Source organism: Corynebacterium sp. KPL2680 (genome assembly GCF_040225675.1).
Lineage (GTDB): Bacteria > Actinomycetota > Actinomycetes > Mycobacteriales > Mycobacteriaceae > Corynebacterium > Corynebacterium rhinophilum.
Map to the genome: position 1 here is coordinate 1 of NZ_JBEHFM010000001.1, position 56,535 is coordinate 56,535.

A 56,535-nucleotide genomic window follows, 5' to 3' on the forward strand; every position below is an offset into this window, starting at 1 on the left:
TATGGGCTAGCGGCCATCGTGGTTATCCCTTTCGAGGAAGTGTGGTTACGGAATCGAAAGGTACTACGGTGGTCGCCGGCCTCATTCATAAGGGGCCCACCGTCAGTTACAGATACACCACGCTACTGGACGCAACCCTAGTCACTTCTGTTCAGTTCCATCCTTCTACTTCATATGAGGACTTCGTTCAAGGCTTTCGCCCCAGCAGCAATGGAAAGCTTGAACTGAGAGACGGACCGTTCCTCCATGCGGTAGAAAAGGCTAAGGAAAACGACTCCAATCCACACGTAGTGGTAATTGAAGAGATTAACCGCGGCAATCCAGCGCAAATTTTTGGAGAGATGCTCACCCTCTTAGAAGCTGATAAGAGAAACCCCGAAAATGCACTTACCACGCTTTATAGCCAGGAAGGAGAAGCAATCTTCCTACCCGATAACTTTTATGTCATCGGCACTATGAACCAAGCGGACAGGTCACTTGCCATGGTAGATATGGCTTTACGCCGCAGGTTCGCCTTCGTAAATCTCGTTCCACAATTGGGCTCCACCTGGCGCAATTTCTGTGTTTCCAACCGTAATCGCAATGGCCAAGCACTCATCGAAATTGCCCGGAGGATCGAGGAGGTTAATCAACTAATCCGCGATGATTTCAATCTTGGTGATGATTACCTCATCGGACATAGCTTTGTTACTCCGCGCCGAAAGCTAACAGACAGTTCTTACGAAGCCACTATTGAGTGGTTTAACCAGGTAGTGACCTCGGATCTTAAGCCGCTCATAGGGGAATACTGGTTCGATAATCCTTCGAAGCGCGAGCAGGCCCTCGATGTCCTCACAGGATAGTTCCATAAAACCGGAGGACATATACGTTCCGATCCGTAGTGTATGGATGCTCCAGCTATACGCTTCACAGACTTTCATTGATGGACACATATCCAATTCCTCCGTGGAAGAAGCGGGAGTTGAGCTTCCAGAGCTCATCGGAACAATGCTGTGTGACGTTGTAGAAAGGCGCTTTCGGAGAGAATTGAGCATCGGCTTTACCCTCACCGAACGAAATATAACCCGGGTGCGAGGCCGAATAAACATGTATGAAACCGCCCGCCACCAACTCTTAGAAAAGGGTCTCATTGCTTGTGAGTTCAATGAACTAACCATCAATAGCGAAGTTAACCGATTCCTTCGTTACGCCCTCGAGTATGCAGGACATATCCTGTCAAAGGTAGGTAGTGGTGACGCTGCGCACCGGTGCAAGATACTGGGTCAAAGACTTGCTCAAATGGGGGTTCCCGAGCCAAAAACGGCGGCTTTTCCTCGTGCCAGGCTTTCTCCTGCAGATAAGAAACCAGTTGCCGTGGCTAAACTGCTTCTGGAACTAGCCGTGCCCACTCGCGGAAACGACGCCCTTCCTCGGTTCAGCAGAAAACACTTCACGCAAGACGAACTCCGCAAGCTGTTCGAAAAAGCTCTATTCGGCCTGTTCCATTACCATCTCAGCCCTTTCGGCTGGAAAGTAAGCAGCGGTAAACGCTTAAATTGGAATGTTCAACAAGCTCCCAGCTATTTACCGAGTATGCAGACAGATATCATTCTGCGATCACCAGAAGGTGAAATTACAGTTATTGATGCCAAGTTCACGCATTTGTTCACTGAGAATCGCGTAGGAAACGAATCTATTAAAAGCTCTCATCTTTATCAGCTTTACGCATACTTACGCAGCCAAGAAACCTTCAGCGAGGAATGGGAAACCGCTCAGGGCATCATGCTTTATGCTTCCACGGGACAAAACCAAGCGGATGAGACGTTATCGTTCTTTCTCGATGGGCACCCTGTAACTTTCGCTGGCATTGGTCTAGAAACCTCAATTCGAGAGTTTCGTGAGAAAGCACTTATGCTTGTGGCGCCAAATATCGGTTCCTTTCAAAAAGAATCTCACGAAATTGCTTAAAGACTCTCTGAAAGAGCACAATGCCAGACGAAGTGAATACAAGAGTACAAAACAGCCACGTTATGGCCTGAGACTAGTGATTCAGAGGCGATAATGTGGCTGTTTTTCGGTTTTGACCGCAGTATGTGGTCTAGCCGAGATTTTTAAGGGCCTCGGTTACCAATTTCCAGAAGCCCGCATGGTCCAGCTTGGTAGCGACCTGAGTATGGCAAGTGTCATCGGCGGGCTCCCGCAGGTCAGTCACGGTCATACCGGTGGTAAGTGCGCCGGCGAGCTCAACGTGAACGGGTGCCTTGCGAGTTTGCACGATGCTCGGATCGATGAGGTAGGCGATGGTGCAAGGGTCATGAACCGGAGGATCCGTAAAGCCTTGGTTTTGCTGATACGCCTCGCGGAAGAAACCGAAGAGGCCGACAACAAAGTCCGAGACAGGCGTATTTAAGGCCTTAATTTCGGCTTCGACCTCGGCGGTGGCCAATGCCTGGTGGGTGAGATCTAGCCCCACCATCGTGACTGGCCACGGCTCTTCGAAGACGATATGTGCTGCTTCAGGATCGATCTTGATATTGAATTCGGCGACTGGGGACCAATTGCCTTCGTGGTAGCCGCCGCCCATAAGCACAACCTCTTTGACACGCTCTACGATGCGCGGTTCTTTGCGCGCGGCCATAGCGATATTGGTCAACGGACCCGTTGGAACCAAGGTAATGGTGCCGGGTTCGTGGGCCATGATGGTGTCGATGATGAAGTCGATGGCGTGGGCATCGGCAAGCGCGGTGCTTGGGTCCGGAAGCTCGACGCCATTAACATCCATGCCGGTGGAGCCGTGGATGGACTCAGCAACTTCTACGGGGCGCACGAGCGGGCGATCGCAGCCGGCGTAGACCGGAATCTCTGGGTGGCCGGCGATCTCCTTGACCACCAGCGCATTGCGGGCGACTTTGTCCAAGGTCTGATTGCCGCCGACGGTGGTAATGCCCAGCAAATCAATGTCCGGGTTCCCCATGGCCAGGAGCAAAGCCACCGCATCATCGTGGCCGGGATCGCAGTCCAGAATAATTTTTTGCGTCATGTCTCGAGCCTACTTTTGGTCGGTGAAGACTGCCACGGTCTCATCGTGCGGCGCAGCTTCAATTCCTCTGTGCTCACCAGCTGTACCCTGGAAAGCAGCAACTCACCCCGTAAACGGTATAAACCGTCGTGGAAAGGAATTCGCCCCGCCATGCCTTCAATTTCTGACCGCCTGACCCAGGCACAGCAAGATTTTAACGCGGTGATTTCCACCATTCCTTTTGATGAGGATGCCGTAGATACTGCACTTACACTGCGCGGATTACCCATGGCCTTTAAAGACATCGTGGATATCGCCGGGGTGCCAACGACCTGTGGCACCAACGTGAATATGGGACCGGCTCCGACCAAGAATGCCACGGTGGCACAGCGGCTAATGGATGCCGGCGCGATTCCCGTTGCCAAGGCCAACCTCCAGGAGTTTTCCTATGGCATCTTGGGTGACGCCTCCGCGTATGGGCGCGTGACCAATCCTCGCGATCCACAGGTCTGCGGCGGCGGATCCAGCTCTGGGTCGGCGGCGCTGGTTGCGTGCAAGGCGCTAGATCTCACGGTGGGTTCCGATAGCGCCGGTTCCGTGCGCGTCCCGGCCGCCAGCCAGGGCGTCCTCGGTTTTAAGCCCACCACCGGTACGATCCCGCTCGATGGCGTCTTCCCCTTCGCGCCGAGCTTCGATTGCATCGGTTTCTTCGCCAGCTCCATCGAGCTCATCGAGCAGGCCCTGCTAGCCACGGTGGATGAGGCACCCACTCCGGCCAAGACTGTATCCACCATCGATGTCTCTGCGTTGCAAACCAAAGGTGAGCGCTTTGCTGGTCTGCTGTCTGCGCTGCAGGATTCCACGTTCACCGCCGTGGAGGACCTCGATTACTCCCAGCTCGAATCCACCCTCGCTACCACCGCGAAGCTCTACGCTCCGATGCGCCTCAAGGAGGCTTATGACGTCCACCAGCCCTACCTTGACCAGCGGGATAAGTACCAGGATGTCATCTTGGAGCGCGTCCTCGGCGGGCAGGATATTTCTCAGGCAGACTACGACGCTGCAGCGCAGCAGGTAGAGGAGTTGCGCGAGGAAGCACTAACGCTTTTCGATGCCTCCCCCATCATCCTCACCCCCACCCTCGACGCCGGCCCCATCAAATGGGACGACATCACTGCAGAAAATACTGCCGACTCCGCCGCCAGCCTGCGCCGCTGGACCGAGCCTTTCAATGTGTTGGGTTGGCCGGCGATCACTATCCCACTGCGCACGAGGGACACCACGGAAGTGGGTGATGCGGTGCAGGTCATCGGCAAGCCGGGCCAGGATCTCACCGTCTTACGCGTCGCCCGCGAAATTCAGGCACTGCTTTAAGCACACCGCAATTCTGCGCGTCTCTGCCTGCTGACGTCGTTGGTAAGGTGATCGTTATGAGCACTCCAGCACAGCTTGCCGCGCGGTTGCGCGCTGAGGCCGATGACGGCTCCTTGGAGTCATTCTGCTTGGATACCGGCATTGACCTGCTGGTTCTTTTTGGCAGCGCGCACGTAGATGCCACCAATGCTAATGATGTTGACCTTGCCTATTCGGTCGATTTCTCGCGCGCAAAAGCTGAGCGTCCCAACGTGCTCGACGTTGCCACGGCGTTTTACGCCCGCTATGGCGACGGCATCGATCTCATGTGCCTGGATACCGCAGACACGGTGGCGCAACATGAAGCTCTGCAAAAGTGCGAGCTCTTGGTCGATCCGTCCAATTCCAAGTATGGAACGCTGCAAATGATGGCGGCACGGGAGTACATCAATACGGCGTACCGTCGCGAGTTCGAGCTCAGGAGCTTAATGTCATGAGTCCACGGGATTTCCAATCAGACACTATCCGCAAAAGGCTTGTCTCCCTCCGGCGCATACTTGGCGAGCTTGAAAAATACCGGGATTCAGATGCGAAAGAACTGCGCTCTGACCTTTCACAAATGTATGCCGTGTTTTTCATGCTGCAGCAAGTAATCGATCTTGCCACGGATATTAACCAACACATTGCGGCAACGACCTTAAACGTTGCGGACTCTAGTAGCCGTCGCGGTTTCGAAGATCTCATCCGCGCGGGCGTTTTACCCGCCGACCTGGAGCAAGATTTCTATAAGAGTCTGGCTTTGCGCAATGTCATTACTCACCACTACGTTGAAGTAGACTTGGGAATCGTCTCCAATTCAATCCCGCGAGTATTAGATGTATATACGCAATACGTTAAATCGATTTCGCGCTGGCTAGCCTCCCGCTAGCACCGTCTTTTCTTGTGTGCGCGGGCGCCAATATGCAGCTTCTACTGCGTTAAGTTCCTTGAAGTGCGAGGACGTCAGTTCATCCATCGCGGTTAAATAGCCACCCACATCCTCGCGCGGTAAACGCAGGCCCATCGTCAAGTGCGGGGTCCAGCGCGGACCGCGCCCCTCAGGGTTGGCGGCGCTAATCTTCCGCGCTGCCATTTCGAGTTCATCGCTAGTTTCTAATAACCACGCCACGGTTCGTTTCCGCTTGGTGCCGAAGATGACATTTCCCACGCGCCGAAACGTCGCCGGAATAACCGCCGGTAAAAGCTCCGCAGCAAGCTCAACAACGTGGGGATCCATCTCCTGCGCGAAGGTCACCGTAATATGCGGGCGCTGGTTTTGCACGGGGAATCCGCGCTCGGCCAGACCTGCAAAGATCTCCCGAATCTGCTCTTCCTGCTTTTCCGGCAGGTAGAGCAGGATATTATCCGGCGATGCTGTACTCACGATGCGGCTTTCTTCGTTTCAAGTGGGCACGATTCATTCGTGCTCCCCAAGTGCGGGCGGTTTCGGTTCTGTTTCTAGTTCTAGTTCTGTTTCTAGGGTACCGCCGGTCAGCGCTTGTGCGATCTCCGCGATGCTATAGGTCCTTTGCACAGTTTGAGCAAACTCGCCCTTCAAAAATCGCATCGCGCCTTCAGTTGATGCAGAGGAGGTTGCACATCGGACACTGCACACAGGAGGTTGCGCATAGGACCCTGCACATTAGCTCCCGTACATCGGACCCTGCATAGAGGAGGTTGCGCATAGGGCCCTTGCACGCCGGCCCCTGCGCAAAGAACCTTCCAATTCTCTTGTGCTCGTTTAACCGGGTGCCTTTAATAAGAGTATGAGCACATCAGATTCTTCGCCTTTCATTCTCGCCATCACGGCTTGCCCAACGGGTATCGCCCATACCTATATGGCCGCCGAGAACTTAGAGGCCGCCGCCGAGAAGTTGGGCTACCGCATCAAGATTGAAACGCACGGTTCCATCGGCGTGGAGGGCAACTTCAGCGCACAAGACATTGAGCAAGCCGATGCCATTGTCATCGGTGCCGATACCGTCATCACAAAGGACCGATTCCACGGCAAGCGCTTGGTGGCCACCGGCGTGGACGAGGCCATCAAGCACCCCGAGCAGCTGTTGACCAAGTCCTTGGAGGCGGCAGAGTGGAAGGGGGAGGATAAGGGGACATCGGCAAGCGAGGCAGAGGACACCGCGGAAGATGCTGGGCTGCGCGGTATTGGGCAGACCATGTACAAGGCGCTGATGAACGGCGTTTCCCACATGATTCCCTTCGTGGTTACCGGCGGATTGCTCATCGCCGTGGCGCTGTCATTGGGTGGCACGCCCACGCCGGAAGGACTGTCGATTCCTGAAGATAGCTTCTGGAATACGCTCAATGAGCTCGGTGGCCTGGCATTTTCGCTGATGGTGCCGGTCTTGTCGGGCTACATTGCTGTTGGCATCGCGGATAGGCCGGGGTTGGCACCGGGCCTTATTACCGGGCTCATCGCCACAACCGGTTCGCTGTACGGGTCCGAGGCTGGCGCCGGATTCTTGGGAGGTATCGTCACCGGTATTCTCTCCGGCTACGTGGCCCTTGCGATCAAGAAGATTCCGGTGCACAAATTCATCGCGCCGATTTGGCCGATTATCGTCATCCCGATTTTCACCACGCTGATAGTGGGCCTAGCCTTCATCTATTTCATCGGCGCGCCGATTGCCACCGCCTTTGAAGCCATGACCGAATACCTCGGCGGGCTGCAGGGCTCGTCTGCGATTGTGCTGGGACTTATCATCGGCGCGATGATCGCCTTCGATATGGGCGGGCCCTTCAATAAGACTGCTTTCCTGTTTGGCGGCGGCATGATCGCCGCGGGAAATGCCGCCCCGATGGGTATGGCCGCCGCCGCGATTGCGGTTCCGCCGCTCGCCGTGGGCGTGGCTACCCTCCTGCGCCGCGGTTGGTTCAATAAGGCGGAAAAGGACTCCGGTATCGCCGCACTATTTATGGGATTTTTCGGCATCACCGAAGGCGCCATTCCCTTGGCCGCGGCGCGCCCCCTGCAGGTCATCCCGGCCAACGTGGTGGGCGGTGCCGTCGCCGGTGCCATGGCCGGCGCGTTTGGCGTCCGAGATCATGTCATGCACGGCGGCCCCATCGTCGCCGTTCTCGGCGCGGTGGATCAGGTGGCCTGGTTCTTCCTGTCCATGCTCTGCGGCGTTGCCGTGTGTGCCGCGCTCATGCTCCTGCTCATTCGCCTGACCCAACGCTCCCCGGAAACAGAGGAGAACACGGAGGAGCCCACAGTGCTCCCGCTTCTCGGTACCTCTACCATCAGCCTCGATGAGCCACTCGGTAATGACTCCGAGGCCGTCATCAAGTCGCTCGTTTCCCTCGCCGCAGCCGATGGCCGCATTAGCGACGCCGCTGCGGTTGCCGATGCCGCCCTTGCCCGCGAGTCCCAACACTCCACCGGCGTGGGCCACGGTGTGGCCATCCCGCACGCTCGTTCCGCTGGGGTTACCACACCGACGCTGGCCTTCGCCCGGCTTCCCGAAGGTGGCATCACCTGGGGCACCGGAGAAGGACCCACGAGCTTAGCGTTCCTCATCGCCGTTCCCGATGACGCTGGGAAACAGCACTTGAAGCTGCTGTCCACCCTCGCCCGCGCCATCATGAAGGAAGATTTCCGTGCTCAACTGCACGCGGCCAACTCCCGCGAAGAAGCAGAAGAGGTTATCGCCTCTGCCCTCCAAATCGAGCCACAAGCCGCCGTGGAGTCTTAGTCTTCTACCTTGGCCTCAGCCTGCCCAGCAAGGAGCTGTTCCACCGATACCACGCCCCCGAAAACGTAACCGCCTTCACAAATGACAGTGGCACGGGTTACACTTAGATTCACACTTATTGTTCAACAATTAAGGACGGTGTTGAATGGCTTCGCTCCACATTGATCTCAACGCGGACTTGGGTGAAACCACCGCTGGCAACCCGGTAGCTGATGATGCTGCGATGCTGGAGATGGTCTCCTCCGCCAATGTCGCCACCGGCTTCCACGCCGGTGACCCACACTCCATTGCCCAGACCCTTGAGGCCGCGGCGCGTGCGGGAGTGACGGTCGGTGCACACGTGGGCTATAACGATCCAGCCGGCTTCGGCCGCCGCTTCATCGACTACAACGCGGCGGAGCTCGCGGACGAGGTCACCTACCAAATTGGTGCGCTTGACGCGCTGGCGCGCGCCAACGGCACACGGGTGTCCTACGTGAAGCCGCATGGGGCGATGTACAACACCATCGTCAAGGACGAGGCACAGGCCAAGGGTGTCATCGCGGGCATTAAGGCCTTCGGGGATCTACCTGTGATGCTGCTGCCGGGCGGCCGCGCGGTCGATATTGCAGAATCGCAAGGCCTCACCGTCATCCGCGAGGCATTTGCGGACCGTAATTACAACCCCGATGGCACGCTGGTCTCACGCAAGCAGGACAATGCGGTATTGGGGGATGAAGGGGATGTCGTCAAGCGCGTGCTAGAAGTCGCCCAAACCGGATCCATTACCGCCATCGACGGCACGACGCTCGATGTCGATGCCCAATCCGTGTGCACCCACGGTGATTCACCGGGATCCGTGAAATTGCTGCGCGGTGTGGTCGAGCGCCTCAGCGCGGAAGGAATCGACATTCGGAGCTTTATCTAATGCCGCATATTCACTTCGTTGGCACCCGCGCCCTGCTCGTTGATTTAGACGGGCTCGAGCAGGTCATGGCGTGGCATGCTGCGCTGTCTGCTAAACCGCTCAAGAACCAGGTGGATTGCATTGCCGCTGCCACCACATTGCTCATTACCTTTGAGGCGCCCAATTCCGCGCGCGCGGCCGCAGAGTTCCTGACGGACTTCTCCCCTGCCGCCGCTACCGCAAAAGAGGCGCGCACGGTAGACATCGACGTGCTTTACGATGGCGAAGATGTCGACGCCGCCGCCGAGCTCCTCGGCATGTCGCGCGAGGCCTTGATTGACTGGCATACCTCTACCGAGTGGACTGCCGCCTTTGGCGGCTTTGCTCCCGGCTTTACCTACTGCGCGCCCTCCGATCCTGCCCAGGCCAAGGCCGTGTCCCGCCGCTCCGATCCGCGCACCGCCGTTCCGGCTGGCGCCGTAGGCATCGCGGGCGAGTTCTCCGCGGTCTACCCGCGCGTTTCCCCAGGTGGCTGGCAGTTGCTCGGCACCACCAATACCCCGATGTGGGATTCGCACGCTAACCCACCCACGCTGGTGCAGCCCGGTGACCGCGTGCGCTACCGCGCCGTGGACGAGCTGCCGGACTTGGTGGATCGCAGCGCGGAATCCAAGCGCTCGCCGGCCCGCCTGCCCCGCATGGAGGTCCTCGATGCCGGCCTGCTCACGCTTTTTCAAGACCTTGGCCGCCCCGGCGTAGGCGACCTTGGCGTAACACCCTCCGGTGCCGCCGATCACGCCGCCGCGGCAACCGCGAATGTCGCCGTGGGCAATCCGCGGGGTGCGACGGTGCTAGAAAATATCGGCGGCATTAAGCTGCGCGCGCTGACCGATACCGTCATCTGCGTTACCGGCGCCACCGCCCGCGTCCGCCTGGGTGAGATGCCCGTGCACCTCGCCCGCCCGGTGCTCGTTACCGCCGGCCAGACCGTGACAGTCGGTGCCGCAACGGTGGGCATGCGCAACTACGTGGCCATCCGCGGCGGCATCATTGCCGAATCCGAGCTTGGGTCCTCTGCCACCGACGTCCTTTCTGGCCTCGGCCCCGATCCCGTCACCACTGGCGATGTCATCGGCGTGCTGCCGCGCTCGACCGGCATGACGGATGCGCAATTGGTCAATCCTCTGCGCGTATCCGCCGATTCCACTGGCAAAACGCGCGCGACGCTGCGCTGCGTGCTGGGTCCGCGCGATGACTGGTTTGGCGATAATATCTCTACCTTCCTGGATACCGAATGGGTCGTTTCCTCTGATTCCAACCGCGTTGGCCTCAGGCTTTCCGGGGCGAAAGACGGCGCGGAGGCTTCTGAAGCCTCCGCAGATGGGGACATCACCGTGCAACGCGTGAAAGACGGCGAGTTGCCCTCCGAGGGAATGGTGGCCGGCTCCATCCAGATCCCGCCGAATGGCAAGCCGGTGGTCTTCCTGCGCGACCATGCCGTCACCGGCGGCTATCCCGTCATCGCCACCGTCTTGGAAGAAGATATCGACATCGCCGCGCAGCTCCCGCCCGGCGCGCGCGTGACCTTCCGCCTCGTGACACCTCAAGCTTTAAATACTGGAGAAGAAAATGCAGATTAAAACCGTCCTCATTGCTAACCGCGGCGAAATCGCCGTGCGCATTGCCCGCGTGGCCCGCGACTTAGGCATTAAGTCCGTCGCCATTTATTCCGAGGCCGATGCCGGTGCCCTGCACACCCAGGTTGCCGATGAAGCCTATGCGCTGCCCGGCAATACCGCCGCCGATACTTACATGAATATCCCGGCGCTGCTGGATATCGCCGTGCGCGCTGGCGCCGATGCCATCCACCCGGGCTACGGTTTCCTCTCCGAAAACGCCGACTTTGCCCGCACCGTCACCGATGCCGGCATGGTGTGGATCGGCCCATCGCCGGAATCCATCGAGCTGTTGGGCGATAAGATTGCCGCCCGCCGCGTGGCCGAGGAGGTCGGCGCGCCCCTGGCTCCGGGCACCTCAGATCCCATCGATGATTGGCAGGAGGCCCGCGCCTTTGCCGAGGAACATGGCCTACCCATTGCCATCAAGGCCGCTTATGGCGGCGGCGGGCGCGGCCTTAAGGTCGTGGACTCCATGGATGAGATCGAGGGCGCGTTTAACTCCGCCGGGCGCGAGGCCATGGAGGCCTTCGGCCGCGCCGAGTGCTACGTGGAGAAGTTCCTGACCCACCCGCGCCACGTGGAGGCGCAGGTCTTGGCGGATACCCATGGCAACGTCCGCGTGCTGGGCACCCGCGATTGCTCCACCCAGCGCCGCTTCCAAAAGCTCATCGAGGAGGCCCCGGCGCCCGCGCTTTCCGATGCCCAGCGCACCGGCATCATCGAAGGCGCGCGCTCCATCTGTTCCCACGTGGGCTATACCGGCGCCGGCACCGTGGAATACATCGTTTCCGAGGACGGCACCATCTCCTTTTTGGAGGTCAATACCCGCGTCCAAGTCGAACACCCCGTAACCGAGGTCGTGACCGGCACCGATATCATCGCCGAGCAATTCCGCATCGCCGCAGGCGAGCCCCTGTCTATCTCTGAGGATCCGGATTCCACCGGCCACGCCTTTGAGTTCCGCATCAATGCCGAAGACATCCTCAACGGTTTTGCCCCCTGCCCCGGCACCATCGTCTCCTTCGAGCCGCCCACTGGCCCCGGCATCCGCGTCGATTCGGCTGTCCGCTCGGGATCCATTATCCCGCCGTACTATGACTCGCTCATTGCCAAGCTCATCGTGTGGGGCCCCACGCGCGAGGTAGCCCTCGCCCGCTCGCGCCAGGCGCTGCGCGAGTTTGACGTCTCCGGCGTGCGCACCGTGCTGCCCTTCCACCGCGACATGATGGACGAGCCAGCACTTATTGGCACTGCGTCTTCCGCTGAGGCCGATGCCGGCGCCAGCGAAATCGGCGTCTTTACTGACTGGCTCGACCACAACTACCGGCCTTCTGCCGCCAACCAGGTAGACAAGGTCGAGGCTATCTATACCAAGCGCCGGACGGTCGCGGTGGAAATCGATGGCAAGCTCGTCAATATCGGCGTGCCCATGGACTTCCTCGCAGGCGCCGGTGCCGGTGCCGGCGCTGGTGCGGGCGGCGCGGACGGTTCTGGTGCCACCGCTCCCTCGACGGCCGGGGCGCAGTCCACCGACGATAACGCGGTCACCTCCCCCTTCGAGGCCAACCTCGTGGCCTGGAATGTATCCGATGGCGATAGCGTCTCCGAGGGCGATTCCATCGCCACGGTCGAGGCCATGAAGATGGAATCTGCCATCAAGGCCCCGCGCGGCGGCACCATCAAGATCCTCGCTAAGGAGGGCGACCGCCTGGATTCCGCGACGGTGATTGCGACCATCGACTAGCGCGTGCTGCCTACCTGGGTGCTTGGCCGCGCAGATACTCACCCAGGTAGGGCAAGAGAAAGCGCACGGTTCCATAGCGGTGACTGGCGATGAGATCGCGTTCTAAAAGCAGCTTGCGGGCCATGGAAATGGCATTGGGAGTCTTGCCCAGGTGCGCCGCGATGGCACCGGTGGGAATATCAGGTCCGTGTTCGGCTTCCAGCTCCGCCATGGCGTTGAGAAAAGCGCGCTGGGCGTCAGGAACATTCTTCAACGCAATCTTGTGCACCTAGTTGCCCATATGCGCTGGAATCTCGCGCGCCATCGAGTACCGCATGGGTCCACGCCAAAGCGCCGACCAACTGCATTAGGTACGGATACCCCTGCACCAATGCGGTCGCCTCTTCCAAAGCGCGCTCGCTGAAACCGCGCCCAGCCGCGGTGGCGGTGCTATGCAGGGTCTCAGCTACGGTGGCATCATCAAGCAGCCCCAAATCCAGCCTTTGAGCGCGGCGCTAAGAGGTGGTGCCCTCGTGGTCCAATAGTTCTTCTACCCCGAAGGTCAATCCCGCGGCGGCGAAGGCGATATCGTACTCGCCCCGAATGAGATCCTGGATGGCGGTGGCAAGCTGCGCAAGCTCATCCACGGAAGCCGCTTGCACCTCATCGACAGTCAACAAGACGCCAGCATCATGCGCACGCGCGGCCTTCAAGAGGCTACGCAGCCGCGAGACCAAGCTGGGCTGGGCCTGGTTGTGGGGCAATTGTGTCGTCACAGATCCCACGCCCGCCACAGAGAATCCCGTGATCTTGCGGCCCGTCTTCTCCGTATAGTCCAGCTCCTCGATGGCTTCCGGAATCGTGGAATCGCGCAGCTGCGCTACCATCTGGGCATCCGCATAGGCGCGGATAACAACACACCCTAGGCGGCGCGCGGATTCTTCGAACTCATTGAGCAGCACGGTTTTGCCCACCCCGCGAGTACCGCTGACCAGCAAGGCACGCTGCATGGCGCCCACGCCACCCACGAGCCCATAGTTAAACGAGCTGATTTCAAATTCGCGCCCAGCCAGCTACACCGGCGACGCGCCAAAACTGGGGCGAAAAGGATTCTTATCCGGAATCACTATGCCAGACCTTCCATTTAGATCTTTTAGAACTTCGCCGCCTCTTTAGAACTTTTAGATCTTTAAGTCATACGGAATGACCGTTGACGCCTCACCCATTCAGTAAGGTGAGGGGCATGCTTTCCCAGTCCGTCGCCACCGCTTTGCGCCAAGAGATGTCGGCCGGCAATTTTCAGCCCGGCGAGCAACTCAGCGAGGTAAAGGTGGCCGAGCAATTCGGTTGCTCCCGCAATACCCTCCGCGAGGCCTTCACCACGCTCGCAGCCGAGCGCCTGGTTGAACGCATCCCCCACCGCGGCGTCTTCATCGCCACCCCGGATGCCGCCTATATCCGCGATTTATTCGCCGCCCGCGCCGCCATCGAGCCGGCCGCCGTACGGTGGGGCGCATTTGCCGATGCCCCCTCGCTCATCTCCCTCGCATCCTCCGCCTTCGAATGCGCAAGGCGCGATAAACACCAGGAAGTCTCCTCCATTAACCAGCTCTTCCACCAAACACTGGTAGCAGGACTTGATTCTCCCACCTTGGATGAGCAGATGAGCAACCTGCTCGCGCGCATGCGGCTTACCTTCTTATTGGTCATCCCCCGCTACCCACAGCTGCACGCCGAGCACATTCAAGGCAACGTTGATGTGGCCACGCTCATCGCGGAGGGAAAACGCGAAGAGGCCACCACGCGCTTGCGCGATAGCCTCTTAGAAACCTGCGATACCATCTTGTCCTTCACGGACTAAGAAAGTAGCGGGGACAATGCCTAAGGGATGAGGTACTCCGCATCGCGGGCATTGGTCACCAGCATCTTGCCCGGCGCATGGGAAATGGCCAGCTCCGGCTTTGAATCCATCACGATGGCTTGCGGGGTGACCCCACACGCCCAAAAGACGGGCAAGCAACCTTCTGGAATATCCACCGCATCACCAAAGTCTGGGTGCGCTAAATCCGCAATGCCGATAGCCGCTGGGTCCCCCACGTGCACCGGCGCGCCATGCACGGATGGATAGCGGGAGGTAATGCGCACCGCATCGGAGACCTGCGATGCCGGAATCGGGCGCATCGATACCACCATCGGTCCGGAAAATACGCCCGCAGGAGTAGTAGGAATATTCGTCCGGTACATCGGCACATTGCGTTGCTGTTTGATATGCGCGATCTCTATGCCCGCATCCACCAGCGCTGTTTCAAAGGTAAACGAGCAGCCGATAAGGAAGCTGACCATGTCAGGGGTGTAATGGGAGGTGGCATCGGCAAGCGTGGCCGTGTGCTCACCATGCTCAAAGATGCGATAGGCCGGGATATCGGTGCGGATATCGCCGCCAGGTAGCAGATCCGAGGTGTACTGGCCTGCCTCAAGCACGCCGACGATGGGGCACGGCTTGGGGTTGCGCTGGGCGAAAAGCAGGAAGTCGAAGGCGTATGCGCTGGGCAGCGAGAGCAGGTTGGCCTGCATGTAGCCTCGCGCGTGCCCGGCGGTGGTGGTCATCTCGTGGGTGCGCGCAAACTCGCGCACCTCTTCTGGCGTATGCATTATGCCCATATCGCCGTGATTCCTGAGACTGCTCGGAGACCGATGAAGATGGTGAGCAACCAGACCAGGCTGCCAAGGATAAGCAGCCACTTTGGGTACTTATAACCTTGCAGCAGGTCCTTGCGGCGCCAGGCCACCCACATCACCAGCGCGAAGCCGATGGGAAGGATGAGCCCGTTAATCGCACCGGCGAAGATCAAGAGCTTTTGCGGCGCGGAGTTGATTAGTACAAAAATGATCGTACAAACCGTAATGAAGATGACGGTGAAGATATTGCGGGTCCGGGACGAAGTTTCCTGGGTGGTCACGAAGGATACCGAGGTATAAGCGGCACCGATGACGGAAGAAAGGCCTGCGGCAAAGAGCACCATGCCGAATGCGCGGAGGCCGAATTCACCAGCTGCGTGGTAGAAGGCATCGGCGGCAGTATTATTTTCTTTTAGCGTGACGCCGGTAGCTACCACGCCCAATACCGCCAAGAAGAGCAGCATGCGCATAATACCGGTGACGATGATGCCGCTGACGGAAGTCCGCGTAATGTTCTTGACGTTTTCAACGCCGGATAAGCCCGCATCGATCAACCGGTGCGCGCCGGCAAAAGTGATATAGCCGCCGACGGTGCCGCCGATGATGGTGGTGATGACGAAGAAATCGATTTCACCCGGCGCGACGGTATTCTTAAGCGCCTCCCCTACCGGCGGCTGGCTGACGATGGCCACATACAACATAAGCAGGATCATTACCGCGCCCAAGGCGGCCACAAGGCGGTCCAGCGCCATTCCAGCGCGGCGGGAGAGGAAGATGAACACCGCAATCGCCGCCGCAATGACGCCACCGATACGGGCATCGATGCCCAGCATCGCGTTCAGGCCCAAGCCTGCGCCGGCGATATTCCCGATATTAAAAATCGCCCCGCCGAAAAAGACGAAGCCTGCGAGCACCCAGCCCAATCCGGGCAGGACGGTATTGCCCAAGGTATTGGCGCGCATTCCCGTCACGCAGAGCACGCGCCACACATTAAGCTGGATGGCAATGTCCACCAAGATGGACAGCGCGATAGCGAAGGCAAAAGAAGCGCCCATCTGGACGGTAAAGACCGAAGTCTGGGTCAAAAAGCCCGGGCCAATGGCCGAGGTAGCCATGAGGAACATGGCGCCCGCCATGGCGCCAATGCCCTTGGGCGGGGTTTTCGCATCCGCCTGCGCATCCGCCTGTGCCGAGGCGGAAACTTGTTTTTCAGCACTCACTAGTTTCACCTTTCGTGACGCCGGTCTCTCTTAAATGTGATTCGCATCATCATAATTGTTATTGCGGAGGTTGTTCAACAACATCTATAGCTAGGGGTGCTTCGGGGGTGATCTACGCTACTTTTCCCGCCTTTCGCCCCAGGTATTCAACTATTGTCTCCACTACCCTATTCGGCTCATTGACCAGCTCTTTTGGCCCGAATCTCAATACGCTAAATTGCTGATTTTCGATTTCTCGTTGCCTGCGCATCTGTTCCTTGACCACTGTTTCCGGTGCTTTCCCATAAGTACCGTCGTACTTGGTATCCCCGTCGACCTCGATAATGAGCCACCCATCGATACATAAGTCAGCCCGGTACTTTCCCAATACACGAAATTGTGGGTACACAGTGGCCGTGGGAATCCTTTCAATAATCAACGCCCGCAACAGCGACTCGTACGGTGATTCAGAACCGGCATACGCATGCTCCACCACCATTCTCATGGGGATAGGCCCCTTCATCCGAGCCATTGCTGCCCGAGTTTCCTTCAGATCTTCTATCGAAACTAGGCCCGCACGCAATGCGGAATCGACCGCTACAAGCCCCTCCGGAAACCCATGTAACCTAGCGATATCCAAGCACGTTCGTGCCGGATTAGTCACCCGAACCCCGGACCTTTCTACCGATGTCTCCCCTATACGTGACATTCGGTAATACTTTCGCGGCCACTGCGTGTGCGGTGGAATGCTTCCTGAAGGTGAAGCGAGCTCAACGAGCTCTTTTCTCCTGGGAATCACCCAAATTCCCCAAATACGCGCAGCTGACTTAGCCACCAATGACGCGCGGTGCGCACTTAAGCCGGCCGCTAAAGTAAGGGCAAGCTGTTGCTTATGCCATGGCCAGCTTTCCCACGTCGTTGTTTTCACTGCAATCCATGGAGCGACTCGCTTTAATTCGCCCGTGTACAGCGCGGGATAGTAAGGACTAGTTGAACCTGCATAGCGAAGATTAATTAACTCATGATTTAACATGCTCTTTATCTTCGCTGCTTCCTAGAGAAACTGCTGAGCGTGATGCTCCAAATGGTCATATTCTGAGCTCCCCGCTGGGCATCCGCATTGAACGGGTCTAATCCCACGGAACGGGCGACTAGTACCTTTTGCGAAGGATAGGTAGTCGGTCGCTTTGGTCAGGGTTGGAAGGTCAGCCTCCTATGGTCAACCTCCACTGCAATAACTGAGCAAACTCGCTCCTCAAATATCGCAAATCTTCTTCAAATATTGCATAAGACCCTGCACTTTCGGAGCATCCTGAAACGGCTTTCTCACTGCCCGTTGCCACGCTTCCGGAAGAGGCCTTTGAGCAGCCGGTTGCAGAGCTTCTTGAAGCAGCTTATGCAAGGCATCCTGAAGAGCCCTTTGAGCAGCCCAGTGGACAGCTCTTTGTTGCACTGTTGCGGGAGGGGCCGCAACGAGTCCTAAAACTATCGCGAACAGTCACGAATCGAGTCCACATCAGGCGCGTGCAGCTCACCGCTGGAATGGGGCGTGATTTACTAGAACCAATGGAACCCCTCGAGCTCTCAGCACTCACCGGCACGCAATCGCGTACCTACGGCACCCGCAAAATCACCAAGGACATGGTGTCTGCGCCGGTCCATGTGGCGATCGCCCTGTGGGACGAACGCTGGGACTCAGCGGAGGACGGAACCATCGAGGGCTGGGTCATCGCGGTCAACACTCCGCAGGCACGCTTTGTACGCAAAGGCCAGATCAAAAAGGGCGATATCGTCAAAGTTGCAGTTAGCGAGCTACAGCGCGCCCTGCGCGGAATCGATGGACGTACCTGGATTGTCACTGGTCGCAGGCAAAATGCGCTGCGATCGGCACTCGAGAAGCGCGGCTATACGGTGACGGGGAGCTTTGCGGGGGAGAATCGGGCATCGGCAAGCGCGAGCTCCGCACGCCGCAAACAAGCTGGCTTGACCGCGCGGAAGGCCCGCAAGCTGGGCGAGGCCCCGAAGAAGAAGGAAGCAAACAAGGTCGAAACGCCAGAGGCGAAATGGTGGCCGAATTTCTCGCATACGACATCCTGGCCGACGGGCGCGGTGGTGCGCATCGCTACCGATGCTTCCTCCGATACCGTATTCAAGGGGTCGATGTGTTTCGTGGCGGGAAACGGTGACTACCGCCTGCACACCCGCGAGACGAAAGCTAGCACGGATGAACTGGAGTTAGAAGCGCTCACGCTCGCCTTAAAGTACCTGCTCAAGGTAGGTGCGACGAAGGCCGTGATCGAATCCGATTCTGTTGCGGCATTGGATGCTGTCAACCACATTGTGCACAAGAAAGGCTCGAAGGCGGCACGGCCGGGACGCAGGTGGCGCGGTGTCTCGTCTAGTGCGCGCTCCCGATTCCAACAGGCCTGGGGCGATCTAGAAGGCACCTGCGAAGTGGATATTCGCCGTGTGCTCGGTCATGCCGGGGATCCGCTCAATCGCGCCGCCGATCAGATTGCGTATATGGGGCTGCGCGCCATTGCGCACCCCATGAAGCAATCGCGGCCTACCTTGCAAAGCGGGATCAGCAAGGCGCTCAAGGCAGTGTAGCCTCGGTTACCTCCGCAGTCGCCGCCACAGGATTCGCGCTGCGGAATGCGGGGTCGCCGCAACCTCGCGTAGGTAATTGCGCGGCATCGACAGCCACGGCGTGCGCGCGGGGTGAACATTAATCGCAATGCCCAAATGCCAGGCCCACAATGTGGTGCGCAGGGCATGGAAATCGTTGGTGACCACCTGCAATACGGCATCTGGTGCAAGGCTATGTGCGTTTTCTAAATTTTCATTTGTACTGGTAGCAGCCGGTTCCACAAGCACATTCCCAGGATCAACGCCTCGCTTGATGAGGTACTCAGCCATCGCGCCCGCTTCCCCGCAGCCAGAGACGATAACTGTCTGCCCAGAATAGAGCTCAAGCGTCTTATCCAAACGAGACCGCAGCATGGCGCCCGGATGACCGTGGGTAACACGAGAGCCCAAAACAAGGAGCGGATCGCGCGGGGAATCTTCCATGCACATTAGCTTAGACCGGCGCGAACCCTTGACAGACACAGGTACTGAACCGTAGATTGAGACACAAGTGTGCAATCGATTGCACGACCCATCGAAGCTGCTCTAACCCTAGGAGCCGAATTGGCCGCAACCACCCTCAAGCACGTAGCCGCCGCAGCTGGGGTGTCCATTTCCACCGCCTCGCGCGCGCTGGCAGGAAATCCAGCTATTTCCGCAGCCACCCGCAGGCGCGTAAAACAAGCAGCCGAACAGCTCAATTACCGCCCAAATGCCCAGGCACGCGCGCTGCGCAACGCACGGTCCAACGCCATCGGCCTCGTCATACCAAGCCTGGATAACTCGTATTTCGCCGCCATGGCCGCCGCAATTGAACAAGAAGCTAATGCTCACGGTGTCGCCACCATGATTACCAGCTGCGGCGAGGATCCTGCGCGTTTGGAACGCGCCCTCGATGCCCTCACGCAGCGGCAGGTTGATGGAATAATTACTGTTCCCTTCGATGGCACAGAAGACGCCATCCGCCAGGCCCATTCCCATCGGCCGTTGCTATTGATTGACCGAACACTGGGAGAATTTCCCGCCGTGATTTCTGATCCTGGTCCGGGAATGCATAAGGCAATTGCGCAGCTCAAGGACAAAGGCCATACCTCGATTGGCTATCTTTCCGGCCCCCAAGAAACCTCTACCGGCAGGCAGCGCCTCTCTGTATTCGCAGAAGCAGCCCGCGACCTTGATATCCACATTCACCACGGCAGCTTCCGGCACCGCGAGGGATATAAGGGCGCGATCGAACTACTTAATGCAGGGGTCACGGCCATCGTTGCCGCTGACTCGATGATGACTGCAGGCGCATTAGAAGCCTGTCATAATTCCGGCAAGGCCATTGGAGAGGAAGTCGCACTCGTCGGTTTCGATGACTTCATTTACCTGCGCTTCCAGCCGGCGCCCATATCCGTAGTGGACCAAAACGTCGACCACATGGGCAAGATAGCCACCGCAGAACTCATCGCGGCCATCAAAAATAAGCGCCCGCCTCAAGGATCGATAATCGATACGCGATATATCCCCCGCATGTCCACTGCATTCACCGTAGAATCCGATTCATAGGAGGATTTCCAATGAGCAAACTCACCGTCGTCGGCTCGATTAATGCTGACCTTATTGTCCATGCCGAACGCCACCCGCACCCCGGCGAAACGCTGCTGGGCTCCGGCGGCGAGATCCTCGCTGGCGGCAAGGGCGCGAACCAAGCGGTCGCCGCTGCGCAATTGGGCGCCAATGTAGCTTTCGTCGGCGCGGTCGGTTCCGATCCCTACGCCGAGCCCGCCATGCACTACATGCACAGCTCCGGCATCGATCTCAGCGCGGTGGAACAGTCCGATACCACTACCGGCTTGGCGGTCATCACGGTCTCCGCCGATGGGGAAAACACCATCGTCATCTCCCCCGGCGCCAACGCTCTTGTCGATGCCCCCTTCGTCACCGCCCGCCAATCCACCATCGCCGATGCGGACGTGGTCTTGCTCCAGGGCGAAATCCCCGCGTCCGGTTTCAAAGCCGCCGTCGATGCCGCTCAAGGGCGCGTGGTCGTCAACCTCGCCCCGGTCATCGAGGTGGACCGCGACGCCCTCCTGCAGGCCGATCCCCTCATGGCCAACGAGCACGAGGCTGGCCTCATCCTTGAGCAACTGGGCCTTTCTTCCACCGGCACCCCGCGCGAGCTCGCCCACCGCCTTGTCTCCGCCGGCTTTAAATCGGTGGTGCTGACCCTCGGGGCCGAAGGCGCCTACGTAGCAACGCCCGATTCCAACACGGACATCCCCACCCCACAGATCACCGCAGTCGATACCACCGGCGCCGGCGATGCCTTTGCCGGTGCTTTTTGCACCAAGCTCCTTGAAGGCGCCACGCTTGTCGATGCCGCCACCTTCGCCGCCCGCGTCGGCGCCTTCGCCGCCACCAGCGCCGGCGCCCAGCCGTCCTATCCCACGACCTCTTCACAATTGCCAGAGGTCACGCAGAAATAGAAGCGTCCAGTTTTAAAGTCACTGCAATGGAAGGTCACATCAGCCATCATGCATAAGAGCCTTGGAAAGGATAGTAAGAATAAAGAGAGAAGCGGTAAGAGCGAGCCTAAAAATGGAAAGCCTTTTTAATCTCGCTATTGATATTTCTGCTTGTCCCCTTACCTTTTGCTCTTTACCTTGGCGGCACTGAGTGGCTTTTCAACGACAAGAAATCGGTGCCGAAAGAATTCTGGGTTTCTTATGTACTAGGTTTCGTCGTTTTTATTGGTGGATTGCTCTGGATGCAGATCAAAGAGTGGTTCCATGACGACTCCAAGAATTCTAAACGGTAGCTGACTGGAGTCTCCCTCTCTTTCAGCCGAAAAAGAAAGGGGCTCGTCCCTACTCCCCTAGCAGCTTCGAGCGCAGGTTCTTATCCTTCTGCTCGACTTCTTCTGCCATCTTTTCTTGGTAGGCGACCATCTTGTTTTGCAGGGCGGGGTCTCCGGCGCCCAGGATGCGGGCGGCCAGCAGGCCGGCGTTCTTTGCGCCGCCGATGGAGACGGTGGCCACGGGAACGCCGCTAGGCATCTGCACGATAGAAAGCAGGGAGTCTAGGCCATCGAGGTCCTTGAGTGCGCGCGGAATGCCGATAACGGGCAGCGGCGTGGCCGCTGCAACCATGCCCGGCAGGTGGGCGGCGCCACCGGCACAGGCGATGATGGCCTTAAGGCCGCGGGAGTGCGCTCCCTTGGCGTAGGCCAGCATCTTTTCCGGGGTGCGGTGGGCGCTAACCACGCCGACCTCAAAGGGGATGCCGAAGTCCGCGAGGACTTCCGCGGCGGGTTCGACGGTGGGCCAATCCGAATCCGAGCCCATGATGATTCCTACCTGCGGTTCCATAATGTCCTTTCTAGGTTTTAAGAGTTATGCCCACGTTGCGTGCATGAGAAAGTGCGCGGCCTGGCGGGCGGCATCGCGGGTCTCATCGAGTGATGTACCAGCGACATTGACGTGGCCGATCTTGCGGCCAGCGCGGTGGTCCTTGCCGTACAGGTGAATCTTGGCGTGCGGGTAGCGTTCCATGACCTCGCGCACACGCTGCGGCATAGGCATCCTGGGATCTTCGTCCGCGCCGAGAACATTTGCCATAACGGTCACCGGGGCTAGGGCGTCCACCGCACCCAAGGGCAGGTCGAGTACGGCGCGCAGGTGCTGTTCGAACTGCGAGGTCACGCAGCCATCCTGGGTCCAGTGGCCGGTATTGTGCGGGCGCATGGCCAATTCATTAACGGAGATGTCCTCGCCATTTTCACCGTTGAAGGCGAAAAGCTCCACGGCTAGCACGCCGGTCACGCCGAGGGATTCGGCAATGCTTAGCCCCAGCGCAGAGGCGCGTTCGGCCAGATCAGGCGAGAGATCGGGCGCGGGCGCGATGGCCTCGGCACAGATGCCGTTGGCCTGGCGGGACTGGGTAATGGGCCAGACCTTGGCTTCACCGGATGGGCGGCGCGCTACCAAGATGGACAGCTCGCGGGTCAGATCCACCTTCTCTTCGGCCATGAGCGGCGTGCCGGCGTCTAATAGCTCGGCGACGAGCTCATCAAGATCGGCATCCGAGGGAAACCACACGCCCTTGCCGTCATAGCCACCGCGGCGGGCCTTGAGACAAACGCGCCCGTCTACGGCATCGAAAAAAGCGCGGGCATCAGCAACGGATTCGATTGCGCTAAACCGCGGAACGGGCGCCCCCAGTGCGGAGAGCTTTTCCCGCATGTCCAGCTTGTCCTGGGCATAGCGCAGGGCGCTGGGCTGGGGCTGGACGTTAAAGGAGGCATCGATAAGCGCGGCGGAATGCTCATTGGGCACATGCTCATGCTCGAAGGTAACCGCATCCGCGCCGCGGGCTGCCGCGAGCAGATCCTCGTACTTGTGATAATCGCCCACCACGATGTCCGGGGTGACCTGCGCGGTCGAAGAATCCGGGCTACCAGCAAGAATCCGCAGATGAATATCGAGTTCAGCGGCGGCAGGCTGCATCATGCGCGCCAGCTGACCATCGCCACAGACAGTTACAATAGGTTTTGAGACACTCACGCCCACAATATTAGCTTGGATACCATGTTTACCCGTCATTCGATCTTCCAGAACTCCCTCATGAGCGCCCTCCTTGATGGCATTTATGACGGCGAGATGACCATCTCTGAGCTGCTAGGAAAGGGCAATTTCGGCATCGGTACCTTTAACGGCCTAGATGGTGAAATGATCATTCTGGACGGGACCTGCTACCAACTGCGCGGCGATGGCTCCGCACGGGTTGCGGACTTGGACCAGCAGACTCCTTATGCCGTGGCCACCAATTTTGTGCCGCGCATTCTTGTCGATGCCCCACGGGGCCTGCGCCGCGACGAGCTTTCCGCCTTCATCGATGAGGTGGAACCTTCCGCCAATTACATGTACGCGGTCCGTATCACGGGCAGGTTTTCTGAGGTCACCACGCGCACCGTGGTCAAACAAACCAAGCCCTATCCCCCAATGACCAAGGCGGTCGGCGGCGATAAAGAGCTGCACTTTAGCGATGTCGAAGGAGTCATCGGTGGCTTCCGCACTCCCGTGTACGAGCGCGGGATTTCTGTACCCGGCTGCCACGTGCACTTTATCGACGCCGCGCGTAAGTCCGGCGGACATGTGCTGGATTACACCGTGGATGAGGCGAAAATCGAGCTCTGCCCCGGTTCAGATCTAGAACTGCGCCTGCCGCTGACCCAAGAATTCAGCAGCGCTAACCTCGCACCGGAGGATCTTGATAAGCAATTGCACTCCACCGAGGTTAAAACCAAGGGCGATCATTAATAATCTCCGCCACCTGCTTTGACTTGGCCACGGTGGGAAAATACATGGCCCTGTCCCAGCCGTTGAGCGCAATGGAGATACCGCCGCGGCGCTTGCGGGCGCCGCGAATATCTTCCAGTGGAATCGAATCGATGTGGCGGCCTTCCCGCACAATGACGCGGCGATTGGTCACGATGAACCGCTTGCGGCGAGCCTTATAAAACGGAATGAGAAAGCGCCACGTGCTCAGCCCGGCCCACAAGACGACGAGCCCGTTGCGCAGCATGGGTTCTACTCCCTGGGCATCGCACCAGCCGATGGCAATCCACAGCACGCCAGTAATGAGGATGAGCTCCAGGAATGGGAAAACGAGCGCGCGAAATGGCGCGGATACATCCGCGCGCTTGACCTCGCCTTGGCCCATCTTCATCAATCCCATAGCCATGGATAGTACCAGTGCGAGGCAGCGCTACTCGGACTGCGCGAACTACCACCCGACGCCTGCTGCGCGTCGCCTGCCGCGCGATACCTATCGCGCGGCGACTATCGCGCGGCGCCGATCGTGCGACATCTAACGTGCGGCGCCTATCGCGCCGGACGCAGATGCGTCACGTCACCGGCGGAGTAGTACTCGCCTGCGACGTTAATGCGGCCGTCCTCACCAATGCCCTCAACACGGCCGATGACATCGCCAGTCGGGGTCTCCAGCCGCACCTCCTGGTCAATGGATGAGCACACCGCGCGGTAATCCTGCATAAGCTGCGGATCCTGGTTCTCCCACTGCGTAATGCGGCGGCGCAGGTTTTTCAGCACGGTAATGGCCAGCTCGGTGCGGTCGGTATCGCGGCCTTCCAGAGCCAACGAGGTGGCCTTTTCAATGGGCAATTCTTCGCGGCTGAGCGTGACATTAATACCCATGCCTACGACCACGCGCGCAGAGGGCGCCTGCCCGCCGACGACCTTATTTACCTCGGCTTTATTGACTTCAGCTTTGTTGACCTCAGCCTTGTTCAACTCAGTTTTATTCAGTTCTGCCTTATTGACCTCAGTCTTCGGTGCGGACTTGAAGGCTTGGCCCACGGGACCGGCCTCGGCAAGGATGCCGCAGAGTTTATTGCCATCGATATGCACGTCATTCGGCCATTTCAGCACGGAGCCCTCGATGGAATCGGTCACGGCCAGGCCCGCAGCCAGCGGAAGCGTGCCCAAGTGGTCGAGAGAATCGGGCAAAAGCAGCACGGAAAAGATCACCTGGGATTCGGCTGGCGCCGTCCACGCCCGGCCGAGGCGGCCTTTGCCGGACAACTGCTCATCGGCAAGCAGCACGGTGCCATCGGTGACATTGGTGGCCTGCATCAGATCGGTATTGGTGGAACCGGTCTGATCCACAAAATCGATGGTGGTGAAGTCCTCTGCCAGGGCGGTGCGGATGCGGTGCTTATCAAGTGCAGTCATAGATTCCAAGATACCGTCCGCTGGTGGTGCTAGTGTGTTGCGCATGGCAAAGGTCACTTTTGAAAAGGTAAATATCACTTACCCCGGCGCGGCGGCGCCCACCGTGAAGGAATTGGACCTAGAAATCGCGGACGGCGAGTTCCTCGTTTTGGTGGGCCCTTCTGGCTGCGGCAAGTCCACGACGCTGCGCGCGCTGGCCGGCCTTGAACCAACGTCTAGTGGCCGGATTCTCATCGATGATACGGATGTCACGGGCCTTGAACCGGGCGATCGCGATATTGCGATGGTTTTTCAAAATTATGCGCTCTACCCGCACCTTTCGGTGGAAGAAAACATGGGCTTTTCGCTCAAGCTGGCGAAGCTCCCCAAGGCTGAAATCAAGCAAAAGGTCCAGGATGCCGCGGAGATGCTGGGGTTGAGCGAGTTCCTTAAGCGCAAGCCCAAGGACCTCTCGGGCGGTCAGCGCCAGCGCGTTGCCATGGGCCGTGCCATTGTGCGCAACCCTAAGGCCTTCCTCATGGATGAGCCGCTCTCTAACCTGGATGCGAAGCTGCGCGTGCAAACCCGTACGGAGCTTGCGAGCCTGCAGCAGCGCCTTGGTACCACCACGGTCTATGTCACCCACGACCAGGTCGAGGCCATGACGCTGGGGCACCGAGTCGCGGTGCTGAAAGATGGCGAATTGCAACAGGTTGCCCCGCCGCGCGAGCTTTATGCGGAACCGGCCAACGAGTTCGTCGCCGGCTTTATTGGTTCGCCTGCAATGAATATCTTTGACCACAACGGCGAGCGCCTGGGTGTGCGCCCGGAAAATATGCACCTCAATGAGGGGGCTGAGGGACTGCGCGGCGTGGTCGACCTGGTTGAAGAGTTGGGTTCCGAATCCTTTGTCTACGCCACGGTGGGTAGCGCACGGTTCGTGGCCCGGTGTGAAGGCACCCCGCCGCAGCGCGGTGAGGAGGTTGTATTGACCTTTGATGCAAGCGCTGCACACCGCTTTGACCCAGAAACCGGGCGACGTATCTCCACCTCCTAAATTACCCCCCATTTAGAGGTGAATAATCAAAATCTATTCTGCGCGCGGTGTTTGTAAATTATTTTTAAGGAACACCCAAGCTTTCTGAAAGGTGAATTCCCATGAAGAAGTACTTCATTCGCACCACAGTCGCCACCACGGCAGTATTGGCGCTGGCAGGCTGCTCCACGTCTGACGACGGTGCAGATAACGCGGATGGCTCCGCATCCGGTTCCGGTTCCGGCGCTGACTCCCACGGCCCCATCACCTTTGCCATGGGCAAGAACGACACGGATAAGATCACTCCCATCATCGATAAGTGGAATGAAGAAAATCCGGATGAAAAGGTCACCCTCAAGGAGCTCGCGGGCGAGTCCGATGCCCAGCGCGAGACCTTGGTGCAGTCCCTCCAGGCCGGCAATGATGACTACGATGTCATGGCCCTCGACGTGGTCTGGACCGCGGAATTCGCCGCCAACCAGTGGCTCCAGCCGCTAAACGGTGACTTCGAGACCGATACCTCGGAGCTCTTGCCCGCCACCGTGGAATCGGCCACCTACAATGACGTGCTGTATGCGCTCCCGCAAAACACCAATGGCCAGCTCCTCTTCCGCAATACTGAGCTCGCGGACGCTACCCCGGAGAAATTCGCTGACCTCGAATCCGCCTGCAAGGCCCTGGAAGATGACAAGAAGTGCCTGACCACCCAGCTCAAGCAGTACGAGGGCTTGGCTTTGAACACCGCCGGCTTCATGGAGGGCTGGGGCGGCTCGGTGCTTGACGATGACGGCAATGCCACCGTCGACTCCAAGGAAGCCCAGGAAGGCCTGCAGGCCATGGTGGATGCTTATGAAGACGAAATCATCTCCAAGGACTCCACCGCCGCCACCGAGGAAGAGACCAACATGGCCTTCACCGAAGGCAAGACCGCCTTCGCAGTGAACTGGCCCTACATGTACACCAATGCCGTAGATGCCGGCATTGACGTTGAGGTCCAAGCACCGCTGGGCAAGGATGGCGTTGGCGTGTCCACCTTGGGCGGCTACAACAACGGCATCAACATCAATTCCAAGAACAAGGGCACCGCCCTGGACTTCATGAACTTCATCATCAATGAGGAGAACCAGAAGTCCTTTGCTGAGCAGTCCTTCCCGCCGGTTCTTTCCTCCATCTACGATGATCCACAGTTGCAGGAGGAATTCCCCTACTTGCCAGCGCTGAAGGAATCCCTAGAAAACGCCGCACCGCGTCCGGTATCGCCGTTCTATTCCGCCATCTCTAAGGCCATTCAGGACAACGCTTATGCCGCGCTTACCGATGGCAAGTCCGTCGAGGATGCCACCTCCGATATGAAGGCGGCCATCGATTCTGCTTCGCAGGGTTAAAGAAGCCCTCCCTGGACCTCGTATCCTACGGGCAGGGAGCATGCTGAAAAGCGAGAAATATATAGCGAACCGCTAGTACACAAATGGGTGAGGAAGGCGCATATGCCACTGCCTCACCCTTTGTGGTTTTCCCGTCCCAGTTGGGGATAGAATCTAGCGCACTAGAAATCATCTGAATCAGAAAGGCGAACTCCCGTGGTCACCACTTCGCCGACGCAACAGAAGCACCCTCGATCGAAAAAGCCCAAGCGCGCCTCTAGCACCTCCAGGTTTGCCAATTTCGGGCGCCCGGCCGCGCTGATCGCCCCGGCGCTCATCGTACTGGGCATTATCATCGGCTATCCCATCGTGCGCGCGGTCATCCTGTCTTTCCAGGGAAACCGGCAGCTCAACCCCAAAACGGGTCTCTTTGAAGAAGGCGGTTTCGCCGGCATAGACAATTACCTGTACTGGATCAATAACCGCTGTGTGTCCGGTGCGGGTGAAATCACGACGTGTCCGCCCGGAGTTATCGCCACCGACTTTTGGCCCGCCGTAAAAATCACGCTGTTTTTCACCGTGGTCACGGTCGCCCTGGAGACCATTCTCGGCATGTTCATGGCCATCATCATGAACGGCGAGTACCGCGGCCGCGGCTTAGTGCGCGCTGCCGTGCTTATCCCCTGGGCCATTCCTACCGCCGTGACGGCCAAGCTGTGGCAGTTCATGTTCGCCCCGGACGGCATAGTCAATTCCTTGCTGGGCGCGAATATCGCCTGGACCACGGACCCGTTTTATGCGCGCTTTGCCGTCATCATCGCAGACGTGTGGAAGACCGCACCGTTTATGGCCCTGCTCATCCTGGCTGGCCTGCAGATAATCCCCAAGGATGTCTACGATGCCGCCCGCGTCGATGGCGCTAACCGCATCCAAACCTTCTTCCGCATCACCCTGCCGCTAGTGCGCCCAGCCCTGATGGTGGCCGTGCTCTTCCGCACCCTGGATGCGCTGCGCATGTATGACCTTCCCGTCATCATGATTTCGAGCTCCTCTAATTCCCCTACCGCCACCATTTCCCAGCTGGTGGTGGAAGATATGCGCCAAGGTAACTTCAATTCCGCCTCGGCGCTATCCACCCTTATCTTCTTGCTCATCTTCTTCGTCGCCTTCATCCTCATCCGCTTCCTAGGCGCGGATGTCTCCGGCAGAAAGGGTGCAAAATAATGCGTAAATTCGGACACTACGCGGGCATTATCTTCATCATGTTCTGGGGCCTTGCCCCTTTTTATTGGATGGTGGTCACCGCCCTGCGCAGCCAGGAATTCACCTTCGATACCACGCCCTGGCCAACGCATATCACGCTCGATAATTTCCGCGATGCCCTCGCAACGGATAAGGGCAATGACTTCCTCGGCGCGCTGGGCAATTCGCTGTTCATCTCGCTCGCAACCACCACGGTAGCCGTCTTAGTCGGCGTATTTACCGCGTATGCGCTCTCCCGCTATGACTTTCCCGGCAAGGGTATTGTCACCGGCATCATCCTGGCGGCCTCCATGTTCCCTGCCATCGCGCTGGTTACCCCGCTCTTCCAGCTCTTTGGCCGCCTAGAGTGGATCGGCACCTACCGGGCGATGATCATCCCAAATATCTCCTTCGCCCTGCCACTAACGGTCTATACCCTGCTCAGCTTTTTCCGGCAGCTGCCGTGGGAGCTTGAGGAGGCTGCCCGTGTGGATGGCGCTTCACGTGCCCAGGCCTTCCGCCTCATCCTCCTGCCTCTGGCCGCACCGGCACTGTTTACCACCGCGATCATCGCCTTTATCACCACGTGGAATGAATTCATGTTGGCCAAGCAGCTGTCCACGACTGCGACCGAGCCGGTCACGGTGGCCATCGCCCGTTTCTCTGGCCCCTCGGCCTTCGAGTACCCTTATGCCGCAACCATGGCGGCTGGTGCATTGGTGACCATTCCGCTTATCATCATGGTGCTCATTTTCCAGCACCGCATCGTCGCCGGGCTTACCGCAGGAGGTGTCAAGGCCTAATGCGCCGGTCCCTGCTGTGGGATTCGCTTCTCGGATTCCTCGGCTTCTTCGCGTGTCTTGCGGTTATCCAAGCCGTGGTGAACCTATTTGAAGACTCTCCCGCCGTATGGCCCGGCCTAGTGGCCGGCGCGCTGTGCGCACTGACCTATCTTGCGTGGCGGGCAAAAAGAAAGGATCTGCAATGAGCTGGTACCACAACGCCGTCTTCTATCAAGCCCTCGTGGGCTCCTTTAAGGACTCTGGCAATAACGAGGCCGAAAATAAGGGCATCGGTACGCTGCGCGGGGTCATCGACAAGCTGGATTACCTCCAGTGGTTGGGCGTGGACTGCCTCTGGCTCTCGCCGTTTTATGCCTCGCCGCTGCGCGATGACGGCTACGATATCGCCGATTATTACTCCATCCACCCCGATTACGGCACGATGGCGGATTTCGAGGAACTGGTTGAGGAATTGCACCGCCGCGATATGCGCATCATGACGGACCTGGCGCTCAACCACACCAGCTCCGACCACCCGTGGTTCCAGGCCTCGCGCTCCGATCCGGATGGCCCGTTTGGGGATTTCTACGTCTGGGGCGATGACCCCGAGCGCTACCCCGAAATCCGCGTCATTTTCACCGACGTCGAGACCTCCAACTGGACCTGGGACGAGGAGCGCCAGCAGTACTATTTCCACCGCTTTTACTCCCACCAGCCGGATCTCAATTACGATAACCCGGACGTGCAGGATGAGGTCTTTAATATCTTGTCCTTCTGGATGGACAAAGGCCTTGATGGCCTGCGCCTCGATGCCATTGCGTACCTCTTCGAGCGCGATGAGCTCGGCGGCGAATCCCTGCCGGAGACGGTGGAGTTCGTGGAAAAGATTCGCTCCTTTATGGATACCCACTATCCCGAGGCCGTCCTCATTGCGGAGGCCAACCAGCCGCCCAAGGAGACCATGGATTTCTACGGCTCCGGCAACCGCTTCCACATGGTCTTCAACTTCCCGGTCATGCCGCGGCTGTACCAAGCGCTCGCGCTTGGCGATGCCACCCCCGTCTACGACATCCTCGACCAACTACCGCCGCTGCCCGAGGGCTGCCAGTGGGGTACCTTCCTGCGCAACCACGACGAATTGACCTTGGAAATGGTTGACGATGATGTCCGTGAGCTGATGTATCAGACCTACCTGCCAGAGGAAGGCATGCGGGCGCACGTGGGCATCGCCAGGCGGCTCATGCCGTTGATGGGTGGGGACCGCCGCAAGGTGGAGCTGATGTTTTCGCTGCTGATGACCCTGCCGGGAGCGCCATTTATTTATTATGGCGATGAAATCGGCATGCTCGATGACACCTCTTTGCCGGATCGTTATGCCGTTCGCACCCCCATGCAGTGGGACGATAGCGAAACCGCGGGCTTTAGCGCGCGCACCCCGGCGCGGCTGCCTATCGTCGGCGGCACGTCCGTGGAATCTCAGCTCAACGATGCCACTTCCCTGCTCCACAGCGTGCGCACCATGATTGCAGAGCGCCACGCGCACCCCGACCTGGGAACGGCACCCTGCGAGCCAGTGGAAACCGGTAAGGAAAGTGTGCTCGGTTACCAGCGCGGCGACCTGTTGTGCCTGCACAATTTCAGCGACCGCTCCGTTGACCTAGGCCCCGTCGAGCTCGGACCTTACGGATACGCCTGGTTGCCGGCCTAGAGCGGCTGTCTTTGGCCCGGCATGACCGCTGCACGGCCAGCCATGCCGGTGGATGGGCCTGCTTTTGCAATTTGTGCATCCTCCACTGCGATAACTGAGCAAACCCGGCCCTCAGATATCGCAAATCTTCCTCAAATGTTGCAGAGGACCCTGCACTTTGGAGGATGCACTTCAGAGGATGCACTTTGGAGGATGCACTTCTACAAACCAAGCAGTGCGCGCCGTAGCTGCTACAAAAAAGAGCCCAGCTCCACACCCCATTCACAGGGTGCGGCTGGGCTCATTTTCTGATGAACTAACTCCAGTCCGGAGCGTCTTCTAAGCGCAGCTCGGAATAGCGAGCTTCAGGGACAGTGGCCGAATATGGTTTTCCTACCGTTTCCCATACTTGATCTCGGTTGCAGCGCACATCCTGGCCATCGGTATCCAGCATGGTAAAGCCCCACACCAACTTGCCTTGGGAATTTGCAGGCAAGGTGTATGGCCCAACTACCTGGTTAATCTTCCAGTGTTGTTCGCTTACATAGTTGAATCCGTAGGTCTTAGTCAGGATCTTGGCCAAATCTCCCTCTCCCTGCACGGAGCCGGAAACCTCAACGGTTTCCGTCCGCGCTTTGGATACGGTGTGTTTGACCGGCACCGGCTCAGCATTGTGGTTTGCCACGCTTGCGGCATCGGTTTGTTTGAACCAGCGGCGCTTCGCGGTGACATAGGTTGAGTTCTCCCCCGGCGTTGCGCAATGCGTGCCGGGCTTAAAGTCATCGTTCCAGCGCTGGGGCAGTTCAAAGTCTCCGCCGAAGTCAGAGGCATGGGCTACGGGAACGGCCACCAAGCTCAGCGCTGCGATTGCACTAGCGATGGTCTTCACCTTCACGGTTTAACCCCAATCGTTGTTATCACGGGTGGAGACTGCGACGTGGCGTTCCTTGGGCAGAGTTGCGGTAAATTTACCGCCATTGGCCTGCCAGGTGTGGTCGGAACCGCACACGGTCTTTTGACCCTCGAAGTCAGAGACTACCCAACCAGCCTTCAGCACGGCAGTCTTTCCCGGGGCGATATCGTATGGGCCAACCTGCTCGCCTACCTCGTAGGTCTGGCTAGAGGTGTAGCTGGAGGAGAAGGTGAAGTGAATCAGATCCAACAGCTTGAAGTCCACACCAGCAGAAACGTTCCAGGTCTTGGACTTGGTTTCCTTGATGGAGCGGGTTACGGGAAGCGGCTCGTCGTTGTAGTTGGAAACGGTCCAGGTACCGGCGGAACCGTCGAAATAGGTGCGCTTAATATCAATGGTCTGGCCGGTATCGCCAGGATTGGCGCAACGTTCACCAATCGTAGTGGGGTTTGCAGGGCCCAGGTCGCGCTGCGGCAATGCATTGGCGGCTGGGGCAGCGAATACGCCGGCGGCAACGGCTAAAGCCGCGGTGGTGGACGCAATCTTGGAAATGCGCATGAGATGTACTCCTAGCAGGTATTTAGTAGATGGTTTGGGTGGGTACGGGCAGATCGCGGTATTCGTCAGGGGTGACGTCTACGGTGCGGGTACTGCCGTCTTTGGAAGTGATTGTGGCTTCGGCCCAGAAACCGCTCGGGGCGGTGGTCTGTTTATAGTTCGAGGTGAGGTCGTACTTGCCGGATTTTCCGCAGTGCACTTCGCGATAGTTGATACGGGTCATGGTGGTGCCGTACTCCACGCGAACGCGCTCTCCGGGTGCAAGGTTTACATGTTTGAGTTCAGTACCGACCGGCATGTAGGCACGCTTGATGGCGCCCACGGACTCGAGCCACCCCTGAGGGATATCGCCCCTATTGCCTCGCCAATTGGTATATGGATCGTGCTGGGCACCAACCACGAAGTCCGTTACCGGAGCAAATTCATAGTCGCCCTGAGACCAGTTGAGGAAGTCGGTGGAATAACCGGGCTTGCGGAAGGTTGGCTTCACCGCGGTGATATCCAGCGGATACCAGGAGTTATCGTTGGCTTCGCACTTTTCGCCTTCCTTGGGCCAAGCAGGATCGCGTTGGGGTTCAGCGGCTGGTTGCATGATCTCGTCTTTGTTCGGATCAGCAATCTTTTCCAAGCTGGGGCCGGAAACCGCAGTGTAGCTACCTTCGATGGGCTTAGAATTAGTGCTGCCGGATCGAGACGGAATTTCCATTGCCAGGTCCGATACGGATCCATCGGCCTTGATGATATAGGCAAAGGCATAGCGCTCTGCTGGGCCTTTACCGCGGATGACGTTGGCGCCGGGAATGTTTTCGAGGCGGTCATCATTGCAGCCGACGAACATGGAAATAAAGTCCTTTTCCACCACGCCGTATTCCACGCGGAAGGATTCACCCGGCTTGAGTTTGACGGGCCCGAAGGTTTCTTTATCTCGCCAGCCATTGGCCATTTTTAGGCCAATATCGGATTTGGCGGTGGTGTCCCAACCAGAGGGCAACTTGGCCTTGGAGTTGGCATCAATTTCGTGATTGGTGCCGGTTTCTACCTCTGCGGTGTACGGCACCTCCTGGTCGGTGGTGTTTTTGAATTGCAAGGTTCCGTCGCTCATGTAGCGACGTCCTGTTTCAGCAAACCGCCATTCGCGTTCGGTGTTATCTCCGGCGGCGCTGCAGCTTTTATAGAGGTTGGTAATGGGATATGCCTGTGGCATCGGGGGAATATCGCGCGCATGTGCCGCGGGCGCGAGAAGTATCGCGATGGCAAGCGGCGCGACAAGTCGCAGTCCCTTTGAAATCACCAGAAGACCGTCCTTGTGGTTGTTTAAGGATACGAGAAAAATTCATGAAGACACAGCTGATATTAAGCTCTTCGTTATAGCTCCTCAACAGTTACAGCTATCTCTCTTTATGGCATTTATCGTCGTTACGGTGGGAAAACGCCCCTTACCGGTAACGAACGCTGCACAACACATTTCACCCTTACCCCCATAAAGGGGAGCTAATATTTCCTAACGCCTGGCAGATACTCCGGTCGCGCTAATGCCGCACCGATAGCGCGCCGCCACCGACACTGTGACGATGCCCAAACCGCACGATTTCCGCATCTTTGGCCTTCCACTAGTAAACTCAGCGCCTATGACTGACCTGAAGACCACCGCTGGCAAGATTGAGGACCTGGACAACAAGCTCGCCGAGTCCCGCGCGCCGTTGGGGGAAGGCGAGCCAGCCGCCCGCACTCGCGTGAATCAGCTGCTCGATGAGGGTTCCTTTGTAGAAACCGATGCACTAGCCCGCCACCGCTCCACCGACTTTGGCCGCGAGCACGATCGCCCGTACACCGATGGCATCGTGACCGGTTACGGCACGATTGATGGGCGTCGCGTGTGCATCTTCAGCCAGGATGCCACCGTCTTTGACGGCACGATGGGTGAGGTTTATGCGGAAAAGCTCACCAAGGTCTATGACCTTGCGCTGAAAACCGGCGTGCCCATCGTCGGCATCTATGATTCCACCGGCCCGCGCGTACAAGAGGGCATCGTCACGCTGGCTGGCTACGCCCGCATCCTCGCCCGCGCGACCGAGGCCTCCGGTCTTATCCCGCAGATCTCCGTGGTGGCCGGGGATACCAGCGGCATTGCGGCATTTGCGCCCACGCTTGCCGATGTCCTCATTGTCACCCACGGCACCAGCCTGCACCAGGCAGCCAGCGACGTGGCCCAAGCGGAACCGGACACCTTTGGCGGTGCCGCAGTCCACGCGCAATCGGGCACCGCGCAGCTCAGCGCCCCAAGCGAGCAAGCAGCCCTCGCCTTGGTCCGCGACGTACTGGCTTACCTGCCGGCTAATAACCGCGCCGAGGCAACGCGCATCGATACGCGCGAGGTCGCCGAGTTTAATCTGGATTCCGTCATCCCGGATTCAGCAGCGGATGCCTATGACATGCGCGAGGTGGTCAACGCGGTCGTCGATAAGGGCTCCTTCTTTGAGCTTTCGGCAGAGGCCGCGCCCAATATCATCACGGGCTTTGCCTTCGTGGATGGCCGCGCTGTGGGCATCGTTGCCAACCAACCGCTGTCCCTCAATGGCGCGCTGGATTCAGCCGCGGTGGAAAAAGCGGCGCGTTTTGTGCGCCTGTGCGATGCCTTCAATACGCCGATCATCGAGTTCGTGGACTCGCCCGGTTTCGTTTCCACGCCGGAGGAAGAAAGGGCCGGTCTTCTGCGTCGGGCGGCGGGGTTTGCGTATGCGCAGGCGGAAGCGAGCGTCGGCAAGCTTACGGTGGTAACCCGCAAGGCCATTGGCCCGGCTTACGCGTTTATGGGCTCTAAGGATCTGGGCGCGGATTTGGTCTATGCCTGGCCGACCGCAGAAATCGCCGTCGCCGAAGCAGCCCAAACCGCGCTGGCCATCTACGGCGATGCGGACAAGCAGGAAGAAATGGACGAGCTCTTCTTGCACCCCTACGCCGCCGCCGAGCGCGGCCTGGCCGATAATGTCATCGAGCCTTCCGCCACCCGCCACTACCTGGTTGAAGGCCTGCGCCTGCTAGAGCGCAAGGTCGTGGCACAAGTACCAAAGAAGCACGGAACTGTTTAGGAAAAGATGTCTGAACCCGAAATCAAAGTCCTGAAGGGAAACCCCACGGAAGAAGAGCGCGCCGCGCTATCGACGGTGCTCAAGCAGATGCAAAAGGACCATTCCGGCGCCTTTGGGGATCGCAACCACTGGGGCAGGCCCGGTGAGCGTTTCGACCACTACGGCGCGCAGCGCGTCTTTAATCCTTCCGCCTTCCACACCGTGCGGTATTACTAATGCGCCTCATTTTGGCCTCACAGTCCCCCTCGCGAGCCTCCATCCTGCGCGGGGCCGGCGTGGAACCGGTGCTCAAGCCCGCCGATATTGACGAGCGCGCCTTGGAAGCCCAATTGGCGGGACGCTCACCTGCCGATACCGTGGCAAAGCTTGCCACCGCCAAGGCCGAGAAGGTAGCCACCCAGTACCCCGACGAGCCAGTTATCGGCGGCGATTCCATGCTGCTATTGGATGACCACTTGCAGGGCAAACCGCACACCATCGACGCCACCATCGAGCGCTGGCACCAACAGGCAGGCCGCACCGCGCAACTGCTTACCGGCCATTGCCTGATTTTTGGCACGCAGCGCCACGTGGAAACCTCCACCACGACCATCCGGTTCGCGGAGGCTTCTGCCACCGATATCGAAGCCTATGCCCGCAGCGGCGAGCCCTTGGAGTGCGCAGGCGCGTTTACCTTGGAGGCCATGGGCGGCTGGTTTATCGATAGCATCGACGGCGATCCTTCTTCTGTCATCGGGCTGTCCCTGCCGGTGGTGCGCCGCGCGCTCTACTCTTTTGGGCTTAACGTTTCTGATTTCTGGTAGGCCCGCACGAGCATCGCTAGAGTGTGTCTTATGGAAATGAAAGACATGCTTGCCCCAGAACCTATAAAGTTGCCCGCCGATCCCGGCACCAAGGACGCGGCCGCACCTGCCACCGGCATCGTAGACCACCCGGATTCCCCGTTGCTGTGGGCCATGCTCGCGGAGCAGGAGCTCGACAAGCTAGAGGGTGCGGATCCCAACGAGTACATCACCGCTTATGCCTACGCCCGCACCGGCTACCACCGCAGTTTGGACCGCCTGCGCGGCAACGGCTGGAAGGGATGGGGCCCAGTCCCCTTCTCCCACGAGCCCAACCAGGGTGTCCTGCGCGCCATTGCCGCCCTCGGACGCGCCGCCAAGGCCATCGGCGAGGACGATGAGTACGACCGCATCCGCCAGATGCTTTCCGATGCCGACCCCGATAGCGTTGCCCAGCTGCTCGACTAAGCCCACACTGCGGCTTATTAGGCCAATATAAAAAGCACATTCTCCCTGTTCAATCCCAGAGGAGAATGTGCTTTTCTTGTAGCTTATGCCTAGTTCAGCCGGTGCAGGATTTCGCGGGTATATTGCGTCGTCCGGATATTTGCGACTGCGAACTCTAAAAAGAGCCTCAAGCCAATGAGCTCGCCAAAGCAGATAAGCGTAACCAAGATGGCGGTGATAATCCCGAACGGACCAAAGAAAACGAATCCTAAAAGTAGGCCCAACAACCACGTGCAGCCAAGGATGATCATGCCGATGACATAAATCGCCGAAGCATAGCCTACGGTGATGAATTTATCGAAGCTGAAGTCCAAGAGGCCGGAGAAGAAGCCATCGGTTGGCGTCTTCGTGCGCGGAGCCTGTGGCGGGAACTGCCCGCTGTTATTCGGATACGCAGTAAATCCTGGCTGCTGCCCATTCGGCGCGTTCCACGCCTGCTGTCCCTGCCAAGAATTGCCCTGTTCTGGATAGGAATGCGGCGGCTGCGCGGGCCCCGGTTGCGCTGGACCCGGTTGCTGCGAGTACTCGGGGTGCTGATAAGCCGCCTGTTCCTGGCCCGATTGCGGGTGCTGCTCTTGGCTGCTTTGCGAGCCTTGTTCCTGGCCAGCCTGCGGGGTGCCATGGGAACCGAAAGCTCGCGCGTCATTGTCCGCAAAAGCACCGAAATCCTCGGTAGTGTCATTGCGCGGACCCTCAGAGAAATCACGGGCAACGAAGCCCTTCGAGAATTCCTCGTTGTCGTTAGTGGTGTTGTCGCTATGATCAGCCATAATCGCAGCCCATATTCCTAGGTCTAGGGAGAAACAGAACGATCTGACTATAGACCTTTTCAGCGCGTGGCGCGGTGTAAACATGATTAAAATTCGCTGCCCCGATTAATCTTCGAGAGCTGCTGGGTGCGCTCCTTAAGTAATGCAGCGGGAAAACTTGTAGAATCGCGGCTCCAAGTAAAAGCACTATTATGTTTAATGCTTTCCCGCCCCCACTTGGCTGTTTTATTGTATGGAATACCACACTACGGCCTCCCAAGTGATCAATTTGGCATTCATCGGGTTAGAGTGGTGGGAGCGAATCATCCCGTTTTATTAGAAAGGCAGGCGGGCAGTGGCAGAAGTAGACCCCTATCCCCCATTCCAGCAATATGCGCACCCAGAGCGGCTTGTCTCCGCTCCGTGGCTGTCTGCGCGCCTGGGCGTTAAAGGGCTGCGCGTCATCGAGGTCGATGAAGACTCCCTTTTGTACGATATCGGGCACATTCCCACGGCCACGCGGATTAATTTCCGCACCGAGCTGTTGAGCTCGCTGACGCGCGACTTTATCAGCGGCGAGGAATTTACCCGCTTGATGCGGGAAAAGGGCATCCACGAAGACGATACCGTTGTTTTGTATGGCGATAAGTCCAATTGGTGGGCGGCCTATGCGCTGTGGGTATTTACCCTCTTTGGACACAAGGATGTTCGCCTTCTCGATGGCGGGCGCGATGCGTGGATGTCAGAAGAACGCGATACCTCCTTCATGGTCCCGGAATTCCCGGAGTCGGATTATCCCGAGGTAACCCGGGACGATTCCGTCCTGCGCGCCTTTGTTTCCGATGTCCGCGAGGCAACTGGTTCCCTGGTTGATACCCGCCCGCCGGAGGAATTCGCGGGTGAGGCGACGGAGTTCGACCCGAATGGAAACTCGCCGTATGGCACGACCATGTGCCACGGCCACATTCCGGGTGCGATCAACTTGGAGTGGGACCGCGCAACCTACCCCAATTCTTGCTTCCGCAACATTGATGACCTCAAGGTCAACTACGGCATGCTGGAGCCGGATACCCCCACCATTTTGTATTCCCACGTGGGCGCGCAGGCCGCGTTTACGTGGTTCGTGCTGACCTACCTTTTGGGCTTTAAAAAGGCGCAGGTCTACGATGGATCATGGTCTGAGTGGGGCAACATGGTCAATATGCCGATTGAAAAGTAGATTTTCGTCCGGTCATTAATTACCCACATCGTGACGATGTGGGTTTATTTTTGTTTAAACGTAACAATTATTGCCAAACGGACGAATTAATATTTTGGTGTGCAACAATAGATCCCGTAGTAAACGAAGTGTATTCAGGAGGTTACTGCCGTGGCAGTAGAAACCAAGAAGATCTCCAAGGTTCTCGTAGCGAACCGAGGTGAGATCGCCGTACGCGTTATTCGTGCTGCTCGCGATGCCGGGATCTCCTCAGTCGCCGTTTATGCCGAGCCGGACGCGCAGGCACCATTCGTCACGCTGGCAGATGAAGCTTTTGCCCTCGGCGGTTCTACCTCTGCGGATTCTTATCTTGTCTTTGACAAGATTCTGGATGCCGCCCACAAATCCGGCGCGGATGCCATCCACCCCGGCTATGGTTTCTTGTCCGAGAATGCCGATTTTGCCCAGGCGGTTATCGATGCCGGACTGACCTGGATTGGACCGCCTCCCCAATCCATCCGCGCGTTGGGCGATAAGGTCACCGCCCGCCACATCGCCGAGCGGGCCGAAGCCCCCATGGCCCCCGGCACCAAGGACCCGGTAGCCAACGCAGACGAGGTCAAAGCCTTCGCGGATGAGCACGGCTTGCCCGTAGCCATCAAGGCGGCATTTGGTGGCGGCGGCCGCGGCATGAAGGTGGCACACACCACTGAAGAGATTCCGGAGCTTTTTGAATCCGCTACCCGCGAGGCCACCACTGCCTTTGGCCGCGGCGAGTGCTTTGTCGAACGCTACCTCGATAAGGCCCGCCACGTTGAGGCCCAGGTCTTGGCGGATAAGCACGGCAATGTTGTGGTCGTCGGCACGCGTGATTGCTCCCTGCAGCGCCGCTTCCAAAAGCTCGTAGAGGAGGCACCGGCGCCTTTCCTAAGCGACGAGCAGCGCGCCTCCATCCACGAATCCGCCAAGCGCATTTGCCGTGAGGCTGACTACTGTGGCGCCGGCACCGTGGAGTATTTGGTCGGTGCCGATGGCCTGATTTCCTTCCTCGAGGTCAATACCCGCCTGCAGGTAGAGCACCCCGTTTCTGAGGAAACTACCGGGCTGGACCTCGTGCGCGAGCAATTCCGGATTGCACAGGGCGAAGAGCTTTCGCTAAGCGAGGACCCAACGCCGCGCGGGCACGCCTTTGAGTTCCGCATCAACGGCGAAGACGCCGCGGCCGGTTTTATGCCTGCCCCTGGCACCATCGTCAAGTACTCCGAGCCGGCCGGCCCAGGAGTGCGCGTGGATTCGGGCGTCATCGAGGGCTCCGTCATCGGCGGGCAATTCGATTCCATGCTGGCCAAGCTCATTGTCTGGGGTCCGGACCGCGAAACCGCCCTGCGGCGCTCTGCCCGCGCCCTGTCTGAATACCAGGTTGAGGGCCTGCCCACCGTGCTGCCCTTTGACAGGGCCATCGTCGCCGATCCCGCCTTTACCGCGGAAAATGGTTCCTTCGATGTCTACACCAAGTGGATTGAGGAGGCCTGGGATAACCAGCTGCCGCCGCACGATGATTCCACCGATGCGGAAGCCGGCGCACCCGAGGCCTCCCAGGTTCACACCGTGGAAATCGATGGCCGCCGCATCGAGGTGGCCTTGCCCGCCACCTTTGGCATTACTGGCGCGCGCAAGCGGAAAAAGCGCAAGGGTGCCGGCGCCAAGGCCGCAGTGTCCGGCGATGCCGTGACCGCACCGATGCAGGGAACAGTCATCAAGGTCAACGTAGAAGAGGGCCAAGAGGTAGAAGAGGGCGATATCGTCCTGGTCCTTGAGGCAATGAAGATGGAAAACCCCGTCAAGGCCCACAAGTCCGGCACCGTGACCGGCTTGGCGGTCGAGGCCGGCTCGTCCACCACCAAGGGCGCGCAGCTGCTGGAAATTAAGTAGCCGCGCCAGCTAGCCTGGTAGAATGACTGATTCTTCTCTTGGTGTTCGCTTGGCCAAGGAAAAGGACCGCGACTACCTTGCGGGCCTCTTCCCCTCCCATATCGCAGACTGGTCCCCCATCGTTGATGGCGGCGTCATCGCCTTGCCCCTTGCCGCCAATGAGGATCCAACTGTAGAGCCCGTGGGGGCCGCGCTCCTGCGCTACTACCCCGCCGCCACCAAGGGCCCAGCCTTCCTTGGGGACTCGGGCGCTGACCCGCTTGACGATGCCACCTGGCTCACCCCCTTCGATCCCGAGGACATCCCCGAGCTCATCGTCGCCACGAATGGCACCGACGACGAGGCTTCCCGCGCCCACGACCTGCTCGTTGCCAACGCTACAGACCTCGCGGCCGAGCAAACCGCCCCCGGCATCGCGTCCGCCACGCCACTACCGGGGTTCGAGGAGCTCACCCAGGGTAAGTTCTTCCGCCGCTTCTAATCTGGCGTCTGTCTCTTGCAGGCCTCCGGTTCCTGCAAGAGATGAATTTTAGCTAGGGCTCTTGTGTTCTGCACCACAGCTGCTATTGTTGAAAGCTATGAAGATTTCCGCCTAATACGACGTCCCTTGCACACTCGTTCTTTAAAGGTGGATTCTTCATGCCGATTTCTCTTTCTCAACTCAGCCTGTCCTGGCCAGACAGCACGCCCTGCTTTTCTCAACTTTCCGCAACAATCCCTGACTCGGTTACTGGGATGATTGGCGATAATGGATCCGGAAAATCAACCCTTGCTAAGGTCCTGTCCCACCAGATCGCACCATCCTCGGGCACATTCTCGGCACCAGAAGTCACGTACCTAGACCAAGATCTTGGTCTACATGACTCTTTAACCATCGCCGACGTTTTTGGCGCAGCGGAAACGATTGCCGCGCTCCACGCACTAGAAGCGGGAAATTACTCCGAGGAGCTGCTGAAGATTATTGGCACCGACTGGGATATCGAAGACAGGATTCATGCGTGCCTTCATAATGCTGGCATCCCCTACCCACTAGATCGCACCATCGGCACGATTTCCGGGGGCGAAGCGGTGACCATCGCGTTAAACGCCGCGTTTTTTGATCACCCGGACTTTGTCATCCTCGATGAGCCAACCAATAACCTTGACGCGGAAGGAAAGTCCAAGGTCACCGAGCTTATTTCCAGTTCTTCTACGCCCATGCTCGTCATCTCCCATGACCTAGACCTGCTCTCCCATGTCGAGTACATTGCAGAGCTCTACGCGGGAGATTTGAGATTATTTTCCGGAAATTATCACGCTTACCGGGAGGCGATAGACAACGAACAGCGCGTTGCTGAAGCAGAAACTCGCGAGGCCAAAGCCGAACACCGCAAGCAAGTGCGCGAGCGCGAGGCAATGCAGGTGCGCATTTCCAGGGATAAGCGCCGCGGCAAAGCCTTTTCCCACAACAACCGGAAACCCGGGCTAGCAATGGGAAACGACAAGAATCGCTCCCAAAATACCGCGGCTAAGCGCTCAGCTCAGGCATCAGGGTCAGTGAAGGAAGCATTTGACGCCTATCAAGCTGCACAAAATAAGATCCGCCCAGACGAACACGTCCACCTCGACCTCCCGGGCACTCAGTTGCCCAATGGCACACGTGTGCTCACCAGCAGCATCGTGGACTTAACCGGCCCTGAACATGTACGCCTTATGGGACCAAATGGCAGCGGGAAAACCACATTTCTTAATAAGGTTGTGCGCGGTGACGTTGAGTACAGCTTGGACTGTGGATATTTGCGGCAGAAAATCACCTTGCCAGAAGATCGCACTCTTTTAGAGATGGTCACGGAGGCCAATCCCACTGCTCACCCACAATTTCTCCGCGATCAACTGGCACAGCTACTATTTCGCGATGACCAAGTGCACCGCCGCACCGGCCAGCTATCCGGCGGCGAACGCTTCCGCGCGGAATTTGCCCGGGTGCTTTTGGCCGAGCCCAGCCCTCAATTCCTCTTGCTTGATGAGCCCACCAATAATTTGGATATCACCACCATAAAGTGGCTCGTGCAGATTCTTGAGTCCTACGAGGGCGCATACTTGTTGGTCAGCCACGATGAGGGTTTCTGCAAGGAACTCAACTTAACCTCGCAGGTTCATATCTAGGTATCTTAGCCTCCATTCTGTATTACTTTTACTGACACAGATTGTGCTACTATTAGTAGTACAAAAAATAGTGGAAGGAGGTAGCTCATGCTCATCACTCTCAACCCTGACACGGATGTGCCGGTCTTCCAGCAAATTCACGATGAACTCGTGTTGGCCATCGCCCGCGGGCAACTGCTTGCTGGCGAAAAGCTCGATCCCGTGCGCCATGTCGCCGCGGATATTGGCATCAACCCAGCCACCGTGAAACACGCCTATGACCTGCTCGTGGCTGATGGCCTCGTCGAAACTGCGGGCCGGTCGGGGTCAATCGTTCGACTCGGCGCGCACACCGCGGCGCAAGAACAGCAGGTACGGCAACGCCTTCACCGCGTGGCGGCGCTTGCCCGCGCCCAGGGCTTTTCCACCGATGAGCTCCACGGCTATCTCGACTCCACACTGAAGGAGCTATCATGATTCTCACCATCCTCATGGCCGCCACTACGCTGGCCATAACGTGGATAATGACCACAATCCCGGCGCTGGCGGCACAAGGTGCCCCGCTCGGCGTTCGCGTTCCCCAAAGCCACCTTTCTGATCCGGTTGTGGTCGACGCAATTTCCGGTTTCAAAACCCGGACGTGGATTGTGGGCATCGCCGCGACGGTTATCTCGCTTTTCTACGTTAACCATTCATGGGTGGCGGCCTTGTCTTCCCTGTTGGTCATTATCGGCAGCACGTGGGCCTATCTCTCGCAGCGCCGCCACATCATCGCGGCTAAGAAGGACGGTGGCTGGTTCGACGGGGTAGAAACCGCGGTCAGTGCCCGAGTAGCGGGGCGAGACGCCGACGCTGTGCAGGATATTGATGTACCAACCCCATCTTTTCCCTGGCTCACCATGCTAGGTTCCTTGTTGGTCATCATCGCCGGCGCGCTCATCGTCGCTGCCCACTGGTCCGATATCCCCGATCCCGTCCCAGTACACTGGGATGACTCTATGGAGCCCGATAGCTGGAGCGATAAATCCATCGGCAGCGTCTTTTTCATCACGTTCATCGCGCTGGGAGTATGGCTGCTTTTCGCCGGCATCTGCTGGCTTATCCAACGCACCGCGGTTCAGCCACGCTCGGAGCGCTCCATCAAGGCGCGGCTACGGAATCAAGCAAACCTTGCAGCCTCCAACGAAGCGATGGGCACCCTGCTGCTTCTCATGTCTCTCGGGCTGTCGTTTATACAGATCACCAGCCCAGTACCCGGCTACCAGGACCTGGCTGGGCTCTCCTTTATCACCATGGTGGTGATGACCATTAGCGGCACCATAGCCATCGTGGCGATGATCCTGCGCGCCCAATCGCAGCTCGAGGAACAGCTGCGCGGGGTGAAATTTCCGGATAGCGACAAAGAATCCCCCGATAATGACGAGCATTATAAGTGGGGGATCCTGTACTACAATCCCGATGACCCAGCGGTGCTGGTGGACAAGCGCCTAGGCGTCGGAGTGTCCTTCAACTACGCCACGTGGCAGGCGAAGGTCTTCCTCGCCGTCATGGCGATCATCATCATCGGGTCGATTGCGCTTCCGTTAATTCTGATTTAACCAATGCGGTCCAGGATGATCTGGCGCTCCTTATCCAGCGGGGCGTCCGTAATCTTAAAGCTCTGCTGCAAAGTCTCGAGGGAACGCTCGAAGCGCTCCGGAGTCTCCGTGTGCAGGGTGAAAAGCTTTTGACCCTTAGATACCTTCTCACCCTTGACTGCGTGCAATTCGATGCCCGCGGTCGCCTGTACTGGGTCTTCCTTCCGCGCGCGGCCCGCGCCCAAGCGCCAGGAGCTTACACCGACGGACAGGGCATCGAGTTCGGTCAGGTAGCCATCGGATTCAACAATGACATCGTGGGTATGCGTCGCCACAGGAAGCTTGGCGTCTGGGTCGCCGCCCTGTGCCTTAATCATTTGCTTCCACTTGTCCATAGCGCGGCCATCCTTGAGCGCCTTTTCCACGTCGGCATCGTGCACGCCAGCTGCTTCCAGCATCTCGCGCGCAAGTGCCAGGGTCAGCTCGACGACATCGCTTGGCCCGCCGCCGGCTAGGACCTCGACGGATTCTTCAACTTCGAGCGCGTTGCCCACCTTGCGGCCCAAAGGGGTGGACATATCCGTTAACAGTGCAGTGGTGGCGGTGCCGGCATCATTGCCCAAGTCCACCATGGTCTGCGCCAGCTCGCGGGCCAAGGTCTCATCCTTCATAAAGGCGCCGGAGCCCACTTTGACATCGAGGACCAGCGACGAGGTACCTTCCGCGATCTTCTTCGACATGATGGAGGAAGCAATAAGCGGAATGGCCTCAACGGTGGAGGTGATATCGCGCAGGGCATAGATCTTCTTGTCCGCGGGCGCTAGTCCAGAGCCTGCCGCGCAGATGATGCAGCCCGGATCCTCCAGGATTTCCATCAATCGCTCATTGGAAATATCCGCCTGCCAGCCCGGGATGGCTTCCAGCTTGTCCAGGGTGCCACCGGTGTGGCCCAAGCCGCGGCCAGAAAGCTGCGGGACCGCCACGCCAAAGGCGGCAACGAGAGGCGCGAGCGGCAGCGTGATCTTATCGCCAACGCCACCGGTGGAGTGCTTGTCCGCGGTCTTCTTGGACAAGGACTCAAAGCTCATCGTCTCACCGGAGGCAATCATCGCCTTAGTCCACTGCGAGATTTCCTCGCGGTTCATGCCGTTGAGGAAAATCGCCATGTTGAGTGCGGTCATCTGCTCATCGCCCACGACCCCGCGCGTATAGGCATCGATGACCCAATCGATTTCCTCCGGGCTAAATACCCCCTTGTCGCGCTTGGTACGAATAACATCTACCGCATCGAATTTCTCAGCCATGACGACTCCTCCTGTAATGATTTGGACACCGAAACATACAAGCACATGATGTGATTTACCACACTATATATAGTGGTTGTACACTCCACCACGTCCAATTATCATTCCCTATAGAACAGATGTCAATGAGTGTTTTTCTTTTTGTTCTAATAGAGGATTAACCCAATCTCTCTTCCCCCGTAGAAAGAAAGTCCATACCGCAATGAACGCCACCCCGGATTCGCCCCCCTACCGATGCCGAATTGCTCAGCCTCGCAGAAGAAGCAGCCCACCACGCCTGGGCGCCTTATTCCTCTTTCCCAGTCGGTGCGGCTTTGCTGCTTGCCGATGGCCGCATTGTCACCGGCTCCAATGTCGAAAACGCCTCCAGCCCGCTAGGCATTTGCGCCGAGCGCAATGCCGCCGCCCACGTGGTCACCACCGCCGACGTGACGGCTACCGATGGCCACTTGCCCAGCATTCCGCAGATTAAAGCCGTCGCTATTATCGGCTTAAAGTCTGCACCTTGCTACCCTTGTGGCGCCTGCCGCCAGGTCCTGCGGGAGTTTAACTGCGAGCGCGTCATCGTTTCCGTAGATGGAAAGCCCCGTAGCCATGACTTTGCCGAGATCCTCCCCCATTCCTTTGGCCCAGAGTCACTCTAACTAAAAAGTCCCTTCAAAGAACGGTCAGAAAATATGGAACGCTTACAAGGATTGCTCGGCATCATTGCCATTCTTGCAGTGATCTACGTCCTGTCGAGCTCGCGTAAAAATATCAAGTGGCGCACCATTGGTGTGGGCCTTGTCCTGCAGGTGGTCTTCTGTTTCTTAGTCCTCGCGTGGGATCCTGGATTCAAAGCCCTCAAGGGCATCGCCAATGGGCTGACAAAGCTCACGGAATTTACCAACGAGGGCACCCAATTCGTCTTCGGTGGACTCTTCGGTGACGACTTCGTCTTTGCCCTCAATGTACTGCCCGTGATCATCTTCTTGGGTGCCATCATCGCCGCCCTGTACTACCTCCGGGTTATCCAGTACTTCGTGGAATACGTCGGCTCCGCCATCAAGTGGCTCATGGGCACCTCCAAGGTGGAATCCGTCTGGGCCACCACCGTGATCTTCCTCGGGCAATCCGAGGCCCCACTGGTGATTAAACCCTACCTTCCCAAGCTCACCCGATCCGAGCTTTATACCTGTATGGTCGGCGGCTTTGCCTCCGTGGCCGGATCCACGTTGATCGGCTATTCGCTCTTGGGCGCGCCCCTGGAATACTTGCTCGCCGCATCGCTCATGAATGCGCCGGGCTCCCTGCTCGTCGCCAAGGGCCTTATGCCAGAGACGGAAGAGACGAACCTCGACGCCACCGTTAAAGACGTCCGCGATACCGAATCTAAAAACATCATTGACGCCATCAGTAGCGGTGCCATGGCCGGCGGTAAGATCGCCATCTCGGTTGCCTGCTTGCTCATCGCCTTCATCGCCTCGATCGTGATGCTCTCTGCCATCCTCGGCGGCATTGGTTCCCTCTTCGGTCAAGATAACTGGTCGCTGGAAGGCCTCTTCGGCATCATCTTCGCCCCAGTGGCCTGGCTTATCGGTACGCCTTGGAACGAGGCCCTCGAGGTGGGTAACTTCATCGGCCAAAAGACCATCCTCAACGAGTTCGTTGGCTACACCGCATTCGGTGAAAGCGTCGATGAGCTCAGCGATAAGGCCGTCTTGATCTCCTCCTTCGCCCTCGCTGGCTTCGCCAACCTGTCGTCCATCGGCATCCAGATTGGCTCCATCGGTGGCCTCATCCCTGAGCGCCGCGGTGAAGTAGCAAAACTTGGCCCGCGCGCACTCTTCGGTGGCTTCCTTACCAATATGCTCAATGCCGCCATCGTCGGCGTCATCGTTGCACCAATGGTTCTCTAACCCGCCCGGCCAGATTCGATAACTAATCACGCCAAAATTTCCCAAAAGCAACCGCGTTTCCACAAAAATCAGGGCCGAAAATGGCCAAACGCGGTTGCTTTTAGACGTTTCCGCGAACTAGGTATGCAGCGACACAATTAATTGGTTGCGTCCTCTAGCTTTATACACCTTGAACCGTACGGAGTTTGTGTCAGCTCACGGCGCAGACGAGCATTCTCAGCGCGAAGATCGGGCTAGCTTAGCCCATCGGAGGATCCTCGGCGTTCGCGCTCATTTTGCCCCACCGGCCTAAAAGAACCTCGGCAGTGGGAGTGTCTAATGGTTTGTGTGTGGCAATCTATCCCGAATCAAATACTGGGCTCGACGAGAAAGAGAAACCTGTGATCCGATTCGCCATGAGAGATTACGGCACCCTAAAACCTCTAGACAGGCTCTTGTGACTTACATGCCAGGCACAAGGAGCCAAGCCCATCAATAGAACAGGAACGCACAATCATACCCAAGGTTTTAATCCAAGATTACTTCCTGAAACAATTGAATCGCATCAAAGCTACCGCCCCCTAGGGCCAGCCACCTGTCTGCTAACCTGGCAACGATGTTGACAATAGATGCAGACTACGGACATTCCGCCGCCTTGGGGCACCTCAATCGCAGCTTTAATGCCGGTCGCGTATACGGCCTAAAAGGCCCGAATGGTGCGGGTAAATCTACGCTGCTGCAGACGTTGAGCGGCGAGATTGCCCCACTAAATGGCACCGTTTTCATCGACGGTGCCGCGCCCGGTAGCGCTGCGGCGGCCGGTTCCGTCATCTCCGTCGGGGACCCAGTCTTCCTCCCCGATCTCACCGTGGGTGAGCACTTTAGCTTGCTATCCCGCCGCTCCGGCGTAAACTTTGCCGAGGTCCATGAGCTCTGGGCCATCGACGACGCCATCCGGAACTCCACTGTCAGCAGCCTTTCTTCTGGCCAGCGCCAGCGGGTCTACCTCGCAGCCCAGCTTTATCAGCCGGCCAAAGCCTTGCTTATCGACGAACCCGAGCGCCACCTCGACCACACCTGGACCGCCTTCTTGGCCGAGGAGCTACGCCACCTGGCAGCCAATGGCCGCTGTGTGGTGCTCGCTTCCCATTCTCCGGCCATCTTCGCTGCCTGCGACGAAGTAGTGAAGATTTCATGAAACTTCTCTCCACAGCTTCCTCAGCCATCTATTACGCCTTCATCGCGGCACTTATCGCGAGCGTCAGCGTCTACGCCTGGCACAATGCTGCAGCGCTTCTGCCCTCGCTAGCACAGCGCACGGCCGCTGCTCTGCCCGCAACCGCGACCATTGGTGCCGGGCTCGGCTCGCTCGCCCTCATCGTCCTCCTCGAGGCGCTCTATCCGCTGCGCAGCCTTTCGCTCGGGCGTTGGGTCTATGCGGATAGGCCGCGGGGGCGCATGGGAGGCGTCGATAAGCTGTCTATTGCCCAGCTCGCCGGCGTGAGCCTCCTAGGTCTTGCCCTGTGTGCATCGCTGCATCTTCCACTCTATGCGGCGATAACCCTCCCCCTGCTGCGGTTTGCCATCGGCTGGCGATCCTTCGAACTCGCCTCGCTCCTCCGCGCGGGCCGTACCCGTGCCATCGGCTCGTCCTCCTTTGGGCTACTGGATTCTGAGGTTTCTGCCGATGCTATCGCCTCCCAATCCGCTCGCCTGCGCCCGCGCTCACATGCCACGGCTTCGCTCAGTCTCCTCTTTGCTCGGCGCCTGTTTCGCCGGTGGTACATCCCCCTCGGTGCGGTCGCCGTCATGGGACTGACCCTAGCGCTAGCACCTCAGCTCGGCGGCCTTGCTCTTATTGGATTTGCTGCCGCTTGGACCATTGTCGGCGCCGCTACTGGCCGCGCCGCCTCCTTCGGCCGCATCGTCGATGGTGCGTGGCCCGACTGGGGACTGCCACTGGCTGCCACCGCAGGTGCTGCCGTTGTCGGCACCGCCTTCATCGCCACCGTGTGGAAGCTGTCCCTGTTCACGCTCGCAGCATGTTGTTTGGGGCTTAGTTACACCGCTTTTAAGCGCTCCCGTCCCGCACGCGTTACCACCATGAATATCATCGATACCGGCGGCTTCGGCGCCTCCTTCTCTCCCGAGGTCTTCGGTTACTTCATGCGCGGGAGCTACGGTATTGCTGCCATCGCTGGGGCCCTTTTTCTCTAGTCTCCCTGCCCCGCAACCCAGGTACGTCACTGCATTAAGTCGCAGGTACCTGGGATTCTTTTTGCCCTCTTTTCTGTACCACATAAAATAATACAGCTTGTGTTACAGCAAGTAATACAGAAAAAGATTGGAGGTGACAGATGTTCATTACCCTTCACCCCGAATCTGACGTCCCCGTTTTCAACAGATTCACGATGAAATCGTTTTGGCTATCGCTCGCGGACAGCTTTCCGATGGCGACAAGCTAGATCCCGTCCGCCGCGTTGCCAAGGATATAGGCATTAACCCTGCCACCGTGAAGAAGGCATACGACCTCTTGGTTTCCGAGGACCTTGTAAAACCGCCGGACGCTCCGGCTCCATCGTCAGGCCTGGTGCTCGCACCACCGCGCAAGAAAAACAACTGGAAGAGCAATTAAGCCGCATAGTCGCACTCGCCCGCGCCCAAGGCTTTAGCCCAGATGAGCTCCACGCTCGACTCAGCTCCACCCTTAATGACCTGGAAGTATCACCATGATTTTCACACTCATAATGGCCGCCACCACCCTGGTTATCACCTGGATCATGGCCACAGCCCCCTCCCTGGCCTCACCTGGCACACCGCTCGGAGTGCGCGTGCCCAAGGCTTATCTTTCTGATCCTGCGGTTACCTCCGCCCTCGCCGGATTCAAGATACGCACGTGGAGCTGCGGCATCGTGGCAACGGCCATGTCCCTCTTTGCCTGGAAACTGCCGTTATTAGCCGCACTACCTTCCCTCGTGGTGGCGCTCGGTGGCATGTGGGCTTATGCGTCCCAACGCCGCCGTATCATCGCGGCTAAAAAGGCGGGCGGCTGGTTCGACGAGATTGAAACCAGCATCGCTGCCCGTGTTTCCACCACAGCCATTGATGCGCCCGAATTTCGCGGCATCCCTACCCCGACCTTTCCGTGGGTAACCATGCTCTCTTCCCTGCTGTGCATCGCGGCCGGTGCCATCATCGTCGCTTCCCACTGGTCCGCCATTCCGGACCCCGTTCCCGTGCACTGGAATGAATCCATGGAGGCCGACAATTGGAGCGACAAATCAATTGGGAGCGTATTTTTCTCCTCATTCGTCGCTTTAGCATTGCTGGGCCTATTTGCCATTATCTGCTCTTTTATCGCGCATAGTGAGGTGTCCCCACGCTCTGAGCGCAGCATTAAAGCGCGGCTGCGTAACGAAGCAAACCTCGCCCTGACGAACACCGGCATGGGAGTCCTCACCCTGCTCATCAGCGCCGGGATGGCGCTGATGCAGGTAACCGGCCCTATCCCGCATTATCAACGCTTCAACGGCGCCGCGATCACCACAATGCTGATTCTCACCATTGGTGGCAGCATCGGTCTAGTTGTATTTCTTCTCTACAAGCAATCCCGGTTATCCGAACAATTGCGCGGTATTCACTTCGCTGATGAAGACACAGAATCACCGGACAATGACCACCTCTATAAATGGGGAGTAATATATTACAACCCGGATGATCCGGCGGTACTGGTAGATAAGCGCTTCGGTACGGGAATGTCATTTAATTATGCCCGGTGGCAGGCCAAAGTCTTTTTCGGCCTCGTGGTACTCATCTTGGTCGGCTCGTTAGCATTGCCCGTCATCCTTGGTTAAGGCGAGCCTCCGCCATCCTCGCGAATCAACGATTTCGTCCATCTAGAGCAAGGATTTCGTCGACGGTTGCGGTCATTTGGATGGACGAAATCGTTGATTTTTAGCACAGCTAGACACCAAAGCGCCCCGCTGCCTCGAGATAAATCGAGGGAAGCGGGGCGCTTGAGTGTGCAGACTAGTTGATTACGGCAATGAGGTCGCCGCCTTCCACCTTGGTGGCCTGGCCAATGGCCACGCGGTCCACCACACCATCCTTGGTGGCGGAAATGGAGGCTTCCATCTTCATGGCCTCGATGACCGCGATTTGGTCGCCGGCCTTGACCTCGTCGCCTGGCTCTGCCGTGGGGTTGACCACACCGGCGAACGGGGCCGCTACGTGGCCGTCGTTGGACGGGTCCGCCTTCTCCACCGTAGCCACGGTGGACTCGGCGTTTTCATCGCGCACCTTCATCGGGCGGATTTGGCCGTTGACGTTGAGCACGACATTGCGCATCCCCTTCTCATCCGGCTCACCCACAGCATCGAGGCGCACCACGATCTGCTTAAGGTCGGAGCGATCGGTGGAATCTTCTGGGAAGAAGTGCACCACCTTTTCTTCGCCTTCGGTCAGGCCGTAGAAGAAGGTCGTATCCGTCAGCGCCTCGGTATTGCCGTACTTGCGGCGGAACTCGTTGAATTCCTCGAACTGCTTGGGGAAAAGCAGGCGGTTCAGGCTCGCACGACGCTCATCCGAGTTGTCCGATTCCAAGTGCGGCTGCTCTTCTGCTGGGACATCGGTAATCTGCGCACCGGTTTCGGCGCGGCCATCGAGAACCTTATCGCGCAGTTCCGGCCAGCCACCCGGAGGGGTACCCAGCTGGCCGCGGAGGAATTGATCCACGGAATCCGGGATATCGTACTTCGTCGGGTTGGCTGCGAAGTCTTCCGGAGAAACGCCGGTGCCCACGAGGTGGAGCGCCAAGTCACCCACCACCTTGGAGGACGGGGTGACCTTGGTGGGGCGACCCAGCATCTCGTTGACGGCGGCGTAGTTATCCTCGATGATCTCGAAGCGATCCGCGAGGCCCAAAGCCACAGCCTGCGCGCGCAGGTTCGACAGCTGACCACCCGGAATCTCGTGCTTGTACACGCGGCCGGTCGGGCCAGGAATACCGTTTTCAAACGGGGCGTACAGCTGGCGCACGGCCTCCCAGTACGGCTCCAAGTCCGAGACCGCTTGCAGGTCGATTCCAGTATCGCGCTTGGAGTTGGCGAACGCGGCGATGAGCGCGGAAAGCGAAGGCTGCGACGTGGTGCCAGCCAGCGGCGCCGAGGCGCCATCGACAATATCGGCACCGGCGCGCGCCGCCGCGAAGTAGGTAGCGATCTGTCCACCGGCGGTATCGTGCGTGTGGACGTGGACCGGCAGGTCGAATTCCTTGCGCAGCGCCGTGACCAGGGTGTGCGCGGCCTCTGGGCGCAACAGTCCCGCCATGTCCTTAACGGCCAGGATGTGCGCGCCGGATTCTACGATCTGCTCGGCGAGCTTCAAGTAGTAATCCAAGGTGTAGAGGTCTTCCTTCGGCGAAGAAAGGTCACCGGAATACGCCATGGCCACCTCGGCCACGGTGGTATTCGTCTCGAGCACGGCGTCGATGGCGGGGCGCATCTGGGAGACATCGTTAAGTGCATCGAAAATGCGGAAGACATCCACACCAGACTTGGCTGCTTCCTGCACGAAGGAGCGGCAGACCGAATCCGGGTACGGGGTATAACCCACGGTATTGCGCCCGCGCAGGAGCATCTGGATGTTCTGGTTCGGCATGGCCTCGCGCAGCAGATCCAGGCGCACCCAGGGATCCTCGTGGAGGAAGCGCATGGCCACATCGTAGGTAGCACCGCCCCACGCCTCCACCGAGAAGAGGTCTGGGGTCAGGCGCGCCACGGCCTCTGCCGCAGACACCAAGGCGGTGCTGCGCACACGGGTAGCAAGCAGGGACTGGTGGGCATCGCGGAACGTCGTATCCGTGACCATCAAAGGCTCTTGAGCGCGAATCTTTTCCGCGTACTTCTGCGGCCCCAGCTCCAAGAGGTCATCGCGGGAACCGCGCGGGAGCGGCTCTTCCGCATTGAACTTCGGCAGCTTATCAAACGGGCGCAACGCGGTGGGCCTATCACCATTGGGCTTATTCACGGTGATATCCGCGATGTAGTCCAGGATACGTCCGGACTCATCTACCGCCGGTGGGGCCTTGAGCAGATCTGGGTGCTCGGTAATGAATCCGGTATCGACGCGGGTGTTGACGAAGTCGGACTCATTGAGCAATGCGCGCAGGAAGCCAATATTGGTGGCCACGCCGGAGACGTGGAACTCGTTCAGCGCGCGGCGAGCGCGGTGCACAGCCTGCTCGAAGGTGGTGCCGCGGCAGGTCATCTTCACCAACAGGGAGTCGAAGTTGGGCGATACCTCAGCGCCCACGGAGGTCGCACCATCCAGGCGCACACCAGCGCCGCCCGGCGAGCGGTACGCGGTCAACGTACCCGTATCTGGGCGGAAGCCGTTATTCGGGTCTTCGGTAGTAATGCGGCACTGCAATGCAGAGCCGGTAATGGTGATATTTTCTTGCGACAGGTTGATGTCTTCCAAGGAAGCCCCGGCGGCGATATTCATCTGCGCCTTGACGATGTCCACACCGGTAACCTCCTCAGTCACCGTGTGCTCCACCTGCACGCGGGGGTTCATCTCAATGAAGACGTGGTTGCCGCGCTCGTCTACGAGGAACTCCACCGTGCCGGCACCCTCATAGTTGATGTGCTCGCAGAAGTTCACGGCATCCTGGCAGATGCGATCGCGCAGCTCCGGATCCAGCGATGGCGCCGGAGCGATTTCCACGACCTTCTGGTGGCGGCGCTGCACGGAGCAATCGCGCTCAAAAAGGTGGATGACATTGCCCTGAGAGTCCGCGAGCACCTGCACCTCAATGTGTTGCGGATTAATCACCGCGGTCTCGAGGTACACGCTGCCATCGCCAAACGCCGCCTCGGCCTCGCGTGAGGCTTCTGCCGCCCGTTCGCGCAGCTCAGATTCCGATTCCACGTAGCGCATACCGCGCCCGCCACCGCCAGAGACGGCCTTGACAAAGACTGGGAAGCTGAAGTCACCGGCGTCTGCCACCAGCTTATCGATGTCCGTGGTCGGCTCCGAGTCCTGCAGCGTCGGCAGCCCTGCTTCCTTCGCGGCGTTAACCGCAGCGGATTTATCACCGGTGAGATCCAGCGTGCCCGGGGTAGGACCAATGAACTTAATGCCATTGTCCTCGCAGGCGCGGGCCAAATCGGCGCGCTCGGACAAGAAGCCGTAACCCGGATAGATAGCATCCGCCTCAGACTTCTTGGCAGCGCGGATGATTTCCTCGATATCGAGGTATGCCTTGACGGGCTGTCCCTCGTCACCAATGCGCACTGCCTCATCCGCAAAGGCGCGGTGGAAGGAGTTGCGATCTTCACGAGGATAGACGGCGACGGTCTTCGCCCCCGTTTCAAAGGCAGCGCGGAAGGCACGCACGGCGATTTCACCGCGGTTGGCTACCAAAATCTTGTCGAACGATGGAAGGGCGGAATTGGCCACTTGGGTGTTCCTTTCAACTTGGAAGACGCTGCGTTGCAACGTCCCCACTGGGGTGATCCGTCTCTCAGTTTAGAGATCAGAATAGTTTTTATCATCCCTTTTTTAAAACGGAGTTTTCTACACTCACCTGCAACTTAAACCCCGCCTAGGCGATTTCTGCCAGCCAACCAGTAATAACAGTCCTAACAATTCTGCAAAGTCTGCAAATTTCCATCTGGCAAATTTTTCGCAGTCGGTGTCGCAGTCGCAGCCGTAGTCGGTACCGGAGTCGTAGGCGAAACCGATGCCGCAGCTGCAGCCATATCTGCTGCCGCAGCCGCTACATGTGCATCCTCCTATGCAATATCTGAGGCGAAAATGCGACATCTAAGGGCGCGGTTTGCTCAGTTATACCGTAGGAGGATGCACATTTGACGCAGATGTATGCGGATATACCGCAGGAGGGATGCACAAATGCTCCCCACGCAAGCGTGGGGAGCATCTACGTTCCACTTACCCGGGTTACACGGTCCGCCGCGGGACGAACCGCGCGGGAAGCCAAGTGTTTAGAAGGACTTCGGCGGAACGGAGCGCTGGTCTTCGCCGACGTAGGCGGACAGCGGGCGAATCAGCGAGTTGTTTTCGTTTTGCTCCACGATGTGTGCGGTCCAGCCGGTGATGCGGGCCATGACGAAGATCGGGGTGAAGAACTGAATATCGAACCCGAGGATGTGGTAAGCAGGGCCGGCCGGGAAGTCCAG

The 56,535-nt window shown here is 58.6% G+C and carries 54 protein-coding genes and 1 pseudogene (1 of these 55 only partly in view); 36 read left to right on the forward strand and 19 right to left on the reverse strand.

The annotated features are described in order from the left end of the window. Both ABRP66_RS00005 and ABRP66_RS00010 read left to right on the forward strand, forming a co-directional pair. On the forward strand, window positions 1–842 hold an 842-nt coding region (locus tag ABRP66_RS00005; protein ID WP_349838151.1), incomplete at its 5' end, for an McrB family protein. After that, entirely contained in the window at window positions 826–1,947 is a 1,122-nt protein-coding gene (locus ABRP66_RS00010; protein WP_284781790.1) for a 5-methylcytosine restriction system specificity protein McrC, read from the forward strand. The genes ABRP66_RS00005 and ABRP66_RS00010, both read left to right, overlap by 17 nt. A 130-nt stretch (window positions 1,948–2,077) precedes the next feature. Here ABRP66_RS00010 and uriH read toward each other — a convergent pair whose 3' ends face one another. Beyond that, window positions 2,078–3,019 carry a uridine-preferring nucleoside hydrolase UriH gene (gene uriH, locus ABRP66_RS00015; protein ID WP_284781792.1) on the reverse strand — a complete coding sequence of 314 codons (942 nt, stop codon included), beginning with the start codon at window positions 3,017–3,019 and terminating at the stop codon, window positions 2,078–2,080. Window positions 3,020–3,169: 150 nt separating this feature from the next. On the opposite strand from uriH, the gene ABRP66_RS00020 reads away from it, so the two are divergent. Genes ABRP66_RS00020 through hepT form a run of 3 tightly spaced genes read left to right on the forward strand, consistent with a single transcriptional unit; the run spans window position 3,170 to window position 5,279 of the window. After that, window positions 3,170–4,372 carry an amidase gene (locus ABRP66_RS00020; protein WP_284781794.1) on the forward strand — a complete coding sequence of 401 codons (1,203 nt, stop codon included), beginning with the start codon at window positions 3,170–3,172 and terminating at the stop codon, window positions 4,370–4,372. A gap of 56 nt (window positions 4,373–4,428) precedes the next feature. After that, window positions 4,429–4,848 (forward strand): hypothetical protein, encoded by a 420-nt coding sequence (locus tag ABRP66_RS00025; protein WP_284781797.1) that lies wholly within the window; start codon window positions 4,429–4,431, stop codon window positions 4,846–4,848. After that, the gene (hepT, locus tag ABRP66_RS00030; RefSeq protein ID WP_284781798.1) at window positions 4,845–5,279 is read left to right on the forward strand and encodes a type VII toxin-antitoxin system HepT family RNase toxin; all 435 of its coding nucleotides are present in this window, start codon (window positions 4,845–4,847) and stop codon (window positions 5,277–5,279) included. Before ABRP66_RS00025 ends, hepT begins: the two co-directional genes overlap by 4 nt. Here the strand turns inward: hepT and ABRP66_RS00035 are convergent. Continuing rightward, window positions 5,265–5,774 carry a 2'-5' RNA ligase family protein gene (locus ABRP66_RS00035; RefSeq protein ID WP_284852105.1) on the reverse strand — a complete coding sequence of 170 codons (510 nt, stop codon included), beginning with the start codon at window positions 5,772–5,774 and terminating at the stop codon, window positions 5,265–5,267. The genes hepT and ABRP66_RS00035 overlap by 15 nt on opposite strands. Window positions 5,775–6,156: 382 nt before the next feature. Between ABRP66_RS00035 and ABRP66_RS00040 the strand changes: the two genes are divergently transcribed. From ABRP66_RS00040 to ABRP66_RS00055, 4 genes are all read left to right on the forward strand, one after another. Then, complete coding sequence (locus tag ABRP66_RS00040) at window positions 6,157–8,103, forward strand: fructose-specific PTS transporter subunit EIIC (RefSeq protein ID WP_284781801.1); 1,947 nt, start codon at window positions 6,157–6,159, stop codon at window positions 8,101–8,103. A 145-nt stretch (window positions 8,104–8,248) separates the two neighbouring features. Continuing rightward, the gene (locus tag ABRP66_RS00045; protein ID WP_284781803.1) at window positions 8,249–9,010 is read left to right on the forward strand and encodes a LamB/YcsF family protein; all 762 of its coding nucleotides are present in this window, start codon (window positions 8,249–8,251) and stop codon (window positions 9,008–9,010) included. Then, window positions 9,010–10,629 carry a 5-oxoprolinase subunit B/C family protein gene (locus ABRP66_RS00050; RefSeq protein ID WP_349838152.1) on the forward strand — a complete coding sequence of 540 codons (1,620 nt, stop codon included), beginning with the start codon at window positions 9,010–9,012 and terminating at the stop codon, window positions 10,627–10,629. The genes ABRP66_RS00045 and ABRP66_RS00050 overlap by 1 nt, the downstream gene beginning before the upstream one ends. Further along, entirely contained in the window at window positions 10,619–12,412 is a 1,794-nt protein-coding gene (locus tag ABRP66_RS00055) for an ATP-binding protein (protein WP_284770060.1), read from the forward strand. The genes ABRP66_RS00050 and ABRP66_RS00055 overlap by 11 nt, the downstream gene beginning before the upstream one ends. A gap of 10 nt (window positions 12,413–12,422) precedes the next feature. Here ABRP66_RS00055 and ABRP66_RS00060 read toward each other — a convergent pair whose 3' ends face one another. Together ABRP66_RS00060 and ABRP66_RS00065 are read right to left on the reverse strand one after the other, a co-directional pair. Beyond that, window positions 12,423–12,665 (reverse strand): DUF8462 domain-containing protein, encoded by a 243-nt coding sequence (locus ABRP66_RS00060; protein ID WP_284770061.1) that lies wholly within the window; start codon window positions 12,663–12,665, stop codon window positions 12,423–12,425. Window positions 12,666–12,906: 241 nt separating this feature from the next. Continuing rightward, entirely contained in the window at window positions 12,907–13,419 is a 513-nt protein-coding gene (locus ABRP66_RS00065; protein WP_284784461.1) for an ATP-binding protein, read from the reverse strand. A 215-nt stretch (window positions 13,420–13,634) separates the two neighbouring features. On the opposite strand from ABRP66_RS00065, the gene ABRP66_RS00070 reads away from it, so the two are divergent. Beyond that, complete coding sequence (locus ABRP66_RS00070; protein ID WP_284781807.1) at window positions 13,635–14,252, forward strand: GntR family transcriptional regulator; 618 nt, start codon at window positions 13,635–13,637, stop codon at window positions 14,250–14,252. A 20-nt stretch (window positions 14,253–14,272) separates the two neighbouring features. Here the strand turns inward: ABRP66_RS00070 and ABRP66_RS00075 are convergent, their stop codons facing one another. From ABRP66_RS00075 to ABRP66_RS00085, 3 genes are all read right to left on the reverse strand, one after another. Beyond that, window positions 14,273–15,052, reverse strand: a complete 780-nt coding sequence (locus ABRP66_RS00075; protein ID WP_284781809.1) for a putative hydro-lyase — start codon at window positions 15,050–15,052, stop codon at window positions 14,273–14,275. Further along, a complete protein-coding gene (locus ABRP66_RS00080; RefSeq protein ID WP_284781960.1) occupies window positions 15,043–16,206 on the reverse strand; it encodes an NRAMP family divalent metal transporter in 1,164 nt (387 codons plus the stop codon). The genes ABRP66_RS00075 and ABRP66_RS00080 overlap by 10 nt, the downstream gene beginning before the upstream one ends. 196 nt (window positions 16,207–16,402) lie before the next feature. Continuing rightward, window positions 16,403–16,801, reverse strand: coding sequence for an endonuclease domain-containing protein (locus ABRP66_RS00085; RefSeq protein ID WP_284770065.1), 399 nt, complete (start codon window positions 16,799–16,801; stop codon window positions 16,403–16,405). 1,034 nt (window positions 16,802–17,835) lie between these two features. Here ABRP66_RS00085 and ABRP66_RS00090 point away from each other — a divergent pair. Continuing rightward, a complete protein-coding gene (locus ABRP66_RS00090) occupies window positions 17,836–18,879 on the forward strand; it encodes an RNase H family protein (protein ID WP_284784459.1) in 1,044 nt (347 codons plus the stop codon). Window positions 18,880–18,885: 6 nt separating this feature from the next. Here the strand turns inward: ABRP66_RS00090 and ABRP66_RS00095 are convergent, their stop codons facing one another. Further along, the gene (locus ABRP66_RS00095; protein ID WP_284781814.1) at window positions 18,886–19,341 is read right to left on the reverse strand and encodes a YdcF family protein; all 456 of its coding nucleotides are present in this window, start codon (window positions 19,339–19,341) and stop codon (window positions 18,886–18,888) included. Window positions 19,342–19,461: 120 nt separating this feature from the next. Between ABRP66_RS00095 and ABRP66_RS00100 the strand changes: the two genes are divergently transcribed. Both ABRP66_RS00100 and ABRP66_RS00105 read left to right on the forward strand, forming a co-directional pair. Beyond that, window positions 19,462–20,448 (forward strand): LacI family DNA-binding transcriptional regulator, encoded by a 987-nt coding sequence (locus tag ABRP66_RS00100; protein ID WP_284781816.1) that lies wholly within the window; start codon window positions 19,462–19,464, stop codon window positions 20,446–20,448. A gap of 11 nt (window positions 20,449–20,459) precedes the next feature. Then, window positions 20,460–21,368, forward strand: coding sequence for a ribokinase (locus tag ABRP66_RS00105; RefSeq protein WP_284781817.1), 909 nt, complete (start codon window positions 20,460–20,462; stop codon window positions 21,366–21,368). A 381-nt stretch (window positions 21,369–21,749) separates the two neighbouring features. Here the strand turns inward: ABRP66_RS00105 and purE are convergent, their stop codons facing one another. Next, window positions 21,750–22,250, reverse strand: coding sequence for a 5-(carboxyamino)imidazole ribonucleotide mutase (gene purE, locus ABRP66_RS00110; protein ID WP_284781822.1), 501 nt, complete (start codon window positions 22,248–22,250; stop codon window positions 21,750–21,752). A 24-nt stretch (window positions 22,251–22,274) separates the two neighbouring features. Then, on the reverse strand, window positions 22,275–23,483 hold the full coding sequence (locus ABRP66_RS00115) for a 5-(carboxyamino)imidazole ribonucleotide synthase (protein WP_284781823.1): 1,209 nt from the start codon (window positions 23,481–23,483) through the stop codon (window positions 22,275–22,277). Between ABRP66_RS00115 and budA the strand changes: the two genes are divergently transcribed. After that, window positions 23,469–24,200 (forward strand): acetolactate decarboxylase, encoded by a 732-nt coding sequence (gene budA, locus ABRP66_RS00120; RefSeq protein ID WP_284770073.1) that lies wholly within the window; start codon window positions 23,469–23,471, stop codon window positions 24,198–24,200. The genes ABRP66_RS00115 and budA overlap by 15 nt on opposite strands. Here the strand turns inward: budA and ABRP66_RS00125 are convergent. Both ABRP66_RS00125 and ABRP66_RS00130 read right to left on the reverse strand, forming a co-directional pair. Then, entirely contained in the window at window positions 24,178–24,618 is a 441-nt protein-coding gene (locus tag ABRP66_RS00125; protein ID WP_284770074.1) for a YdbT family protein, read from the reverse strand. The genes budA and ABRP66_RS00125 overlap by 23 nt on opposite strands. Before the next feature lie 146 nt (window positions 24,619–24,764). Continuing rightward, window positions 24,765–25,634: a biotin--[acetyl-CoA-carboxylase] ligase gene (locus tag ABRP66_RS00130; protein WP_349838153.1), complete on the reverse strand. Its 870-nt coding sequence runs from the start codon at window positions 25,632–25,634 to the stop codon at window positions 24,765–24,767. A gap of 43 nt (window positions 25,635–25,677) precedes the next feature. Here ABRP66_RS00130 and ABRP66_RS00135 point away from each other — a divergent pair, with 43 nt between their 5' ends. The 6 genes from ABRP66_RS00135 to ABRP66_RS00160 all read left to right on the forward strand — a co-directional run bounded on the left by ABRP66_RS00135 (window position 25,678) and on the right by ABRP66_RS00160 (window position 31,745). After that, window positions 25,678–26,670 (forward strand): ABC transporter ATP-binding protein, encoded by a 993-nt coding sequence (locus tag ABRP66_RS00135; protein ID WP_284781827.1) that lies wholly within the window; start codon window positions 25,678–25,680, stop codon window positions 26,668–26,670. Window positions 26,671–26,771: 101 nt separating this feature from the next. After that, window positions 26,772–28,034, forward strand: a complete 1,263-nt coding sequence (locus ABRP66_RS00140; RefSeq protein ID WP_284849873.1) for an ABC transporter substrate-binding protein — start codon at window positions 26,772–26,774, stop codon at window positions 28,032–28,034. Window positions 28,035–28,229: 195 nt separating this feature from the next. After that, a complete protein-coding gene (locus tag ABRP66_RS00145) occupies window positions 28,230–29,237 on the forward strand; it encodes a carbohydrate ABC transporter permease (protein ID WP_284781829.1) in 1,008 nt (335 codons plus the stop codon). Next, the gene (locus tag ABRP66_RS00150) at window positions 29,237–30,058 is read left to right on the forward strand and encodes a carbohydrate ABC transporter permease (protein WP_284770079.1); all 822 of its coding nucleotides are present in this window, start codon (window positions 29,237–29,239) and stop codon (window positions 30,056–30,058) included. Before ABRP66_RS00145 ends, ABRP66_RS00150 begins: the two co-directional genes overlap by 1 nt. Then, entirely contained in the window at window positions 30,058–30,243 is a 186-nt protein-coding gene (locus tag ABRP66_RS00155; RefSeq protein ID WP_023028381.1) for a hypothetical protein, read from the forward strand. The genes ABRP66_RS00150 and ABRP66_RS00155 overlap by 1 nt, the downstream gene beginning before the upstream one ends. Further along, window positions 30,240–31,745, forward strand: coding sequence for an alpha-amylase family protein (locus ABRP66_RS00160; RefSeq protein ID WP_284770080.1), 1,506 nt, complete (start codon window positions 30,240–30,242; stop codon window positions 31,743–31,745). Before ABRP66_RS00155 ends, ABRP66_RS00160 begins: the two co-directional genes overlap by 4 nt. Window positions 31,746–32,040: 295 nt before the next feature. On the opposite strand, the gene ABRP66_RS00165 is transcribed toward ABRP66_RS00160, so the two are convergent. The 3 genes from ABRP66_RS00165 to ABRP66_RS00175 are packed head-to-tail and all read right to left on the reverse strand — an operon-like array spanning window position 32,041 to window position 34,486. After that, complete coding sequence (locus tag ABRP66_RS00165) at window positions 32,041–32,619, reverse strand: hypothetical protein (protein WP_284781831.1); 579 nt, start codon at window positions 32,617–32,619, stop codon at window positions 32,041–32,043. Window positions 32,620–32,622: 3 nt separating this feature from the next. Then, complete coding sequence (locus tag ABRP66_RS00170; protein ID WP_284770082.1) at window positions 32,623–33,195, reverse strand: hypothetical protein; 573 nt, start codon at window positions 33,193–33,195, stop codon at window positions 32,623–32,625. A 22-nt stretch (window positions 33,196–33,217) separates the two neighbouring features. Continuing rightward, window positions 33,218–34,486, reverse strand: a complete 1,269-nt coding sequence (locus ABRP66_RS00175; RefSeq protein ID WP_284770083.1) for a hypothetical protein — start codon at window positions 34,484–34,486, stop codon at window positions 33,218–33,220. Window positions 34,487–34,823: 337 nt separating this feature from the next. Here ABRP66_RS00175 and ABRP66_RS00180 point away from each other — a divergent pair, with 337 nt between their 5' ends. The 4 genes from ABRP66_RS00180 to ABRP66_RS00195 are packed head-to-tail and all read left to right on the forward strand — an operon-like array spanning window position 34,824 to window position 37,534. Next, window positions 34,824–36,284: an acyl-CoA carboxylase subunit beta gene (locus ABRP66_RS00180; RefSeq protein WP_284770084.1), complete on the forward strand. Its 1,461-nt coding sequence runs from the start codon at window positions 34,824–34,826 to the stop codon at window positions 36,282–36,284. Window positions 36,285–36,290: 6 nt separating this feature from the next. Then, complete coding sequence (locus ABRP66_RS00185) at window positions 36,291–36,500, forward strand: acyl-CoA carboxylase subunit epsilon (RefSeq protein ID WP_284628984.1); 210 nt, start codon at window positions 36,291–36,293, stop codon at window positions 36,498–36,500. Next, a complete protein-coding gene (locus ABRP66_RS00190) occupies window positions 36,500–37,087 on the forward strand; it encodes a Maf family protein (RefSeq protein WP_284770085.1) in 588 nt (195 codons plus the stop codon). Before ABRP66_RS00185 ends, ABRP66_RS00190 begins: the two co-directional genes overlap by 1 nt. A gap of 30 nt (window positions 37,088–37,117) precedes the next feature. Then, window positions 37,118–37,534, forward strand: coding sequence for a DUF3151 domain-containing protein (locus ABRP66_RS00195; protein WP_284770086.1), 417 nt, complete (start codon window positions 37,118–37,120; stop codon window positions 37,532–37,534). A gap of 89 nt (window positions 37,535–37,623) precedes the next feature. Here the strand turns inward: ABRP66_RS00195 and ABRP66_RS00200 are convergent, their stop codons facing one another. Further along, window positions 37,624–38,343: a DUF4282 domain-containing protein gene (locus tag ABRP66_RS00200; protein ID WP_005281597.1), complete on the reverse strand. Its 720-nt coding sequence runs from the start codon at window positions 38,341–38,343 to the stop codon at window positions 37,624–37,626. A 334-nt stretch (window positions 38,344–38,677) separates the two neighbouring features. Between ABRP66_RS00200 and ABRP66_RS00205 the strand changes: the two genes are divergently transcribed. From ABRP66_RS00205 to ABRP66_RS00230, 6 genes are all read left to right on the forward strand, one after another. After that, on the forward strand, window positions 38,678–39,541 hold the full coding sequence (locus tag ABRP66_RS00205; protein WP_284770088.1) for a sulfurtransferase: 864 nt from the start codon (window positions 38,678–38,680) through the stop codon (window positions 39,539–39,541). A gap of 150 nt (window positions 39,542–39,691) precedes the next feature. Beyond that, a complete protein-coding gene (locus ABRP66_RS00210; RefSeq protein WP_284770089.1) occupies window positions 39,692–41,452 on the forward strand; it encodes an acetyl-CoA carboxylase biotin carboxylase subunit in 1,761 nt (586 codons plus the stop codon). Window positions 41,453–41,474: 22 nt separating this feature from the next. Then, the gene (locus ABRP66_RS00215; protein ID WP_284770090.1) at window positions 41,475–41,933 is read left to right on the forward strand and encodes a hypothetical protein; all 459 of its coding nucleotides are present in this window, start codon (window positions 41,475–41,477) and stop codon (window positions 41,931–41,933) included. Window positions 41,934–42,091: 158 nt separating this feature from the next. Next, window positions 42,092–43,597: an ATP-binding cassette domain-containing protein gene (locus ABRP66_RS00220; protein WP_284770091.1), complete on the forward strand. Its 1,506-nt coding sequence runs from the start codon at window positions 42,092–42,094 to the stop codon at window positions 43,595–43,597. Window positions 43,598–43,684: 87 nt separating this feature from the next. Further along, on the forward strand, window positions 43,685–44,053 hold the full coding sequence (locus ABRP66_RS00225; RefSeq protein ID WP_284770092.1) for a GntR family transcriptional regulator: 369 nt from the start codon (window positions 43,685–43,687) through the stop codon (window positions 44,051–44,053). Further along, entirely contained in the window at window positions 44,050–45,174 is a 1,125-nt protein-coding gene (locus tag ABRP66_RS00230; protein ID WP_284852089.1) for a DUF1648 domain-containing protein, read from the forward strand. The genes ABRP66_RS00225 and ABRP66_RS00230 overlap by 4 nt, the downstream gene beginning before the upstream one ends. Here ABRP66_RS00230 and ABRP66_RS00235 read toward each other — a convergent pair. After that, the gene (locus ABRP66_RS00235) at window positions 45,171–46,457 is read right to left on the reverse strand and encodes a thymidine phosphorylase (protein WP_284770094.1); all 1,287 of its coding nucleotides are present in this window, start codon (window positions 46,455–46,457) and stop codon (window positions 45,171–45,173) included. The genes ABRP66_RS00230 and ABRP66_RS00235 overlap by 4 nt on opposite strands. 242 nt (window positions 46,458–46,699) lie before the next feature. On the opposite strand from ABRP66_RS00235, the gene ABRP66_RS00240 reads away from it, so the two are divergent. The 6 genes and pseudogenes from ABRP66_RS00240 to ABRP66_RS11680 all read left to right on the forward strand — a co-directional run. Continuing rightward, window positions 46,700–47,101, forward strand: a complete 402-nt coding sequence (locus ABRP66_RS00240) for a cytidine deaminase (protein ID WP_284770095.1) — start codon at window positions 46,700–46,702, stop codon at window positions 47,099–47,101. A 33-nt stretch (window positions 47,102–47,134) separates the two neighbouring features. Next, window positions 47,135–48,355, forward strand: coding sequence for a NupC/NupG family nucleoside CNT transporter (locus ABRP66_RS00245; RefSeq protein WP_284781843.1), 1,221 nt, complete (start codon window positions 47,135–47,137; stop codon window positions 48,353–48,355). A 595-nt stretch (window positions 48,356–48,950) separates the two neighbouring features. Next, window positions 48,951–49,532 (forward strand): ABC transporter ATP-binding protein, encoded by a 582-nt coding sequence (locus ABRP66_RS00250; protein WP_284781844.1) that lies wholly within the window; start codon window positions 48,951–48,953, stop codon window positions 49,530–49,532. Next, window positions 49,529–50,551: an ABC transporter permease gene (locus tag ABRP66_RS00255; RefSeq protein ID WP_284781845.1), complete on the forward strand. Its 1,023-nt coding sequence runs from the start codon at window positions 49,529–49,531 to the stop codon at window positions 50,549–50,551. Before ABRP66_RS00250 ends, ABRP66_RS00255 begins: the two co-directional genes overlap by 4 nt. 205 nt (window positions 50,552–50,756) lie before the next feature. Continuing rightward, a complete protein-coding gene (locus tag ABRP66_RS00260; RefSeq protein ID WP_284781846.1) occupies window positions 50,757–50,969 on the forward strand; it encodes a GntR family transcriptional regulator in 213 nt (70 codons plus the stop codon). A gap of 520 nt (window positions 50,970–51,489) precedes the next feature. Then, window positions 51,490–52,110 (forward strand): annotated as a pseudogene (locus ABRP66_RS11680) (DUF1648 domain-containing protein); the annotation flags it as partial. A gap of 253 nt (window positions 52,111–52,363) precedes the next feature. Here ABRP66_RS11680 and ABRP66_RS00270 read toward each other — a convergent pair. Together ABRP66_RS00270 and ABRP66_RS00275 are read right to left on the reverse strand one after the other, a co-directional pair. After that, a complete protein-coding gene (locus ABRP66_RS00270) occupies window positions 52,364–55,795 on the reverse strand; it encodes a pyruvate carboxylase (RefSeq protein WP_284781849.1) in 3,432 nt (1,143 codons plus the stop codon). Between the two features lie 545 nt (window positions 55,796–56,340). Further along, window positions 56,341–56,535: the final stretch of a bifunctional 2-methylcitrate synthase/citrate synthase gene (locus tag ABRP66_RS00275; protein WP_284796211.1), read on the reverse strand. It continues 966 nt past the right edge of the window; only the last 195 of its 1,161 coding nucleotides appear in the window; the start codon falls outside the window, past its right edge — the gene reads right to left on this strand; its stop codon occupies window positions 56,341–56,343.

Excerpts from the sequence above, each read along its gene's own strand:
- ABRP66_RS00010 (WP_284781790.1), top strand. The coding sequence starts at position 826 with ATGTCCTCACAGGATAGTTCCATAAAACCGGAGGACATATACGTTCCG.
- uriH (WP_284781792.1), bottom strand. The coding sequence starts at position 3,019 with ATGACGCAAAAAATTATTCTGGACTGCGATCCCGGCCACGATGATGCG.
- ABRP66_RS00020 (WP_284781794.1), top strand. The coding sequence starts at position 3,170 with ATGCCTTCAATTTCTGACCGCCTGACCCAGGCACAGCAAGATTTTAAC.
- ABRP66_RS00025 (WP_284781797.1), top strand. The coding sequence starts at position 4,429 with ATGAGCACTCCAGCACAGCTTGCCGCGCGGTTGCGCGCTGAGGCCGAT.
- hepT (WP_284781798.1), top strand. The coding sequence starts at position 4,845 with ATGAGTCCACGGGATTTCCAATCAGACACTATCCGCAAAAGGCTTGTC.
- ABRP66_RS00040 (WP_284781801.1), top strand. The coding sequence starts at position 6,157 with ATGAGCACATCAGATTCTTCGCCTTTCATTCTCGCCATCACGGCTTGC.
- ABRP66_RS00045 (WP_284781803.1), top strand. The coding sequence starts at position 8,249 with ATGGCTTCGCTCCACATTGATCTCAACGCGGACTTGGGTGAAACCACC.
- ABRP66_RS00050 (WP_349838152.1), top strand. The coding sequence starts at position 9,010 with ATGCCGCATATTCACTTCGTTGGCACCCGCGCCCTGCTCGTTGATTTA.
- ABRP66_RS00055 (WP_284770060.1), top strand. The coding sequence starts at position 10,619 with ATGCAGATTAAAACCGTCCTCATTGCTAACCGCGGCGAAATCGCCGTG.
- ABRP66_RS00070 (WP_284781807.1), top strand. The coding sequence starts at position 13,635 with ATGCTTTCCCAGTCCGTCGCCACCGCTTTGCGCCAAGAGATGTCGGCC.
- ABRP66_RS00075 (WP_284781809.1), bottom strand. The coding sequence starts at position 15,052 with ATGGGCATAATGCATACGCCAGAAGAGGTGCGCGAGTTTGCGCGCACC.
- ABRP66_RS00080 (WP_284781960.1), bottom strand. The coding sequence starts at position 16,206 with ATGGCGGGCGCCATGTTCCTCATGGCTACCTCGGCCATTGGCCCGGGC.
- ABRP66_RS00085 (WP_284770065.1), bottom strand. The coding sequence starts at position 16,801 with ATGGCTCGGATGAAGGGGCCTATCCCCATGAGAATGGTGGTGGAGCAT.
- ABRP66_RS00090 (WP_284784459.1), top strand. The coding sequence starts at position 17,836 with ATGGAACCCCTCGAGCTCTCAGCACTCACCGGCACGCAATCGCGTACC.
- ABRP66_RS00095 (WP_284781814.1), bottom strand. The coding sequence starts at position 19,341 with ATGGAAGATTCCCCGCGCGATCCGCTCCTTGTTTTGGGCTCTCGTGTT.
- ABRP66_RS00105 (WP_284781817.1), top strand. The coding sequence starts at position 20,460 with ATGAGCAAACTCACCGTCGTCGGCTCGATTAATGCTGACCTTATTGTC.
- purE (WP_284781822.1), bottom strand. The coding sequence starts at position 22,250 with ATGGAACCGCAGGTAGGAATCATCATGGGCTCGGATTCGGATTGGCCC.
- budA (WP_284770073.1), top strand. The coding sequence starts at position 23,469 with ATGTTTACCCGTCATTCGATCTTCCAGAACTCCCTCATGAGCGCCCTC.
- ABRP66_RS00115 (WP_284781823.1), bottom strand. The coding sequence starts at position 23,483 with ATGACGGGTAAACATGGTATCCAAGCTAATATTGTGGGCGTGAGTGTC.
- ABRP66_RS00125 (WP_284770074.1), bottom strand. The coding sequence starts at position 24,618 with ATGGGATTGATGAAGATGGGCCAAGGCGAGGTCAAGCGCGCGGATGTA.
- ABRP66_RS00130 (WP_349838153.1), bottom strand. The coding sequence starts at position 25,634 with ATGACTGCACTTGATAAGCACCGCATCCGCACCGCCCTGGCAGAGGAC.
- ABRP66_RS00135 (WP_284781827.1), top strand. The coding sequence starts at position 25,678 with ATGGCAAAGGTCACTTTTGAAAAGGTAAATATCACTTACCCCGGCGCG.
- ABRP66_RS00140 (WP_284849873.1), top strand. The coding sequence starts at position 26,772 with ATGAAGAAGTACTTCATTCGCACCACAGTCGCCACCACGGCAGTATTG.
- ABRP66_RS00150 (WP_284770079.1), top strand. The coding sequence starts at position 29,237 with ATGCGTAAATTCGGACACTACGCGGGCATTATCTTCATCATGTTCTGG.
- ABRP66_RS00155 (WP_023028381.1), top strand. The coding sequence starts at position 30,058 with ATGCGCCGGTCCCTGCTGTGGGATTCGCTTCTCGGATTCCTCGGCTTC.
- ABRP66_RS00160 (WP_284770080.1), top strand. The coding sequence starts at position 30,240 with ATGAGCTGGTACCACAACGCCGTCTTCTATCAAGCCCTCGTGGGCTCC.
- ABRP66_RS00170 (WP_284770082.1), bottom strand. The coding sequence starts at position 33,195 with ATGCGCATTTCCAAGATTGCGTCCACCACCGCGGCTTTAGCCGTTGCC.
- ABRP66_RS00180 (WP_284770084.1), top strand. The coding sequence starts at position 34,824 with ATGACTGACCTGAAGACCACCGCTGGCAAGATTGAGGACCTGGACAAC.
- ABRP66_RS00185 (WP_284628984.1), top strand. The coding sequence starts at position 36,291 with ATGTCTGAACCCGAAATCAAAGTCCTGAAGGGAAACCCCACGGAAGAA.
- ABRP66_RS00190 (WP_284770085.1), top strand. The coding sequence starts at position 36,500 with ATGCGCCTCATTTTGGCCTCACAGTCCCCCTCGCGAGCCTCCATCCTG.
- ABRP66_RS00195 (WP_284770086.1), top strand. The coding sequence starts at position 37,118 with ATGGAAATGAAAGACATGCTTGCCCCAGAACCTATAAAGTTGCCCGCC.
- ABRP66_RS00200 (WP_005281597.1), bottom strand. The coding sequence starts at position 38,343 with ATGGCTGATCATAGCGACAACACCACTAACGACAACGAGGAATTCTCG.
- ABRP66_RS00215 (WP_284770090.1), top strand. The coding sequence starts at position 41,475 with ATGACTGATTCTTCTCTTGGTGTTCGCTTGGCCAAGGAAAAGGACCGC.
- ABRP66_RS00220 (WP_284770091.1), top strand. The coding sequence starts at position 42,092 with ATGCCGATTTCTCTTTCTCAACTCAGCCTGTCCTGGCCAGACAGCACG.
- ABRP66_RS00225 (WP_284770092.1), top strand. The coding sequence starts at position 43,685 with ATGCTCATCACTCTCAACCCTGACACGGATGTGCCGGTCTTCCAGCAA.
- ABRP66_RS00230 (WP_284852089.1), top strand. The coding sequence starts at position 44,050 with ATGATTCTCACCATCCTCATGGCCGCCACTACGCTGGCCATAACGTGG.
- ABRP66_RS00235 (WP_284770094.1), bottom strand. The coding sequence starts at position 46,457 with ATGGCTGAGAAATTCGATGCGGTAGATGTTATTCGTACCAAGCGCGAC.
- ABRP66_RS00245 (WP_284781843.1), top strand. The coding sequence starts at position 47,135 with ATGGAACGCTTACAAGGATTGCTCGGCATCATTGCCATTCTTGCAGTG.
- ABRP66_RS00250 (WP_284781844.1), top strand. The coding sequence starts at position 48,951 with ATGTTGACAATAGATGCAGACTACGGACATTCCGCCGCCTTGGGGCAC.
- ABRP66_RS00255 (WP_284781845.1), top strand. The coding sequence starts at position 49,529 with ATGAAACTTCTCTCCACAGCTTCCTCAGCCATCTATTACGCCTTCATC.